Raw genomic sequence first — 57,671 nt, forward strand, 5'->3', positions numbered from 1 at the left:
GGCTGGCGTGGCCAAGATGACGGGTGGCAATACCCAGCGCAATGCCGGCCACGGCAGCCCCGCCGAACAGGGGCCAGACAAACTGTGACAGCGGACTGTGCGGAAAGCGAGACAGCGCCAGCTGGGATAAAAAAGTGGCGGGCAGAATATAGCCAAATCCGGCGAGGCTGTAGCTCCAGACCAACCTCTTTAATGCCCCGCTGATTACCAGCGGTTCTGCTGCCGGGGCGTTACCATGCACCTCCCCTTTTGCCGGCAGGTATCGCATCACCGGCAGCAGCAGAATCAGCGCCAGCACCCCACAGGCAAACCACCCTTCGGCAGCGCTGACACCGTGGCGATGTAACATCCACGCCAGCATGCCACACAGCACAATCCCCGCTCCCGGTCCGGCAAACACCGCCGCACTCAGACCAGGACGGTGACCGAGACGTTCGTTGCTCCAGGCGGCCACCAGCACCAGTCCCCAACCGCTGGCCCAGCCTGCCAGAAAGCGAATCACCCCATGCAGCCAGGCCGCAGAGACGCAGGCTGACAGCAGCGTGAGCAACACGGTGCCGGCGATGCCCGCCAGCAGCCGCTGCTGAATATGGCGGCTGGCCCGCATCGCATCGTATGAGCCACAGAGATAGCCAAGGTAATTGCAGGCCGCCACCAGGGATGCGCTGGTCAGCGACAGCTGATGCTCATTGATCATCAGCGGCACCTGGGGAGTGAAGGCAAAACGTCCAATGCCCATCACCACCACCAGCGAAATAAATGCGCAAAGCGCCACACGTACAGCCATTACCGACTCCTTAATCCCGCACGGCAAAGCGCCCGAATGTCAAAGGTAAATGTTGCCAGTATGCTGCCTGAAGGTTAGACTCACGAAAAGTGAATAATAATAACCAGGTTATTTACAATAAGAGAATAATGGATCTGACCCAGTTAAAAATGTTCTGTACCGTTGCAGAGACCGGCTCGCTGGCGCGGGCGGCAGAGTTGCTGCATCGCGTGCCCTCCAATCTGACCACCCGCCTGCGCCAGCTGGAACAGGAGCTGGGCTCCGATCTGTTTATCCGTGAAAAGCAGCGCCTGCGCCTGTCACCGGTCGGGCACAATTTTCTTTGTTACGCCCAACGCATTCTGGCGCTGAGTGAAGAAGCGCTGAATATGACGCACAACGGCGAGCCTGGCGGTAACTTCGCGCTGGGTTCGATGGAGAGCACCGCCGCCGCCCGCCTGCCCGCGCTGCTGGCGGCCTATCATCAGCGCTACCCTGCCGTCGCGCTCTCGCTGGTCACCGGCACTTCTGGCGAAATCATTGAGCGGGTGCGCGCCGGTACGCTCTCCGCCGCGCTGGCCGATGGCCCGATTCTGGTCAATGAGCTGAACAGCTGCCAGGCCTTTAACGAACGCATGGTGCTGATTTCCAGCCAGGATCATCAGCCCATTGTGAAACCGGAAGATGCGGCCGGCGATACCCTGTTTGCTTTCCGGCCCAGCTGTTCATACCGCCTGCGTTTTGAAAACTGGTTCCGCAGCGCAGGCATTCAGCCTGGCACCTTTATGGAGATCCAGTCGTATCACGCGATGCTGGCCTGCGTAGCCAGTGGCGGTGGGCTGGCACTGTTGCCGGAATCGGTATTGCAGCAACTGCCCGCCGCCGGACAGGTTCGTCGTCACACGATACCGGAGGAGATCGGCCGCACCAGCACGTATCTCGTCTGGCGTCGCGATGCCTTTACACCAAATATTAAGGCACTGAAACACCTGATTATCGACCAGTCCGGGCAGGTCAGCGGAGACGATGAAATCGTCCATACTTATTAGCTTCAGAATCTGATCGGCAAAGCATGACGGTCGCTGTCTGAATTCCACCACGCAGTAAAAAGCTGGGGTTGGTCCATCAGACGCGGAGAGCCAGATAACCCTTAACACATTGATGTATAAGAGAGAGAAACGATGCAAATGATTAAGACGCGCGCTGCGGTGGCCTGGGCTGCCGGTGAACCGCTGAAAATTGAAGAAGTGGATTTGATGCCGCCGCAAAAAGGCGAAGTGCTGGTACGTATTGTCGCCACCGGCGTTTGCCATACCGATGCCTATACCCTGTCTGGCAAAGATCCGGAAGGCGTGTTCCCGGCCATTCTCGGCCATGAAGGCGGCGGTATCGTCGAAGCAGTGGGTGAAGGCGTCACCAGCGTAGCGGTCGGGGATCATGTTATTCCGCTGTACACCCCGGAATGCGGCAAATGTAAATTCTGTCTGTCAGGTAAAACCAATCTCTGTCAGGCGATCCGTGCCACCCAGGGTAAAGGTCTGATGCCGGATGGCACCACCCGTTTTTTCAAAGATGGCAAACCCATTTTCCACTACATGGGCACCTCTACCTTTTCTGAATACACGGTAATCCCGGAAATCTCGCTGGCAAAAATCAGCAAAGAAGCGCCGCTGGAAGAAGTCTGTCTGCTGGGCTGCGGCGTCACCACCGGCATGGGCGCGGTGATGAACACCGCCAAAGTGAAAGAAGGTGATACGGTCGCCATTTTTGGTCTGGGCGGTATCGGACTGTCGGCAATTATCGGCGCAAAAATGGCGAAGGCCGGGCGCATTATTGGTATCGACCTGAATACCAGTAAGTTCGATCTGGCAACGAAACTGGGCGCAACGGATCTGATTAACCCAAAAGATTACGATAAACCGATTCAGGAAGTGATTGTTGAAATGACCGATGGCGGCGTCGACTTCTCTTTTGAATGCATTGGCAATGTCAACGTGATGCGTTCGGCGCTGGAGTGCTGCCATAAAGGCTGGGGTGAGTCGGTGATTATTGGCGTCGCCGGAGCGGGCGAAGAAATTGCCACCCGCCCATTCCAGCTGGTAACCGGTCGGGTATGGCGCGGCTCGGCATTTGGCGGTGTGAAAGGCCGTTCGCAGCTGCCGGGGATCGTCCAGCGTTATCTTGACGGTGAATTCAGGCTGGACGATTTCATTACCCATACCCTGCCGCTGGAAGAGATTAATCAGGCCTTTGATTTAATGCATGAAGGCAAATCGATTCGCACCGTGGTGCATTACAACAAATAATCAGGAGGATTGATGGCAGCCACTCTGGAGCTACTGGAAGAACACCGTCTGTTTGGCGGCTGGCAACAGCGCTATCGCCACGCATCGGCCACGCTGAACTGTGCAATGACCTTCAGCATTTTCCTGCCCGGCCCGAAACGCGAGACGCCGCCGCCGGTCGTCTGGTGCCTTGCCGGGCTGACCTGTAACGATGAGAACTTTTCCGTTAAATCCGGTGCACAGCGGGTGGCGGCCGAGCTGGGACTGGTGCTGGTGATGCCGGATACCAGTCCACGCGGCGAAGGTGTGGCGGACGATCAGGGCTACGATTTGGGCCAGGGGGCGGGATTTTATCTCAACGCGACGCAAATGCCGTGGAAAACCCATTACCGTATGTATGACTACCTGCACGAGGAGTTGCCTGCGTTAATCGCCGGGAATTTCCACGTCAGCGATCGTCAGGCGATCATGGGCCACTCAATGGGCGGCCACGGTGCACTGGTGCTGGCACTGCGTAATCCGCAGCAATTCACCTCGGTGTCCGCCTTCGCTCCCATCGTCAATCCTGCTGAGGTGCCGTGGGGACAGAAAGCGTTTCGGGCCTATCTGGGAGAGGATGCAGAGCAGTGGCGTCAGTACGACAGCTGTTGGCTGATGCAGCAAACCTCAGCCCGACTTCCGATGCTGATTGACCAGGGTGACAGCGATCAGTTCCTCGCCGATCAGTTGCGCCCGGAGCTGCTGGAGACCATTGCCGGAGAGAAGGCGTATCCGCTGACCGTGCGTATCCAACCCGGTTATGGTCACAGCTACTTTTTTATCGCCAGCTTTGTGGAAGATCATTTGCGCTTTCACGCCCGCCATCTGCTGGCATAGCCTTTCGCCGTGCCGGAAGCCTGTCCGGCGCGGCGTAACCTTTTGAGCGCAGATGCCAGCGCCGATTAAAAGCCGGGTTCCGCCACCAGGCCGTCAATCAGTACCTGAGGCAACCCCTGGGAACAGTGCTCAATCCGCCCTCTGACACCATAGACTTTCGCCAGACTTTCCGGGGTGATCACTGCTTCCGGCAGGCCGTCGGCAATCAGCTCGCCGTTTTGCAGCATTAATACGTGCTCACCGTGGCGCAGGGCAATATTAATGTCATGCACCACCACCACGGTAATAATGTTGCGCTTACGGGTTTCGCGCCGCACCAAATCCATCACATGAAACTGATAATTTAAATCCAGCGCGCTGAGCGGTTCATCCAGCAACAACAGCTCCGGACGACGGATCAGCGACTGCGCCAGTCCGACCAGCTGTTTCTGACCGCCGGAGAGCTGGTCGAGAAAACTCATCGCCAGATGGGCAATCCCCAGCCTCTCCAGCAGATCCATCACTTCTGACTCGCTGGCGGCACTGTTGTGACCGCCCATTGCCCGCTGTGCCACAATGATTGACTCCAGCACATGCAGGTGAACCCCGGCAGGCAGTGATTGCGGCAGGTAAACCACTTTCTCCGCGCGACGGGCAAACGGCTGCGCCATCAGTTCACTGCCGTTTAACCACAGCTCGCCCTGCGCCCGGTTCAGCCCTGCCAGCGATCGCAGCAGGGTTGACTTGCCACAGCCATTGGGGCCAAGCAGCACGGTAATTTTGCCACGCGGCAGCAACGGCACATTGAGGTTGCTGATAATCTGGCGTTTCGGGTAACCGGCATTAAAGCCGCTGATTTTCAGTCCATCCATCAGACGTTCCCCCGGTGACGCAGAATAATACTCAGGAAGAACGGCACCCCCACCAGCGAGGTCACAATGCCTACCGGAATGATCACCCCCGGCACCAGGTTTTTAGACACCACCGACGCGAGCGACAGTACCAGCGCGCCGGTCAGCGCACTGGCGGGCAGGTAAAAACGGTGATCTTCACCAAACATCAGACGGGCGATGTGCGGGGCTACCAGGCCGATAAAACCAATTGGCCCGACAAAAGCCACCGCCAGCGCGGAAAGAATACTGATACGCAGCAGCGTTCCCAGCCGCAGACGGCGAACATCTATGCCAAAACTGACCGCACGGTCTTCGCCCAGACGCAGCGCCGTCAGCTTCCAGGCGCTCATCATTGACCACGGCACCAGTAGCGCAAACATCGCCGTCAGCACGCCCAGCTTCTGCCAGGAGGCGCGCGCCAGGCTGCCCATCGTCCAGAACACCAGCCCCTGAAGGGTGTCTTCGCTGGCGATGAACTGGATCATCGATACCAGCGCATTAAAGGTGAACACCAGCGCAATACCGAACAGCACCACGCCGGAGCTGGCAACGCGGGTCCAGCGCGTGACGCCATCCAGCATCAGCGCCGCGAACAGCGCAAAGACAAAAGCATTCGCCGAAATAAACCACTGATCGGGGATACCCGGAATACCGATGCCCAGCACAATAGCCAGGGCCGCACCAAAGGCCGCCGCAGAGGAGACCCCCAGCGTAAACGGGCTGGCCAGTGGGTTATTGAGGATGGTTTGCATCTCCGCACCCGCCAGGCCAAGAGACAGCCCCACCACCACCGCCATCAGCGCGTAAGGCAGACGAATATCCCAGACGATGACCCGACTACCGGCGTCCACACTCTCTGGTGACCACAAGGTCTGCCACAGCGTTGACAGAGATAAACCTGAAGGGCCGAGGGTGAAATCGAGCAGCAACGAAGCGAGAATGGCAATGACCAGCACACTCATCATCAACATGCGCTTGCGCAATACCTGATGATAGCGGCCCATCGCGCTGTCCTGTTCCATTCCGACAGCATTGCGCGTGGAGTCGTGGGTTAAACTCATCTTGATACCTGGCTTAAGAAAAAATCACGGCGGTAACATTAAAGGAAATGATAATAGTTATCAATAATCTTTGCCGGCAACTATTTTACCTGTAACCAATTAAAAGGCGCGGAAACCGCGCCTCTGATGACTCCCCTACTCCCTGAATTTCGGGAAGGTCATCTCACTGTATCTGATGAAGCGGGTTTTTTTGGTCAGTTTGTAACCCAACCAGATCGCCAGGAACAGCGGGATGCCGATATAGGTTGCCGCCACGCCGTACCAGTCAATCCTGTCAGCAAGAAACGCCTGATAATTCTGACCCAGCGTTATCGCCAGGCACAGGACAAAAGCAAAGACCGGCCCCAGCGGGAAGAAACGTGAGCAGTACGGCAAATCGGCAAGGTCCAGCCCCTGCGCCAGATAACCGCGACGGAAACGATAATGGCTGATGGCAATCCCCAGCCAGGCGATAAAACCGGTCATACCGGAGGTGTTAAGCAGCCAGAGGTAGACTGACTGATTGCCAAACAGCGAGGTCAGGAAGCAGAGTGCGGCCACGACGGTGGTGGCATACAGGGCATTGCGCGGCACGCCGCCCGCCGAAAGCCTGCCGAACATCTGTGGCGCTTTGCCTTCCTGCGCCAGGGTATAAAGCATCCGGGTACAGGCATACATGCCGGAGTTACCCGCTGACAGAACCGAGGTCAGGATCACCGCATTCATCACCGCCGCCGCTGAGAGCAGCCCGGCATGTTTAAATACCAGGGTGAACGGGCTGACGCTGATGTCTTTCACATCATTACGCAGCAGATCGGGATCGGTATAAGGGATGATCAGACTGACCACCAGGATCGCCAGCACGTAAAACAGCAGGATACGCCAGAATACCTGGCGCATGGAGCGGGGAATATTTTTCGCCGGATCTTCCGATTCCCCCGCCGCAATGCCTATCAGCTCGGTGCCCTGGAAGGAGAAACCCACTATCATCGCCACGCCAATCATCGCCGAGAATCCGCCAGCGAAGGGCGCATCACCAATCTGCCAGTTAGCCCAGCCCGCTACCGGCTGACTGCCGCGCAGGATGCCAGCGATCATCATCAGGCCGACCACGATAAAGATGATGACGGTGACCACTTTGATCAGCGAGAACCAGTATTCCGCCTCACCAAAACCCTTTACCGACAGATAGTTGAGCAGGAAAATCAGGCTGAGGAACAGGGCACTCCAGATCCAGCCCGACGTATCCGGGAACCACCAGGCCATCACCAGCTGCGAGGCGACCAGGTCCACCGCAATGGTTACCGCCCAGTTGTACCAGTAGTTCCAGCCCAACGCGAAGCCAAACCCCTCTTCAACATAACGTGAACCATAGGTGGAAAATGAACCGGAGACCGGCATAAATGCCGCCAGTTCGCCCAGGCTGGTCATCAGGAACCAGACCATCAGGCCGATAAGGATGTAGGAGAGTAGCGCACCACCAGGCCCTGCCTGCGAAATTGTCGCCCCGGATGCGACAAAAAGGCCGGTGCCTATCGAACCACCAATCGCAATCATCGTCAGATGACGCGCTTTTAACGCCCGGCGTAACCCAGGTTGTTGTGTTGTTATTTTGTCTTTAACCATCTTGAAATGCTGCACTCCGGCTGAAATAAGGCGCGATTGTAGCAAACTCTTTCGCAAACGTGAGTATTAACACTCTTGTTATAAGACAGCTTAATAATCGACACAAAATTATTAGCTTAAGCCTGATTCACCGTAGAAAGTCCGGGGTAATCAGCATATTAGCCCTTCACCTCGTTTCATTGCAGTAACTCAGAAAACGTAACAATGGCCTGGAGAGATGCTTCTGCCGGTGATGGATGCGGTACAGGGTACGGGTCAGTTTTGGCAGCGGCAACGGCACTTCCCGCAGCGTGCCGCTTTGCAACTGCTCCGCAATCACCCGTCGTGACAGACAGCTGATCCCGATGCCATGACGCACAGCATGTTTGATCGCTTCCGAGTTGCCCAGCTCCAGCGCCAGCCGGAAGGAAGAGAGGTGCGACAGTAAAAGATAATCAACGATTTCACGCGTACCTGAACCGCGTTCACGCAGGATCCACGGCTCGACCGCCAGGCTTTCCAGCGTCACCGGTCGTTGCAGAACAGGTGCATCCGGGGCGGCAAACACCACCAGTTCATCCTCCTGCCAGGCTTCGCTAATCACCTCAGTCATGTGACACGGTCCTTCAATCAGACCGATATCCACACGGAAATCCGCCACCGCATGGATAACATCCTGGCTGTTGCCCACGCTCAGTTCCAGAGGGAGATCGGGATAGTCCCGTCGCCATCCGGCTATCATCGCTGGCAGCATATAGTTACCGATGGTGCTGCTGGCATACACCCGCAGCGCCCCTTTATCTTCGCGAAACAGCTGTTCTATTTCTGCCGCCTGCTCCAGCAAACCCACCGCACGGGGGTAAAGCAGACGCCCATGTTCATTAACCACCAGCCGTTTGCCAACCCGGTCGAACAGCTGCACATTCAGCTGGTTTTCCAGATCGGCCAGCGCGGCACTGACCGCCGACTGGGAGAGAGAGAGAAGCAGAGCGGCCTGGGTCGTTGAGCCGCTTTTCAGCACTTCGCTGAACACCTCCAGTTGCCGCAGGGTAATGTGCATGGCGTCGCCTTTTCAGTTGCAGGACATATCAGTTATTCTGGTTGATTATAAATATATAATCAATTTCTCTTTTAAGCCATCACGGCTCATGCTGGCAACTCTTAACAGGAGTAATGCTATGGCCGATCTCACTTTTAGTCCCGACCAGCCTGGTCCGCTACGTTTTACCCCCGGTCTTCTGCTGTCGCTGCTGCTGGCCGGGGCTGCCGTCTGGCTGGGTAATCAGCCAGCCGTTGCCCGCCTGGGGCTGGGGGCACTCACGCTTGCCATTATTACCGGTATGGTGGTGGGTAATACTCTTTATCCGCGCTGGGCCGGGCGTTGTGATCCCGGCGTACAGCTTGCCAGACAGCGTCTGCTCAGGCTGGGCATTGTTCTTTATGGTTTCCGACTGACCATGCAACAGATTGCCAGTGTGGGGCCGAGCGGGGTGATCATTGACATCCTGACGCTCAGCTCCACCTTCCTGCTGGCAGTCTATCTGGGCCGACGCCTTTTCGGTCTCGACCGCGACACCAGCTGGCTGATTGGCGCAGGCAGTAGCATCTGCGGGGCGGCGGCCATCATGGCGACGGAGCCGGTTATCCGTGCGCAAGCCGCAAAAGTTACCGTTGCCATCGCCACCGTGGTGCTGTTTGGCACGCTGGGGATCTTTATCTATCCACTGCTGTGGCACGGGGCGACAGCCTGTTTCCCTGCGCTGACAGCCACTGAATGGGGAGTGTTTACCGGCTCCACCCTGCACGAAGTGGCACAGGTTGTCGCGGCGGGGCACGCGGTCAGCGCTGAAACCGAGAACGCGGCGGTGATTGCCAAAATGCTGCGGGTGATGATGCTGGCACCGTTTTTGTTACTGCTCAGCGTCAGGCTGAGAAACAACACAGGGCGCGCCGATCGCGCAGCGAACAGCATCACTTTTCCGTGGTTTGCGCTGATGTTTATTGCGGTGGCACTGTTCAACTCACTGCATCTGTTACCACAAAGTGTTATCAGCAGTCTGAACCAGCTGGACAACCTGTTGCTGGCAATGGCAATGGCGGCGCTGGGGCTCACCACCCGCTTCAGTTCGCTGAAGCAGGCCGGGCTGAAGCCTCTGCTGCTGGGGCTGGTGCTGTTTATCTGGCTGATGTTGGGCGGCGGGACAATTAACCTTGTGGTGCAACATTTGATGGCATGAGGTTGCGCCGTGCGGTTATCATTACCCGCTTGCGTCGCTGGATGCAGAACTCAACAGGAGAAACGGCATGAAATTTATCGGTGCCCACGTCAGTGCTGCCGGTGGCGTGGACCAGGCGGTGCTACGCGCCCATGAGCTGGAAGCAACAGCCTTTGCGCTTTTTACTAAAAACCAGCGCCAGTGGCGCGCTGCGCCGCTGACAAAAGAGGTGATTGCCGCTTTCCGCGCCGCCTGCGAAAAATATCACTTCAGCGCCGCGCAGATCCTGCCGCACGACTCTTACCTGATTAATCTGGGCCATCCGGTGGAAGAGGCGCTGGAAAAATCACGCGAAGCCTTTATTGATGAGATGAGCCGCTGTCAGCAGCTTGGCCTCTCCCTGCTGAATTTCCATCCCGGCAGTCATCTGCATCAGATTGATGAGGCAGCCTGCCTGCAACGTATTGCGGAGTCGATTAATATCGCGCTGGACCAAACGCAGGGGGTGACCGCGGTGATTGAAAACACCGCCGGTCAGGGCAGTAATCTTGGTTTCCGCTTTGAGCACCTGGCGGCAATCATTGCAGGCGTGGAGGACAAATCCCGCGTCGGCGTCTGTATCGATACCTGTCACGCTTTCGCGGGCGGTTACGACCTGCGCACCGAAGCGCAGTGCGAACAAACCTTTGCCGACTTCGACGAGATTGTCGGCTTTGACTATCTTCGCGGTATGCATCTGAATGATGCCAAAAGCGAGTTTGCCAGTCGCGTCGACCGCCACCACAGTCTGGGCGAAGGGAATATAGGCAAAACGGTGTTCAGCTGGCTGATGAAAGACAGCCGCTTTGATGGCATTCCGCTGATTCTGGAAACGGTTAATCCGGATATCTGGAAAGATGAGATTGCGTGGCTGAAATCCGAACAAGTTTAACCCCTGCTCAACGGCGCGGCGATTTATCCGCCGCCGCGCTGATGCTCATCGTTGCAGAGCGCAACCCGAATGCCCCGTTCACTCCTGCCCTTCTCCGACACGGTTGATGCGCATAAACAGCAGCTTAGTGCAGACACCGGTGCTGGCCGTTTTATCACTGCGCTTACCATTCAACATAACTCCTGCTTTTTATTCACAAAATTAACTTTTCAGCCAGAAAACCGTTGAGTTGCGGTTAATACGTTCCCTTCTACCATCACCCCGATTTGCAAACCCGCACTCCATTCGTTCATAACAGCCAGAGATGCTGAACGTGTTTAAAAAAACAGGCAGGACATTATTATGGCTGGCCGCTGCTTACCCGGTTGCCAGCCAGGCCGGTGAGTTAAACCTTTATTCAGTGAATACAGGTTCATTCGTCTACCACCTGACCGGCAATCATGGGCAGTACAATGAAAATTTTAATAACCGGTTTATTTCCGCAGAACGTAAATTTTCGGCAGACTCAAAATACAGTGCGCTGGTGGGAACGCTGAAAAACAGTTTTGACGATCGCTGTCTGTCGCTGGCGGTGCGCAGAGACTGGCAGGACTGGGATAATGGCTGGGTGTTTAAAGGCGTTTATGGCTATACCGGGGAATTCTTTTTTAAATCATTCAGCCACTGCGGCGATCGCGGTTCCTATCAGGCTTTTAAAAAAGCGACCGGGGTCGGTTTCTCGCCTTACCTTTACAACGGGATGCAATACAATTTTACCCGTCAGGTTGGCGTTGAAGCCGGAATGATATTTCCAACGGTATTTGCCATGAGCGTGCAGTGGAGTTTTCGCTGATCGATATAAAAAAAGCAGGTGCAGGAGGGTGACATTGATAACCGGGTCATCAGTCCCCTCCTGCACCTGCCTGTGGCAGGAAATACAATTTTATGCTTTTGCCAGTTCCGTTTCCGGACGTTTCAGTACCGCATAAGCCAGGCCCGCTACTGCCGTTCCTGCAATAATCGCCATCAGGTAACCGACCACCGGCGTGATAGCGCCTGGGATAAGCAGCACAAACAGACCACCGTGCGGTGCCATCAGTTTAGCGCCAATCGCCATGGAGATTGCACCGGTCAACGCACCGCCGACAATACAGCACGGCAGAACACGCATCGGGTCGCGGGCCGCAAAAGGAATCGCCCCTTCAGAGATAAAGCAGAGTCCCAGTACCAGCGCCGCTTTGCCGCCTTCCTGCTGACCTTTGTTGAATTTTTTACGCGCAACCAGGGTTGCCAGTCCCATCGCCAGCGGTGGCACCATGCCTGCCGCCATAATGGCTGCCATTGGCGCATAGGTTTGCGAACTCAGCAGGCCAACACCAAAAGCGTAAGCGACTTTATTCACCGGACCGCCCATATCGGTACACATCATGCCGCCAAGGATAGCACCCAGCAGAACCGCATTCGCTGTGCCCATATTAGCCAGCCAGTGAGTCAGCCCGGCCATGATTTTTGCCACTGGCGTACCAACAACGTAGATCATCAGCAGTCCGGTTATCAGACTGGCAAGCAGTGGGATAATCAGGATTGGCTTCAGCGCCTCCATACTCTGCGGCAGTTTGACCTTCGAGCTGATCAGTTTTGCAGCGTAACCGGCAATGAAACCGGCAATAATGCCACCGAGGAATCCGGCGTTAATACTGGTGGCGATCATCCCGCCAATCAGGCCAGGCGTCAGACCCGGACGGTCGGCAATTGAGAAGGCAATAAAGCCTGCCAGCACCGGCACCATCAGAGCAAATGCACTGCCACCGCCAATCTGCATCAGCGCCGCCGCCAGCGTTCCCGGCTCTTTAAAAGCCGTGATACCAAAGGCGAAAGAGAGGGCAATGCTCAGACCACCCGCCACCACCATCGGCAGCATGTAGGATACGCCGGTCAGCAGGTGACGATAGGCACCCGCTTTCTCTTTTTTCTCATCGCCCGCAGCGGCAGGCTGGCTACCGCCTTTGGGCTGATAAGGTTTGGCTTCGGCGACGGCTTTATCCAGCTCCTGCGCGGTTTTCTTCAGCGCCAGGCTGGTTGAGGTGCGATACATCGGTTTTCCGGCAAATTTAGCCAGGTCTACTTCAATATCCGCCGCCACGATCACCAGATCGGCCGCAGCCACTTCTTCCGGAGTAATGGCATTCCCTGCGCCCACTGAGCCACGGGTTTCCACTTTAACCCACCAGCCACGTTTTTTTGATTCGGTGTCAATGGCTTCTGCGGCCATAAAGGTGTGCGCGACGCCGGTAGGACAGGCGGTGACCGCCACAACACGCTTCGGCCCGGTGCCAGCGGCAGTTGCCGGGACGGCAGACGCCGAAGCGGAGGCAGCAGGAGCATGCCAGATTTTTGCGCCAGACTGCGCCTGCTCCAGTACGGCTTCCGGCTGACGCAGTAACTGCTCAATATCAGCCAGCCAGACGGCCTTGCCATCCAGCTTACCGTCAGCGGGGATCTGTTTCCCGGCAACGATAATCTGATCGGCTTCGGCCAGATTTTCCGTCAGCGTCAGCCCTTTACTGGCTGCCGTCGCGGTAATGATATTTTTTGCCAGATAGCCTGTTGCCAGCCCCAGCGAAGAATCAATTATCAGCAGCGTTTTCATTATGCTCTCCTGCTGTCAGTTAAAGGGTTGGAGGTCGACGCGCGCCATCATTGCGGCCAACTGGGTACGATCGGTAACACCTACGTTACTCTGGCTGACGGCCATCGCGGCCACAGCCGTTGCAAGACGCAGGGTGTGCTCGCTGGACTCGCGCATCAGCAGGCCATAAATCAACCCGCCAACCATCGAATCCCCGGCACCAACGGTGCTCACCACTTCACAAGCTGGTGGTCTGGCGATCCATTCACCTGAAGCGTTCACCCACAGCGCACCTTCTGCTCCCAGGGAGATCACCACATGAGCAATCCCCTGTTCGCGCAGCAAATGAGCGGCTTCAATCACATCCTGCAAAGTGGGAAGTTTACGACCGGCCCAGATTTCCAGCTCGCGGCGGTTAGGTTTTACCAGCCACGGCGCGGCTTTCAGACCGGCCACCAGCGCCTCACGGCTGCTGTCAAAAATGATGCACGGACAGTGCGTGCGCAGGGCGCTCATCCAGCGGGTGAAATCATCCGGATTTACGCCTTCCGGCAGGCTGCCGCTGACGCATACCATGTCAAACTGGCCCAGCCAGCTCAGCGAATCGGTACTGAAGCGTTCCCAGTCCTGCGCGGTGACGTTAAAACCAGAGAAGTTAAGATCGGTCACTTCACCATCTTTTTCCGTCAGTTTAACGTTGATGCGCGTCCGCCCTTCCACCACCTGAAAGCGGTTAGCAATGCCAAGATCGCTGAACAGATGTTGAAAACCGTCCTGATTCTCTTTGCCGAGAAAGCCACCCACCGTGACGTCAATGCCCAGGTCCTTCAGTACTTTGGCAACGTTGATCCCCTTTCCGGCAGCATGCAGGCCGGTGGTTTTCACCAGGTTAACTTCGCCACGCTCAATTTCCGGGGTATAGCCGACCAGGTCATATGCCGGGTTCAGCGTGATGGTTGCGACGCGTCTGCTCATGCCGCCCCCTCACCCAGGCCTGCGGCAATCGCTTCCCCAATCGCGTCCAGCGCGGCACGGGCATCTTCACCACTGGCAGTGAAACGCAGGCGATGGCCTTTTTTCACCCCCAGGGCCACCACTTTCATCAGGCTGCGGCCATTGGCAGGTTTACCGCTGCCATCGAGGTTAGTGACGGTAATTTCGGCATTAAACTGCTTGATCACGCTGACCAGTGCAGTGCCCGGACGGGCATGCAGACCATGCTCGTTGCGGATGGTGTACTCTTCGCTCAGCACATCGGCCTGTTCGGAGACTTCGCTGGTCAGCAAAGCCAGAATCCCGGCGGCATCGGCGCTGAGCAGACGGTCAGCCTGTTTTTTCAACAGTAAATCACTAAGGTAGTTCAGCACGTTCATTGGCTGATCGTCAGTTACAGCGACGGTGACCAGCAGCGCGGCCTGTTCTCCTTCCACCTCAAAGGGCGTGGCGCTGCGGCTGATGGCCACCGCACTGGCAAGGTTGCCTTCAGTGCTGTCGCTCAGCCAGATGCCCTGCCCAAGGTTCAGCGGGCGATGGCTGACCACACGGCTGACAAAGCTGGCGTCGACTGCGCCGGCCTGCTGCAAACGCCCGGCATTCAGCGCCTGTAACGTGATCAGATCGCTGGCGGCGACCTCTGTGGCAATCAGCGAGGTGTCGAATTTAAATTCACTGCCCTGCTTTTCGCCCATCAGCAAACTGCGCAACGTCTCTGCCGAATCCGTGTTTTTCAACTGCTCAGCCACGCTGTCATCGCTCAGTACGTGGGTCAGCTGACGTAGCAGCGCGAGATGCTCATCCGACTTCGCTGCGATGCCAATCACCACGTAAGCCGTCTGGTCATCACCCCAGTTGATGCCCTGCGGGAACTGAAACACCTGCACACCGGTATTCAACACCAGATCACGGGTGTCGGTGGTGCCGTGTGGGATTGCAATGCCGTTACCGAGATAGGTTGTCGTCTGCTGCTCACGGGCCAGCATTCCGTTCACATACCCTTCACCGACGTTACCCGCCGCAGTCAATGCTGCGGCGACCTGGCGGATGGCCTCTTCTTTATCTCCGGCGCTGGCACCGGGATGGATTGCGGACAGTTCAAGTTGGAACATAGTTCTCCTCGCTGCTGAAATTGAATCGTTTCAGCTAATTTGAGAAAAAAAGCGCGACCTGTATTTCAACGGACTGAACAGATAACGCTGAAACGTTTCAAGGATTCTGGTCTGCTGGCAGGAATGTCGCAAGTTTTAACGTCATCGACGTAGCAGATTTTTGAAGCGACGCACATTTTATCCGCTAATTTCAGAAAATGGCGCTTTACTCAACACGCAGGTTGCTGACGACGTGCTGACAGCAATGGCTTTTTCATCTTACGGGTCAGCAGGCGCTCATCAGCAACCGGGGAATCATCACCTTATGGCATGGTCTCTCTTTCCAGCTCCAGTAGCCAGGTTAAGGCCTCCTGCCGGCTACCCCGACACATCTCCGGCTCTGGCCTGAGGCCCGCACATACCGCAGGTCGCAGAGACGAGCCGAAAATTTTACAACGTTGCTGTTCATCCAGCTGGACACAGCGGGTATTCGCCGCTTTTCCCTCAGGCATACCGGGAAGAGGCGTTGAAATTGAAGGTGCAATGCAGCACGCGCCACAGGCAGAACGACACTCCATTTTTACCTCCCGATTACTTTTGCGCGACAATAGCAGCCAGCAGAATGGAATACCATCACTCTGTCGCGCTCTTTTTTCCTGACCGGAACGATCATTTACGCGGTTCTGAACAGCACAATCCTTGCCTGAAGCCATCAGCCAGAGTAAGTTGGCGCAATAATTTTACTGAGCCCATTGATTGAGACGTCAAAATGCCAAGAGCGAACGAAATAAAAAAAGGAATGGCGGTCAGCCACAACGGTAAGTTACTGTTAGTAAAAGATATTGATGTGCAAAGCCCCAGTGCCCGTGGGGCCTCCACCCTGTATAAAATGCGTTTCACCGATATTCGCACCGGCCTGAAAGTTGAGGAGCGTTTTAAAGGTGACGACATTCTGGACACCATTTCATTGAGCCGTCGTCAGGTGACCTTCTCTTATATTGATGGTGACGAATATGTTTTTATGGACGACGAAGATTACACCCCCTACGTATTCAAAAAAGAGCAGATTGAAGAGGAGCTGCTGTTTATTCCGGAGGGCGGTATTCCCGGCATTCAGGTGCTGACGATGGAAGGCCAGATTCTGGCGCTGGAGCTGCCTCAGACGCTGGATATGGAAATTATTGAAACCACGCCGGGCATCAAAGGGGCTTCCGCCAGCGCACGCACCAAGCCCGCCACCATGAGCACCGGCCTGGTTATTCAGGTGCCGGAATACCTCAGCAATGGTGATAAAATCCGCATCCATATTCCTGAGCGTCGTTATATGGGTCGCGCTGAATAATCTGCATTAAAAAACCGGTCTGTGCTGCTGCACGACCGGTTTTGTTATGTTATAACAATTACGCATCAGTTGTAGCTGACGGTCAGTATCCCCTGGGTGTGCTCGCTGTTCAGCCAACTCATCTCGCTTTGCCCAAAGCTGGCAGGAATGGCCTGTTCACCGGAAATGGCTGAGCGGGTGATCAGATTCTGACCATCACGATAGCAGGATGAACTGAGCTGATTGTGCTCAACCTGCACGTCGCAGGGGGGTTCGACAATAGCGCCTTCAAAGTGAATCACTCCGGAATTGCTTCCGGCTGCCAGTGTGTAGTTCGTCCATGAAGTAAAAAGAAAAGCAATCAACAGTTTTTTGCCATTCATAATGACCTCATCATTTAATTATCGCCTTATTAACGTAGTCGCAACTTTGGCATTTTGCGCTGTGAAGACAGTTTTAACCGGCCAGATTAATGATGATGCCATCAGCCACATCACTGAGGCGTTGAGGAAGAAGAAATGACCAGAGTCAATCTGATTACCGGTTTTCTGGGCAGTGGAAAAACCACCACGCTGCTCCACCTGCTGGCAGGCAAACCCGCAAATGAAAACTGGGCCGTGCTGGTAAACGAATTTGGTGAGGTGGGCATCGATGGTGCACTGCTGGCCGGAAGCGGCGCGGTGTTAAAAGAGATTCCGGGCGGCTGTATGTGCTGCGTTAACGGGCTGCCGATGCAGGTAGGTCTGAACATGCTGTTAAAACAACACAATCCCGACCGGCTGTTGATTGAGCCAACCGGCCTCGGCCATCCGAAACAGATCCTTTCCATGCTGTCGGCTGAGGTATATCGCCCCTGGCTGACGCTTAACGCGTCGCTGTGCCTGCTGGACCCACGGCAACTGAGTGAGCAAAAGGTGGTGGAAAATGAAAATTTCCGCGATCAGCTCGCCGCTGCCGACATTATTGTGGCAAATAAAGAAGATCGATGGGATGAACAAACCCGTCAGGCATTACAGCAATGGCAGGCACAGGATGCGTTTCACCGCCCGGTTGTCACCACCTCTTTTGGCAGAATTGACCCTGTTTTGCTGGACAGGCCGCGTGAAAATCAGCGTCCCCTGCCTGACGGGCATCATCATTCTGCACATCCCCCGTCACAGCTGGCTGCCCTGGCGCTTCAGCAGAACAGCCGCTGGCGTCGGTCGCTCAACCAGGGACAGGGCTATTATGCCTGCGGTTGGATATTCGATGACGAAACCATTTTCGATACCATCGGACTGCTTGAATGGGTGAGACTCACACCCGTGGCACGGATCAAAGGCGTGATGCGCATTACCGAAGGCAGTGTAAGCGTCAATCGCCAGGGCAACGATTTCCGTATTGAAACCAGTCAGAGTGCGCCTCCGGACAGCCGTATCGAAATCATTCACCAGGCAGAAGCAAACTGGAACGAACTCCAGAGATCTTTGTTGAAGCTTCGTTTAACTTCTCAGGTATAATGTGCACTGTTACTTTTCTGCCTTATCATTAGCCTGCAATGAATATAAAAAAATTAACCTGCATTCTGCTGCTTAACCTGCTGGGTCTGGCGCTGTTCTTTTCATGGTATCTGCCTGTCAATCATGGATGGTGGTCCGGCGCAGATAACAGCATTTTCTTCTGGTTTAACGACCGACTGGTCACCAACAAAGCCCTGCTGTGGCTGGTGGCAATCACCAACTTCAGGCTTTTTGATGGCGTATCCCTGTTAGCAATGGGCGCGCTTTATTTTCATTTCTGGCGGCAGGAAACACCGCAGGGCCGTCGACGTATGTTTGCCATTGGCATTGCCATGCTGTTGAGCGCTTTACTGCTCAATCAGTTGGGCCACCTGATTCCGGTATCACACCGCAGTCCTACAAAATTCTTTCCGCACGTAAATCACGTTGCACAACTGACGGGGATTCCAACCAAAGATGCCTCTGCCGACAGTTTTCCCGGCGACCACGGCATGATGCTGATGATTTTTGCCTGTTTTATGCTGCGTTATTTCACCCGAAAGGCATTTTTAATTGCCGTCGTCATTGTGCTGGTATTTGCCACGCCGCGAATTATGATTGGCGCTCACTGGTTTACTGATGTGGCTGTCGGTTCTCTTTCTGTCGTGTTGGTGGGAATGAGCTGGTGGTTAATTACCCCGGCCAGTGATTATTTAGTGAACGCTTTATATCGCCATTTACCTGGGAAATATAAGCCGGCTAAGTAATATCCCGGGCAGTAAATTGCAAAATAACCGGCAAATACCCTGTTCAATGCGGTTTACTGCTATCCTTAGCCTGGTAAGCAAATATTCTATAAAAGATTTTATTATGGTTGGCTGACAGCAAAAACCATTTTCCTGAAACGATATGTCGCTATTTTCATCTATAAAAAATAAAAAAAACCAATTTTCACCCTGTTCTGCCCTTTTCTGGCTAAAGTTTCTGCGCAATATACCGATACCGTTGCCACGCTGTGACCTTGTTGTTTCACATTGTGAAAACCTATAAAAAAGTCGCTAAAACCCCTCGCCATGCGGGCTGTAATCGGGTAACCTCGTTTGCAATCAGGTAAAATCAGCAGACATTTTTCTGAAGATGAAAAATAAATTGTGCTCACAAACACATTTTAACTATTCAGGAATTGTCTTACCCACCTGTGATATTTACTCTCATTTCGTTTCGCAATTTAGCTAGCGACTTTGTCGTTAAGGACTTCAAGGGATCACATTCATAATGGTCAAGTCTCAACCGATTCTGAGATATATTTGGCGGGTGATACCCGCAGTTGCTCTGGCAACGCTGCTTTCAGCTTGTAGCTCGACGAATACCGGCAATAATGCACAAACTGATACTCATGCAGTTAAAGACAAGAATGGTTTTTTACTGCAAGCGTCTCAGGATGAATTCGAACAGTTGGTGCAGAATGTGGATATTAAATCCCGTCTGATGGAACAGTATTCCGACTGGAAAGGCGTTCGTTATCGCCTTGGCGGTACCAGCAAACGCGGCATTGATTGCTCAGCATTTGTGCAGACCACATTTCGTGAGCAGTTTGGTCTGGATCTTCCCCGCTCTACCTATGAACAGGAAGACAGCGGAAAGAGTATTCAGCGAGCCAAACTCCGTCCGGGAGACCTGGTCTTATTGCGGGCAGGTTCAACGGGACGTCATGTTGGGATCTATCTGGGTAATGACAATTTCGTTCATGCCTCCACCAGCAATGGTGTGATGATTTCTAACCTGAATGAAGCCTACTGGAAAAATCGTTATCGCGATGCGCGCCGGGTACTAAGCCGCTCGCAAAGCTGATTGCCCTTCCCTGGGTCTGCGAAACGAAATGAGAGTAAACGCTGCCACGGCAGCGTTTTTTTTGCCTGCCACCTCAAGCTTCGCCATTTGCCATAATCGTTTGTTAATCACCTCATTTCACTGTATCCCCGGTAAACAGCTGATTTAGCGCATTGCCACAGCCATCATCCTGCTGTTACGCTTGTGCCCGCCTCGGGTTTTGTTTCTGGAGTTGAATAACACGATGATCTTGCGCTGGTTTGCTTTGATAGCCTTCAGTCTTACCGCACCAGCCGTGCTGGCTGAAAAAATCAATGAAAGTTACGCCTTTGCCCAACTTGGCGAACCGAAATATGCCACAGACTTCAGCCATTATGATTATGTCAATCCGGCGGCCCCCAAAGGAGGTAGCGTCACCCTGTCGGCCCTCGGCACCTATGACAACTTCAATCGTTTCGCTTCGCGAGGCAATCCGGCCGCTGGTTCTGATACCCTTTACGACACACTTTTCGTCAGCCCTGATGATGAAGCAGGCAGCTATTATCCCCTGATTGCCGAATTTGCGCGTTATCCCGATAATTACCGCTGGGTTGAGGTCACACTGAAACCTCAGGCGCGTTTTCAGGATGGCACGCCGATAACCGCCGATGATGTCGCCTTCACCTTTAATAAGTTTATGACCGAAGGCGTACCGCAGTTCCGGGTGGTATTTAAAGGCATCACCGCCAAAGCCATTTCCCGGCTTACCGTACGTTTTGAACTCCCGGAGAGCGACCGCGATAAGATGCTGTCGCTGCTGAGCCTGCCGGTGTTCCCGGAAAAATTCTGGAAAGACCATAAACTGAGCGAGCCGCTGCCAACGCCTCCACTCTCCAGCGGGCCTTACCGGATCACCAGCTATAAAGTCGGTCAATCCGTCACCTATTCACGCGTGCAGGATTACTGGGCGGCAGACCTGCCGGTGAACCGGGGACTGCATAATTTCGATACGCTGCGCTATGACTACTATCTGGATGACAATGTCGCTTTTGAAGCGTTCAAGGCGGGTGCGTTTGATTTTCGCAATGAAGGCTCGGCTAAAAAATGGGCGACTCAGTATCAGGGAAAGAACTTCAGTCAGCATTTTATCGTGAAAGATGAGCAGCCAAACCGGGTTGCAACTGCGACTAACTGGCTGGCGTTTAACGTGCCAAAGCCTTTGTTCAGTGACAGACGGGTTCGTGAGGCCATTTCACTGGTATTTGATTTTGAGTGGATGAATAAAGCCCTGTTTTATGGCTCTTATCAACGCACCAACAGCTATTTCCAGAATACGGAATATGCTGCCCGTCATTATCCTGATGCCAAAGAGCTTGAAATTCTGGCACCGTTTAAAGGCAAAATTCCGGATGAGGTGTTTTCACAGATTTTTCAGCCCTCCCACACGGACGGCAGTGGCTATAACCGCAGTAACCTTCTGAAAGCACTGGATTTACTGAAGCAGGCGGGCTGGCAGCTGAAAAATCAACGCCTGGTCAATGTCAATACCGGGGCCAGCTTCAGTTTCGAGTTACTGACGCGAAACGACGGTAACGATCAGTGGATATTACCGTTCCAGCACAACCTTGCGAGAATCGGCATCAAACTGAATATTCGTCAGGTTGACAGCTCACAGTATCTGGCGCGCCTGCGTAAGGGCGACTTCGATATGCTGGCATCGCCCTATCCGGCGATGCCGTTCCCGGACAGTGGATTACAGATTTACTGGGCCAGCGCCTATATCAATTCCAGCTATAACCGCCCACATGTTTCTAACCCTGTGGTGGATAACCTGATTAAGCAAATTAATCAGCATCAGGGTGACAAAGCTGCGCTGCTGCCGCTCGGGCGCGCACTGGATCGGGTTCTGCTGTGGAATTATTACATGATCCCAATGTGGTACAACGCCAGCGACCGCTATGCCTGGTGGAACAAATTCTCGATGCCAGAAACACGTCCGACCTGGTCACTGGGTTTCGACAGCTGGTGGTACGATGTCAACAAAGCCGCACAGTTGCCGGCCCAACGTCGATAAGGAGCAGAGTTTGGGCAATTACCTGCTACGCAGACTGTTACTGATTATTCCCACGCTGTGGGCAATTATCACCATCAACTTTTTTATTGTACAAATCGCCCCTGGCGGTCCGGTCGATCAGGCACTGGCGAATATCGAATTCGGCCAGACCACAGGTATGCCGGGTTCAGCGGGCGCGCCAAAGGTTCAGGGACGCAATGCCATGAACCCCGGAGACAGCCAGTATCGTGGCTCACGCGGTCTGGACCCGGAAGTGGTGGCTGAGATCACCAAACGCTATGGCTTTGATAAGCCGCTTTACCAACGCTATTTCACCATGCTGTGGAACTATGTGCGTTTTGATTTTGGAGACAGCCTGTTTCGCAGCAGTTCGGTTATTCAACTCATCAAAAACAGTCTGCCGGTTTCCATTACTCTCGGTCTGTGGAGTACGCTGATTATCTATCTGGTGTCGATTCCACTGGGTATAAAAAAAGCCGTACGTAATGGCAGCGCTTTTGATGTCTGGAGCAGCACCCTTATCATTGTCGGTTACGCCATACCGTCATTTTTGTTTGCCACGCTGTTGATTGTGTTGTTTGCCGGGGGGAGTTACCTCGACTGGTTTCCGCTGCGCGGCCTGGTGTCAGCCCAGTTTGATGCCCTGCCGTGGTACAGCAAAATCACTGACTATTTATGGCATATCACCCTCCCCGTTGCCGCTGCGGTGATCGGAGGTTTTGCCACGCTGACGATGCTGACGAAAAATTCATTCCTCGATGAAATTCGCAAACAGTATGTGGTCACCGCCCGCGCCAAAGGGCTGGATGAAAAAAAAATCCTCTACCGCCATGTGTTCCGCAACGCCATGCTGTTGGTTATTGCCGGTTTCCCGGCCACCTTTATCAGTTTGTTCTTCACCGGTTCTCTGTTGATTGAAGTGATGTTTTCGCTGAACGGACTGGGCCTGCTGGGCTACGATGCAACCATCCAGCGTGATTATCCGGTGATGTTTGGCACTTTATATATTTTCACGCTGATTGGCCTGCTGCTGAACATCCTCAGCGATATCACCTACACGCTGGTCGATCCGCGCATTGATTTTGAGGCACGCTGATGAGTCGATTAAGCCCTGTTAATCAGGCCCGCTGGGCGCGATTCCGCCAGAACCGTCGGGGCTACTGGTCACTGTGGATTTTTGTCGTCATATTTATTCTGTGCCTCGGTTCAGAACTGCTGGCGAATGATAAACCCCTGCTGGTGCGTTATCAGGGACATACTTTTTTGCCGCTACTGGTGAATTACAGCGAGACCGACTTCGGCGGTCCACTGGCCAGCGCGGCCGATTATCAGGACCCGTGGTTAAAATCACGCATCGATCAACAGGGCTGGGCAATTTGGGCACCCATTCGCTTTGGTGATGGCAGCATCAACTTTGCTTCCACCGTACCCTTCCCTGCCCCGCCTTCTGTGCATAACTGGTTGGGAACCGATGCTAACGGCGGGGATGTGCTGGCAAGATTACTGTATGGCACGCGAATTTCGCTACTGTTCGGAATGATGCTGACGCTGATTTCCAGCATCATTGGCGTGGTGGTGGGGGCCTGCCAGGGCTATTACGGTGGCCGTATTGATCTTTGGGGTCAGCGGTTTATCGAAGTCTGGTCCGGGATGCCGACGCTGTTTCTGATTATCCTGCTCTCCAGCGTCATCCAGCCGGGATTCTGGTGGCTGCTGGCTATCACCGTGCTGTTCGGCTGGATGCAACTGGTCGGCGTGGTGAGGGCCGAATTTCTGCGCACCCGCAACTTTGACTATATTCGCGCCGCACAGGCCCTTGGGGTCAGCGACCGCAAGATCATCTCACGGCATATGCTGCCCAATGCGATGGTTGCCACCCTGACCTATCTGCCGTTTATTCTCTGTGGCTCAATCACCACCCTGACCTCGCTCGACTTCCTGGGATTCGGTCTGCCACTCGGCTCGCCGTCATTAGGGGAGTTGTTATTGCAGGGTAAAAATAATCTCCAGGCTCCCTGGCTGGGGATAACAGCATTCCTGACGCTGGCGATCCTGCTGTCGCTGTTAATTTTTATCGGTGAGGCGGTTCGGGACGCCTTCGATCCCAGTAAGGTGCATTGAAATGTCGTTACTGAGTATTAAAGATTTAAGCATCGCCTTCCGTCAGGGAGAGCTCACCCGCACGGTGGTTGATAACCTTTCTCTCTCCGTTGCTGCCGGTGAAACACTGGCGCTGGTCGGCGAATCAGGCTCGGGAAAAAGCGTTACCGCATTGTCGGTGATGCGCCTGCTGCCTTCCCCGCCCGTTATCTATCCACAGGGCGAAATCCTCTTCGCCGGACAGGATGTGCTGAAGGCGGATGAGCAGACGCTGCGGGGACTGCGCGGCAACCGCATGGCGATGATTTTTCAGGAGCCAATGGTTTCGTTAAATCCCCTGCACAGCATTGAAAAACAGTTATATGAAGTGCTGTCCCTGCATCGGGGAATGCGTAAAGAAGCAGCCCGGGCTGAAATGCTCAGCTGTCTTGATCGGGTGGGAATACGTCAGGCCAGTAAACGACTGAATGCCTTTCCTCATCAGCTTTCCGGTGGTGAGCGTCAGCGCGTAATGATTGCCATGGCGCTGCTGACCCAGCCTGAGCTGCTGATTGCAGACGAACCGACGACCGCCCTGGATGTGACGGTACAGGCCCAGATCCTGGTTTTGCTGAAAGAGCTGAAGCAGGAGATGAATATGGGATTGCTGTTTATCACGCACAACCTGAATATTGTGCGTCGACTGGCGGATAACGTCACCGTTATGCGCAATGGTCAGGCAGTGGAAAGCAACAGCCAGCAGCAACTGTTCAGCGCTCCGCAACACGTTTACACCCGTGCACTGTTGGATGCCGAGCCTGAAGGCCGCCCTAAGCCTGCGGATAATCAGGCTCCTCCTTTGCTTCGCGTGGATCAACTTACGGTCTCTTTTCCGATCAGACAGGGTCTGATGCGGCGTACAACCGGCTACCACCACGCGCTGAAATCAATCAGCTTCCAGCTGCGTCCGGGGGAAAGCCTGGGGCTGGTGGGTGAATCAGGATCGGGGAAAAGCACCACCGGGATGGCTTTGTTACGGCTGATTCCTTCACAGGGAGAGATCTGGTTTGCCGGGGAGCCGCTACATCACTGCGATCGCCGCAGGATGTTGCCGTTACGACGTCAGATGCAGGTGGTATTTCAGGATCCCAACTCGTCAATGAATCCCCGACTGACGGTATTGCAGATTATCGCAGAGGGTTTACTGGTCCATCATCCTGAACTGACCGCCGCCCAACGTGAGGCGAAGGTGATCGCCGTAATGCAGGAAGTGGGGTTGGACCCGGAAACCCGCCATCGCTATCCGACAGAGTTTTCAGGTGGTCAGCGCCAGCGTGTGGCTATCGCCAGAGCCGTGATCCTGCAACCCCAGCTGATTATTCTTGATGAGCCCACCTCTTCCCTTGATCGCTCAGTACAAAAACAAATTTTGTCCCTGCTGAAAAAACTTCAGCACGATCACCGGCTGGCCTATATTTTTATCAGTCATGATTTGCAGGTTGTACGTTCGCTTTGCCACCAGGTGGTCGTACTGAGGCAGGGAGAAGTGGTTGAACAGGGCGAATGCGGGCACATTTTCAACTCGCCCGGGCAGGCTTATACACAACAATTGCTGACTCTGGAATAAATAACGCTCTGCCTGTTGAGGGTTCAGGCAGAGGTATGTCTGAAGGGTTCAGCGATGCCAACACCAAAGTTTTTTAAACGGCAGGTGGCAGCGCACTCATGATGCCGGGCAACAAACAGACAGGGTTCACCCTCCCACTCCACCACAGAACAATCAAGCTGGATTTCCAACAGAGCATCCTTGATCATCTGCATCACTTCCCACGCCTGAGCGCCCTGATGGCTGAGCAGAGTCAGGCCAACCAAATCGTCGTCAGTGGCAAGATTGTTATATAACAGCGGCTCTACCCTGCCTCCCACGGCTCCGCCGCCCCAGCGATAGGATTGTGGCAAACGGTGTACCACTGAATGTTGTAATGTATTCATCCACACTCCCCCAGGCCGCGCCGGGATTTCAGTCAGACAGGCTGGCTTCAGATCATATGGTCAGACAGATGCCGCAGCATTCAGCATTCGCTTCAGCACTGATTTTTGAGAGCTGACTCTCGTTTTAACATTATATTTACCGCGTTAGCAACGTGATAACAATCATTTTGTTGCACAAAGGTATATTTCTGCAATGTTACTTTCACATTATAGCAACATTTAAAATAATGACAGATTGAGCAGCGCCACTTTTGTCGCCGCTTAATCAGCAGGTTATCGTGGGGAACCTTGATGTGGCCTGCTGGCATAGATGAATAAGATTACGGAGAACGAGGCACAAACGAAGATAGAGCCGACCATCGGCCATGCGCTGCTGAATGTCAGGGTGGAGAGCAATGCCCCTGTCAGCGCCCCCACCCCAAAGCGCAGGGTTCCCGCCAGCGACGATGCCGTGCCCGCCATATGCGGGAATTCCTCAAGGATCACTGCCATCGCGTTTGAGGAAACCATCGAAACACAGCCAATATACATCGCCACGCCAAAGACCAGTGGCAGAAACCCCAGATTCAGCATACTCACCACGACCAGCCATACCGCCATGGTCAACTGCACCAGCAGACCAAAACGGAACATCGCAACCGGACCAAAACGGCGCACCGATCGGCTGTTGATCAGGGTCATCAGGAACAGAAACACCACGTTGAGCGCAAAATAATAACCAAAGTTCTGTGGTGAGATGTGGTTCAGCTCAATGTAGACAAAAGGCCCGGCATTAAGAAAAGAGAACATACCGGCAAAAGAGAAGCCGCTGGCCAGCATATAACTGAACACGCGCTTGTGGCGAACCAACGAAAGGAAATTGATGAGAGTGACGCGCAGTTGAAATTTCTGGCGTCTGTCCACCGGTAATGTCTCTTTGATCTGTGTTACCACCATCACCGTGGTCACCAGCGCGGCGACAGAGATGCTCCAGAAAATAGCATGCCAGCTCGACAGCAACAGCAGCCAGCCACCAACAATCGGTGCCAGCAGCGGCGCGATAGTCGTTACCAGCATCACAAAAGACATCATGCGCGAAAACTCTTCCTTCGAGTAACAATCGCGCATCAGCGCACTGATCACCACGCTACCGGCTGCGGCTGACAAGCCATGTAACAGGCGCATAAAAATCAACTGATCGATGGTCTGCGCCATTGCACAAGCCGCTGCCGCCACGGCAAAAACTAATGTACCGGCGGTGATCACCGGCTTACGTCCAAAGCTGTCATCCAGCGGGCCATAGACCAGCTGACCAAGCGCAAAACCCAGGATATAGATGTTAAGCGTCATCTGTACGCTACCCGCCGGTACGCCAAACTCCCTGGCAATCTGCGGCAATGCAGGCAGATACATATCAATCGACAACGGCATTAACATCGCCAGCAAACCAAGAATAACCACCAGGCCCAGCGATGAGTTCGTTTCCTTACGCACTTTTTCACCCTTCATTTGTTTTTCGCTTTACCCGTCACGACACCGACGCTGGCGATCTCTTCCTCACTCAGCGCACGATACTCACCAGGTTGCAGTTCCGGGTCCAGCTCAATCGCCCCGATGCGCTCCCGGTGCAAAGCCACGACATGATTACCAACGGCAGCAAACATCCGTTTGACCTGATGATAACGGCCTTCGCTGATGGTCAGGCGCACCTGAAGGTCGCTGACCCTCTCCAGCATGGCCGGTCTGGTCAGTTCTTTCTCATTATGGAGTTGCACGCCGGCAGCAAATTTTTCTGCCGTATCATCGGCAACCGGTGATTCCAGGGTAACCAGATAGGTCTTTTCACAATGATGACGTGGGGAGGTGATACGGTGCGACCACTGACCATCATCGGTCATCAGTACCAGTCCGGTGGTATCAATATCCAGCCTGCCTGCCGCATGAAGTTTGTATGCGGCGGCTTCTGCAAGAAAATAGAGCACGGTCGGATGGTCGGGATCATCAGTTGAACAGACATAGCCCTGTGGCTTATTCAACATAAAGTAGCGCGGTCCCAGTTGCAGTTGTAACAAGGTGCCGTCATATTCCACCTGGTTTTCCGGGCTTAGCCTGAAGGCGCTGTCCCGGACGACTTCGCCATCTACGGTGATTTTCCGGGCGCGTATTTCACGCCCTGCAATCGCCCGACTGATTTCCAGTTGCTGAGATAAAAATTTATCAAGTCGCATTAAATCTGTACTGCCTGTTTGAATAAAAACGAAACTGGCGTCCCTTGTCAGGGTACGGATGAAGAAAGGGCGGGTTGGTGATGATATAAAACCTGCAATTTCGGCCGCCAGTATATCGGGAGTTCGCTTCGAGGCCCAGAGTTGGGCACGCATCATCGTTGCTTTCGTGACATAATGCGGCTTTGTTCGCGGAACTTCTGAAAATTAATGTCGTTTACACTGCGCCCCTATCAGCAGGAAGCGGTTGATGCCACTCTCAGCCATTTCCGCCGCTCCAGCCATCCGGCGGTGATTGTTCTGCCCACCGGGGCCGGGAAAAGTCTGGTGATTGCAGAGCTGGCAAGACTTGCGCGTGGGCGCGTGTTAGTGCTGGCCCATGTCAAAGAGCTGGTCGCACAGAATCACAGCAAGTATGAGTCTTATGGCCTGAAAGCCGATATTTTTGCCGCCGGATTACAGCGCCGCGACAGTCACAGCAAAGTGGTGTTTGGCAGCGTCCAGTCCGTGGCACGCAACCTGTCACTGTTTGACAGCGAGTTTACGTTACTGATTGTCGATGAATGCCACCGCATCAGCGATGCTGATGACAGTCAGTATCAGCAAATTATCAGCCATCTTCGCCTGCGTAATCCGAAATTGCGCCTGCTCGGTCTGACCGCCACCCCCTTTCGTCTTGGCAAGGGCTGGATTTATCAGTTTCACTATCACGGTATGGTCCGGGGCGATGAGCGCGCCCTCTTTCGCGACTGTATATATGAACTGCCGCTGCGTTACATGATTAAACATGGATTTCTGGTGCCACCAGAGAGACTTGATATGCCGGTAGTGCAGTACGATTTCAGTCGTCTGACTGCGAAAGAAAATGGTCTGTTCAGCGAGGCGGATCTTAACCGTGAACTGCACCAGCAACAGCGTATCACGCCGCATATTATCCGACAGATTGTTGAGTTTGCTCAGGACCGCCAGGGGGTGATGATTTTTGCCGCCACTGTTGAACACGCAGCAGAAGTGGCGCGTCTGCTGCCCGATGATAATGCGTTAATTACCGCAGCTACCCCGGCCAGTGAGCGCGATGCACTGATTACCGCGTTTAAAGCCCGTCAGCTACGCTATCTGGTCAACGTGGCCGTGCTGACCACCGGTTTTGATGCGCCGCATGTTGATCTGATTGCCATTCTGCGCCCCACCGAGTCGGTGAGCCTTTATCAGCAAATCGTCGGTCGCGGATTGCGGCTTTGTCCTGGTAAGCACGACTGCCTGATTCTGGATTACGCCGGCAACCCGCATGATATCTTTACCCCGGAAGTCGGCACGCCCAAAGGTACAAGTGATAATCAGCCGGTGCAGGTATTTTGTCCGGCCTGCGGCTTTGCCAACACGTTCTGGGGCAAAACCACCAAAGACGGCACGATAATTGAACACTTTGGCCGTCGCTGTCAGGGGATACTGGAAGATGATGAAGGTGAACGCCAGCAATGCGATTTCCGCTTCCGCTTTAAAAGCTGTCCACACTGTCACGCTGAAAACGATATTGCCGCCCGCCGTTGCCACCAGTGCGAGGTGGTACTGGTTGACCCGGACGACATGCTGAAAGCCGCGCTGAAACTAAAGGATGCGCTGGTTTTACGCTGTGCAGCAATGGTTCTTGAATGCGGCGTTGATGAGAAAGGCGAGTGGCTGAAGGCACGTTACTATGACGAGGATGCAACAGAAGTCAGTGAGCGATTTCGCCTGAATACCCCCGCTCAGCGCAAAGCCTTTGAGCATATTTTCCTGCGTCCACATCAGCGTGCGCCGGGCCTGGCGATGAGCTGGAAAAATGCGGCGGACCTTGTTGCCCTTCAGCCCCTGTTGCGCCATCCCGACTTTATCGTCGCCCGGAAACAGCGTCACTACTGGCAGATCCGTGAAAAAGTCTTCGACTATCAGGGACGCTATCGCCGTGCCAACGAACTTTTCTGACATCGGCTGGCAGACAGAAACACCGACATAGCCGTTGCCCGTTTCCCGGAGTAAGGCTATAATGCGCCCCGCTTTTGCAACCGCAGAAGCTGAACCATTAACCTGTTGCTGGGTCGCCTGTGACAGGATACTTACTTAAAGAGACTGAACAATGTTCACTATCAATGCAGAAGAACGTAAAGAGCAGGGTAAGGGTGCGAGCCGCCGCCTGCGTACAGCTAATAAATTCCCGGCCATCATTTATGGCGGTAAAGATGCAGCTGTTGCCATCGAACTGGACCACGACTCGGTGATGAACATGCAGGCCAAGCCTGAGTTCTACAGCGAAGTTCTGACTCTGGTTGTCAATGGTAAAGAGACTAAAGTAAAAGTGCAGGCTGTACAGCGTCATCCGTTCAAGCCAAAACTGCACCATATCGACTTCGTTCGCGCTTAACAGCCCGTCCGGAACATAAAAAACGCCGCGTTATGCGGCGTTTTTTTTGCGCTCAACCACCACTGCTGCGACGCTGTAGCTGATCCCGCAGGTTAGGGGGTGTGCCTTTAATTGTCAGCGTATCGGTTGCCGCATCCCAGAAAATGCGCTCACCCAGCAGCATGGCATCAAAATTGAGGGTCAGACCGCCGCCGCTGCCGGCAAATTTAGTCAGCTGGCGTAATGTGCCCCGGTCAGCCGGGAAACGCTCTTCCAGTTCGTAGCCCTGCTCCTGTGTGAAAGTCTGGAAGGTTTTCTCTCCCAGTGGGGCCAGCTCCCCCGACAGCTCTTGCAGTTCGATCTCTTCACCTGCCTGTAATTGTTCATTACAGTAGCTGTAAACCTGTTGTCGATAGTTCTGACGTTCGTTCTTATCCAGACTGGCCTGATCGCAGTAATCATCGACAGCCTGTAATAATCCACGGTTTTGCGCTTTGGTATCCAGCCCGACGCTGGCCCCGAGAAAGTCCATGAAAAAATCAGCCACTTTTCGGCCTACCCGTCCACGTAAAAAGGTCAGATAGCGGGTGGATTCCGGATTCGTTTCCCACTCGGTCAGATCGATACGGGCAACGATATCGGCATGATGGAGGTCGAGATAATGGGTGCTGCTGATATCAAGCTCTTCGTTAACGCGCATGCTGCTCTGGCTGTTGAGCACCGCAACCAGCAGGTATTCCACCGCCAGATAACGATAATGACCGAACAGCACAATACCGCCATCAGCGAACGGATATTTGGCAAGTTCATCACGTAGCCGTCCGGTAGCCGCCCGACTGAACGCCAGAAAATCATCCTGACCTTTCCGGCAATTGCGCAATGCTTCAGCCAGCTCGCTGTCTTCATTGAACAGGCCATATGCCTTACTTTTGGCACTGTAGACGCGGTGCAGCTCTTCCATCATTGCCGTTACCGGGCCGTTCGCAGGTAACAATGACTCGCGCAGCACCAGCTCCAGCGTCTGTTCATCGCGCTTGATCATCTGATGCAGGGCAATCTGGTCGATATCCAGACTCATGGTAAACTCTCCTTAATGTGACTCAGGCGCGTATTCAATCATTCGCCGTCACAGCAATCAACCAACAACAACATTAACCAATGTCTTGCGATAAAAGTGCAGAAAAAATTGCACATCTACGGTAGGATAACGCCCTTTAATACTCAGCAAATTCGACTGCTATGCCACAACAATCCCGATACAGCGATCAGCGCGTGGAAAAACTTCTCGCGGACATGGTCAATATTCTTGAAAAAGATAAAGCGCCAACCGATCTTTCCCTGATGGTTCTTGGAAATATGGTTACCAATTTAATTAACACCAGCGTATCCCCCGCTCAGAGGCGTACGCTGGCACGTTCATTTGCTGATGCCCTGCAAGCTTCAGTAAGTGAAGATGAAGCCCATTAACGTAATAATTTTGAATCGGTTATGGTAACAAATCAGCAGCGCTACCGTGAAAAAGTATCTCAGATGATTGGCTGGGGGCATTGGTTCGCCCTCTTTAACATTCTTTTTGCCTTCATTTTGGGTAGCCGCTATCTGTTTGTTTCCGACTGGCCCGCCTCGCTGGCGGGGCGAATCTATGCTTTCACCAGTTGGATTGGGCATTTCAGTTTTATTGTTTTCGCGGCCTATTTACTGATTATTTTTCCGCTCACCTTTGTCGTCATGTCCCAGCGATTGCTGCGTTTTTTGTCAGCGATAGTTGCTACCGCCGGCCTGACGCTGCTTCTTGTTGACAGTGCCGTTTTTAACCGTTTCCATCTGCATCTTAACCCGGTGGTGTGGGAACTGGTTATCAACCCCGATCAGAGTGAGCTGGCCCGCGACTGGCAACTGATGTTCATCAGCGTTCCGGCCATTTTTCTGGTAGAAATGTTGTTTGCTACCTGGAGCTGGCAAAAGTTACGAAGTCTGAACCGTCGCCGCTTCGGTAAACCGTTGGCCGTGCTGTTTATTGTGGCGTTTTGTACCAGCCATGTGATGTATATCTGGGCCGATGCAAACTTTTACCGCCCAATTACCATGCAACGCTCTAATCTGCCGCTCTCCTACCCGATGACAGCACGCCGCTTCCTTGAAAAACATGGTTTGCTGGATGAGCAGGAGTATCAACGCAGGCTGGTTGAACAGGGTGATCCTGAAGCGCTATCTGTCGCTTATCCGCTTAATAACATTACCTTTCGCGATGGTGGAACCCGCAGTAATTTGCTGGTAGTAACGGTGGAAGGCCTCAACGCAGCAACGCTGCCGAAATACCTGCCGGGGCTGGCGCAATTTGCCAGTCAGAATGTCAGTTTTATGCAGCATTACAGCGCAGGCAGTACGCCTGACAGCGGTTTGTTCGGCCTGTTTTATGGTATCTCCCCCGCTTATATGGATGGTGTGCTGTCGGCCAGGATGCCTTCTGCATTAATGGATGCGTTAAGCAGGCAGGGATATCAGTTCGGGCTTTTCGCTTCTGATGGGTTTGCGTCGCCACTTTACCGCCAGGCGCTTCTTGCTGACTACTCATTGCCGCCATCCAGAAGTCAGTCTGATGAGCAAACTGTCGCCCAGTGGCAAAGCTGGCTTGAAGGACAAAAAAACAGTAAATCGCCGTGGTTCTCCTATCTTTCCCTCTCAGGGAAAAATGAATCTGACAACACGCCAGAAAAGTATCTCCGACATTATCAGCGGAATATGGTTGATGTGGATAAGCAGATTCAGAGCGTGCTTGCCAGCCTGCAAAACAAGGGATTACTGGATAACACGGTAGTGGTTATTACCGCACAACACGGTACGGCACTGGACGGCAACACCAGCATGGGAAATCGTGCGAATCTCCGCGTGCCGCTGGTGGTCCACTGGCCTGGAACCCCTGCACAGCAGATTAATAAGCTGAGCGACCACCAGGACGTTATGGCTACCCTGATGCAACGCCTGCTCCATGTAAGCAATCCGGGCTATGACTATTCACAGGGAGAGGATTTGTTTGCCGCTCGTCGTCGCAATGACTGGGTTGCCAGTAGCAACAATCGTCAGCTGGTTATCACCACTCCTGAGGTCACGCTGGTACTGGACAATAATGGTAATTACACCGCCTGGGACAGCGAAGGCCATCGTCTGAAAGATCACAAGCCACAGTTAGCGCTGCTGTTACAGGTGCTGACGGAAGAAAAGCGTTTTATCGCGAACTGAGATAAAACATAGCGAAATTGCTTAATTTCATAGCAGTCAACATGTTAGGTGCTTGCAATCATCGCGGATTTCAGTAGTATTAGCAGCCTGTGTCGGCACGTAGCGCAGCCTGGTAGCGCACTGTCATGGGGTGTCAGGGGTCGGAGGTTCAAATCCTCTCGTGCCGACCATCAATATCCCCAACGTTTTGTCCGGCAAAGTCCAGACAAGACTATAAATTTAGAAAGTACAGTGGGTTAACATGATCCGCTGTACTTTTTATTGTCTAGTGACGTCCATAGTCTTACATTGAAATCCACGATTGATAGGCCTATCTCTAGGCTTAGTCATACATTGGCTTGAAAAGCGATATGCCTATCACTGCTAAGGACTGAAATGGAGAGCTTTTGTGGCAAGGCAGACTAAACCTCTTACAAATACTGAAATCAAAAACGCTAAGTGTTCGGAACGTGCCATCGTCCTCTATGACGGAGACGGACTAGAAATTCAGATCAATCCAGCCGGTTCAAAACTCTGGCGCTTCCGTTACTACAGACCTTTTACAAGCAAACGCACTATCCTCAGCTTCGGTTCCTACCCAGAAATCTCTCTCTTAGAAGCTCGCCAGTTCCGTACAGACTTCCGAAAACTTCTGCAGCAGGACATTGATCCGCAAGAGCACAGGAAGGCGCAAAGACTTCAACAAAGAGAAGCAACAGAAAACACATTCGAAAAGGTTGCTGCATTATGGTTCAAGACTAAAGAAGCTGCCGGACTAACCCAGCACACGCTAAACGACATCTGGCGCTCTCTAAGTAAGTATGTGTTTCCACACATTGGCTCATTGCCTATCGCAAAAATCACCGCTCAGCAATTCATTGGGGCGCTTGAACCAACTCACTCAGCCGGAAGGCTGGAAACAGTTAAACGTCTTACGCAGCGTATCAATGAAGTCATGGACTACGCCCTCAATTCAGGATTAGTGACTTTCAATCCTGCTGCGAGAATCAGTAGAACCTTCCATAAGCCGACAGTAAAGCACCGCCCTGCCCTTGCACCCGAACAACTCCCCCTACTTATGAAGGCTCTCGCATTTGCGAGTATTGGCAGACAGACGCGTTGCCTGATTGAATGGCAGCTTCTTACTATGACGCGGCCAGCCGAAGCAGCAATGACCCGGTGGGACGAGATCAATTTTGAGACAAAGGAATGGCGCATTCCTGCCGGGCGCATGAAAATGAAACGTATGCATATTGTTCCGTTGTCTGACCAGGCACTTGCCGTATTAGAAATCATGAAGGCTATCAGTAAACATAGACCACACGTTTTTCCGGGCTACCGTAATCCACTGGAACCAATGAACAGTCAGACGGCAAACATGGCGCTGAAACGTATGGGCTTCAAAGATATCCTTGTTGCGCATGGTATGAGATCCATAGCCTCAACTGTTCTCAATGAGAAAGGGTTTCAGCCTGACGTGATTGAAGCAGCACTGGCACACATTGATACTAATGAGGTCAGAAGAGCTTACAACCGTTCTCAATACCTGGAGCAACGAAGAGATATGATGGCGTGGTGGGGAAGGCATGTTGAACTTTCAGCAAGTGGCAACTACAGCTTTTCATCAGGATTGGAAAATGATTCATTAAATCATTACCATGATTTAAAAGTATGATAATTATTTGCATTTAACATTGTACTCTACTACAAGAATAGCAACTCAACTTTATGATCCAAAGATCATGACTAAGCCTAATAATTATATAAGGAAATAGCCTAATGATTTATCAGTGTTACTCATGCAGCAAGACATCTTTCGAAATTATTTGTCCCTGGTGTTCTGGCGGAGTACCAACTGCAACGAATTCATGGGGCACAAAAACGCCCACCCCTATTACCTCAGAACAAATGATCCCTCTTAATCCCTCTTTTTATCCAGAATTTCAGTATCAGTCAAAAGGAATTATCAAAGACTTGTTCGGGAAAAAGAAAGAGCAGTCCCAACTCAATAGTCTCTTGCAAAATGTTTTAGATAAATATGCAACGTTTAAGGATCCTTATTTCACTAATTTCATTTACACAACAAAGTTTTCACATGATAAGCGATCAGAAAGTGATTTATCGGAAGACAAAAGCACTTATTCTGATTTTGTATTATTTCGTGAAGTACTTGTTCGAAAGGGGTTTAATGAATTGGAAGAGCTGCCAATGCTTTTGGACAAGCTTTTACTTACTACATCATTTAACGCTGTATATAACGGGTTTGCGAAAGAGATCAAAAGACATATCAAACCTACATTAACAGAATCTTTAAAATCATGGATTGAAGAAGCAGGAACGACATTTAGATCTGATCTATCATTGTTTCTATACTTTGTCTGGAGCAATAACATAGCCTTCTCTGCATTAGAATTCAATGAGAACGCACAAAACACTCCGGGCAAACCATTGATCTCAATTGATAATGTTAGAAAGTATATATCAATCTGTGAAACTATATATTTTGACATACTGGTAGAAAGATTGGCTATACGCCTTGAACATTTCAATCCCGATAAATATGTTAATATGTACTCAGTTGATTCAATGAATGGTTTTGAATTTGAAGACTTCTTAGTCAAGATATTCCAGACTCTTGGATACGATGTTAAAGAAACTAAGAGAACTCAAGATCAAGGTGCAGATCTATTTGTCACTCGTTTCGATAAAAATATTGTTATTCAGGCAAAAAATTATTCTGGCTCAGTTGGTAATTCAGCAGTACAACAAGCTATCTCCGCTAAGGCATTTTACTCATGTGACGAAGCAATGGTTATAACAAATTCATATTTCACCAATTCGGCCAAAGAACTTGCTGAATCAGCAAAAGTACGTTTGATTGACAGAAATGAATTACAGAAATACCTAGAAGATTACAACCAAAAAATAATAGAAGACTTCAAATAATCGAATAACTATAGTTTTCACGAAACTAATAGAGTTGATGTTAAACAAGACATTTAAAGAATTAGCACAACTTTTACTGCCTAAGTGCAAAATTGGAAAAGTAATTAAGGGTGGTTATCTAGTAATCTTGGACATACAATCCTGATACTACGCCACCCTGACCTTTAGAAAATAACAAATAAAGACCCGCACAGAGTATCTACAATAATTTAATTATCCGAATCTGGCTGTAAATCTTTTATTACTGACTCTCCGGCTCATTTTATTGTTGCAATTAGGACATAAATGTTGTTTACGACCTTCAATTGTCCAAGTGTAGTAGTTTCTTTTAAACAATATTCCACATATATCACATCTTCGTGGTTTCAGAATCGCGCCTATAATTGCCAATAAAATGACCCCACCAAAGATCCATTCCATAAATCCTCTCATAAAAAAAGCAGTCAATTATTAATAATAATTCTTTTATTATAGAAAAAATAATTCCTTCATTAGACTTGATAACACCTGCAAGTAAGTATATATCTATTCTTGAGAGATTTCCCTCTCGAACATATAGGATACCAATCATGTCACTTAAACCAGGACCAAAACGCATTGCTGAATCAACTGGCAAACCTGATCAGCGCCAGCGTGATAACAAAAACACGCCTGGAAATAATCCAGATCTGAAGCCTAGTAAATCTTCAAAAAAATGATTATTGTAAACTTAAACGCATAAAAGCCCTCCGGGGCTTTTTTTAATAGCGCACGCTCAGCCAGCAGTAAATTATCAAGTGTATTTTCACATTTTTCTCTATTACAATCTACTCTCAGCAACATATTTCGCAAGAATAAAAAAAATAAATATAAAAACGACAAAATAGTGCAATTGGACAAAAGAGCATTATAGCTGACTATCAGTTAAGATTTAAACAAAAAAATTTTAGCTTTCGATAAAAAGCAGAGTAAATTGCAATTTCTACTTAACTCAAATTATGGAAGCTTAATCGCTCCAGCTATCAATTTTTTAATTTATTAACTCAAACTGAGTTAACAGCACTTTTAAACATGGTAATGTCAATCTGCGTTAGAAAAAATCGTGTTAACGATTAAAAAAAAACCTCTGGAGATTGATATATGTCAAAAGTACCACTCGGAACCACTGGCACTACTGGCGGAACATGTCCTGAAAGTGGAGTATGGACTGTTGTTGGAACTCCTTCAACGACTGCGCCGATTGCAAAAAATAATCGATTCCCACCCTATAATGGTAAGTCGGTTACTTGGAAGCTAACCCAGTATGCTTAATAATTAGTGACCGCATTGCGGTCACTTTCAGCAATTTCAAGAGGACAAGAAATGAAATACACCGTGGCAGGAAAGAGCTTTCTTACAAAGGAATTAATTAAGAAAGAGGCTCAGCGCATCCTCAATAAAGGCACAATCGGAAATGCTGTAAAAGGAGAAGATTATGATTTTTTATTAAGTTTATTTAAAAACCATAGAGTGGGAAGAAAAGAGTCGAGGTGGATTTGAGGAAATTTTCACAGGAAAAGATTCACATGGCACAACATGCTTTTATTTAAAAAAGGAAAGCGACTTAGAAGATATCTCATTCATACATGCTATTAAATGCATGAAGCCTAATAAATGAGATACTCAATACTAACCCCTCACATTAAAAATACAGGGGCTAATAATTTGTATAGAAACTCTTCACACCCAGCCGTATTTTAGTTTATCATACAAACAAGCCAATTTTTTAAAGTAAGTTGCATAACTTGAATTATCAGGGTTAATTTTATCAATATTTGCAATAAGAAAATCTCGAGTAACATCAAGATCAATTTTATCCCAAAGGAATGGAATATAGATCGCAGCTGACTCAGGAGTACAGTGTTCAATTATATATTCAGTATCCTTACCTTTAAATTTTCTTACGTAAGACCGTAAATAAGTAGAACACTGGTAACTTTTATCTTGGCGGAGAACCCACTTATCTAGATTAAGAGAAGACCTTTTGTAGTCGTCGAAACTTTCAATATCTACTTCCTTTAAGTATTTGAAAACAGGTATGTTAGGCGAATGCTTTCCAGCATTAGGAATTACACTATCTAAAATACTATTGGCATGATATTTTTTATTACCTTTTAGCAAGTCTTCAAATAAGTCCAAATTTCGTATTTGTGTGTACCCGATCATGCCTACTTCGTCTTCTTTTTTCTTTGCGGCTGCTACTCCCACACCAACAACAAATTCAACATCTTCATGTTTTTCGACCTCATCAATATCTACTACATAGATCTTTTTCTCAGGCTCGTTAGATTGAACTAAATTATAAAGCTCTTCCTTACAGTACCTTAGTATTCTTGCTGGTATTTTTCTTTTATTTTCGTCTATGGCCTCATAAATTGGTAAAAAATCATCAGTTCGGATTAACGTAATAGGAATCTGTACGCCATCAATCGCAGTATAAGTTTCAGAGACTGTTGGTTCTTCGATACCTTCTTCTCGCTGAACAAATATCAAATTATTTCGAAGTTGATGTAGATTGTCGCTACCAATACATACAGAAATCGCACTAAGTAAATCACTAATATTTTTATCAGAAAGTGAGTAACCTAGAAAAACAACAGGATGCTCAACAAAAATTGTTATTAGCTTCGCTGCAAGATAAGGATTTTTTAAATTAAAATCCACATAATCATAGTCAGTTAAGACCAGAGACTTAGGTTTATGAGCGCTTCCGTGAATTTTATATATTTCGGCAATTGATTGTGGGTTTGAGAAAAGTAATTCGTTCTGCCCAGTATAAACCTTATAGTCTGGGAATAGCTGCTCAAGAAAACAGTCCCAATTTGTAGTAATAAGACCATCAACATTAAGATTCGACAGCAGATTTATTTCCTGAACATAGGGGCTATCGTTTAATGGTTTTTGAACAGCTTTAGTCAAAATATCACATATCTCAAAACGCATTGCAGAGGTTTTATCAGTAACTCTCTTACTGAATCTCTCACGACTCGCTGAATACAAATCGTCTGACCACCATTTATTATTAAAATCCTCAGCTATGAGTCTTGCTGCTGTAGGGTAAGTGCCATCACCGCTTGAAAGGTAATACTCAAATGGCTTTTTTACAGTGCAAAAAATTGATAGCAATGTAGCCCAATCAGGCAGCCCTATGTATCTTCTTGAAAATCCAGAACCTACGAATAGGAATGGCCCAGCACTGCGATTATTAAAGATTTCAATCAAAGCGGTTTTAAGCTGAAAGTTATTCATATTTTCATTCCTATCCCTTAACTTTCCATAACTATGACACAAAAAAAACCACAAGAAAATTAATTTAATAACATGATTTAGTTGATAAAATACATGTTGACATTTATGATTACTTGACAAGACTATCTATTAAACATTAAAAAAACTGTACTCCGCCCTGGAAAAATCTTACAACTCCTGAAAAAAGTCTAGTAATTACAGTGTGATAGCTAGTTCACCTTATGCATTTACAATATTTGATATCAATTGTTTATGGAGGAAATATGAAAGAAAATGAACAGACAGGAAATGGTCACGTTTCAAATGCAGCACCTAACGATATAGATAAGGTATGCGCAGGAATAGTTACTGCAGAAGGGATTATTGACGGACTAAGTATTAAGTGTGATGTTCATTTGAAATATGAATGTAATAACACAAAGCAACCACCTGAAGATATAAAATTAAAATCACTTAATCCCTCTAAGTTGAATTTTTATTTTGCAAGCCTTTTGAGCGCTATGTTTTTGGCAATGGTTGTAGATTTTGTTTTCGATAAAAACAACCATCTAACCTTGTTCTTCTTACCAATTGTTGTAGGGTTAATTTTATTTATATTTATTGACCAAAGTCCTACTGCAGATATTAAATATATCAAAAAACTAGTAGATACTGTAACTTTATTATCATCCACAATAACCGCATGTATTTTAATTTTTAAAACAGTAGATGTATCTAACCCATATTTGGATCTTATCTATAACTTACAAAACTTAGGTATATTCGGCTTTTTCATGAAAGCTCTATTGTTTATTTTTCTTTACCTCATAGTTTCTGCTTTTGCAATATCAGCAACAATTAAATGTTGTTTATCTTATAAGGATTACATTGAACATAAAGTTTGAAATTTAGATTCAAAATGACTGTGGCAACGGTAATATTAGTTGCCGCCATTTTATTTGAAGTATGGCATAATAAAAACCTTATGCACAATCACACTTACTATTGTCACTCCAAAAAGCACTCCAAGTATAATTGCCGAATAATTATAATAATCATGGTCTACATTATATTTAAAAGCGAAAAACACTAGTAATAGCAGTGCTATAAAATCTAACACAAGCATCTGATTTATAAAAGCTCTCATTTCTTTGATAATATTGGCACCCATAATAAACCTTATTAGTTAATAGTTATATTCTTTAGTTACCACAAGAAATATCAAACATCAAATTTATTCAATGAACTTTCATGGTTATTTATATCTGCAACTCAAGCAAGGGCTAACTCAGCGAAGCTGAGTAGCCTTGCTTTTTATGCCTTACAGTTTAAAAAGGGTAGACCTAAAAGCTTCAGGCTTAAATGAGCGAAATTAATTAACAATGTGTATTAGGCATTGAATTTTTTATAATTATACCGATGCAGAACAATTCAAGAAAGGTCGAGAGGCCACCTTGCGGCAGCCTCTCCAGTTCCCCATATATGGGGCAAATTAATAGTTAACTATATAAATTCAAAAATATCATTACGTCGATATCGTTGAAATTACAATTATGTTTTACATCATAATAAAAAATTGTCAATACTAAAAAACCAATTTCTTAAGTACCAGCATAAAATAAATTTAACTTTAGCATATATATAAATTACCACGCACCACATTGACACAAATTCTATATCATATATAAGTAATTTAAGCATAAGGAAAATGCTTATCTATATAATTAGAAAAGGAGCTTCTATGGATACCACCTATCAACCTCCCCTTGCAGAGAATCTACGTATTCATTGCGTCAGTGTCAGACTGAATAACTCAGAGCTAAATACTTTGGATCATGAGCGTAAACAATACGCCAAAGGCGAATGGCTTCGTATGTGCTTCATGAAAAATCAACCTGTTGTCGTTCCTGAGATCAACAGAACAGCATGGAAAACGTTTGGCGAAATAAACCACAGGCTAAACGAGATTGTTAATCACCTCAACGCGAAGCAATCATGCAGCCCTCTGACAAAGACAGAACTCTTTGCTGTGAAGCGTCAAATCACTGATCTTCGCTCTCGCCTCATTACAACCGATCTTTGGAGTATCCCCTCTCATGAAGGGCATGCAGAAGATCAAACGCGGTAAGAGCTTCGCCGGAGTTGTTTTGTACGCGTTAAAGCCTGGAACTCACCATAAAACTGACCCGGTGGTCGTAGGGGGGAACATGCTGGGTGCTTCAGCACCTGAACTGATTAATGAGTTCAGCGCTTCTGCTTCACTTCGGACAGACGTTGCAAAAGCAGTGTGGCACAACTCGCTCCGCCTGCCACAGGGTGAATCCCTCACAGCGAAGCAGTGGGTTTCATTTGCTGACGACTATATGAATCGAATGGGGTTCAGTGAGACGCACCTGCGCTGCTATGTCATACATGACGACGAGGCCGGCCAGCATATTCATATTATTGCCACCAGAGTCGACCTGGTAGGAGGGAAGCTCTACCTGGGCAGAAATGAAAATCTGATTAGTACACGGGTAATTCATGAACTCGAGTCAGCACATGACCTGACCAGAACCAAAGGTCCTTCCCCTTCACATAGCCCTTCCCCTGTCAGGAAGCGTAAGAAGCTATCACGAGGTGAGCAACAGAAAGAGAAGCGCGAAGGTGAGCCAAGCCCCAAGACGTTCCTGCAAAACACTATCGACGAGCTATTAGCAACTGCCAGTGACATTCCACGCTTTGTTGAAGCACTCCATAAGAACGGTATAACGCCCGTTCCCAATATTGCCAGTTCTGGCCGCATGAATGGTTTTTCGTTCGAATACTCCGGTATAGCTTTCAAAGCCTCTCAGTTAGGTAAAGCTTACTCATGGGCGACTCTACAAGAGAAGCTCCGCTACGCACCTGAGCATGACAATCCCCTGCTCTTAGCTTTGAAAGCTTCGGCTAAAGGAAGTACTGAGGCGAGTGAGTCAGTCACAGAGGCTACGAAAGAGGATACTACGCCGTCATTGACTGCTGCCATGACAGAAGAAGTTACTACGCGTCCTCCACAGCGCGAACATAGAATTGAGACAGCGGAAACCTGCGAAGCACAGACGCCTGCCAGCACTGTGCTTACAGCACCGGGACAAGCCAACAACAATGGCTACCTCATGACAGCAGTCATAAAGTGGCTACTGAGCATTCCTTACCTTCAAGCCTTTGCAAAATTGCTTAAAGAGACAGGTAAAACATTTCTCCACAGAAAATCCTCATTTTCCGTTATCAATTCGTTGAGGACAGCTGAACCTGACGTCAAAACTTCAAACGAAACACCTGAAGACTTTTCAAAAAGCTTATACACGCCTCACTAATCAAGCCTCTGAAGAACATCATCTTTCCCGTCTAAGCGCTTCAAAACACAAAACAATCGATCGTTTTTACAGATCAATCAACAGCCATATGATAGTCCATACCTATCAAATAAGATCTATCGATCGGTACAAGTGATTTGCTTAAGTTTTGAGCTTGCTCAAAAATGCCCAGTAAAAGCAGTGACCAATCAGCTAGTTACAGACATGACTACCTTCAACTATTGGTTTTAAAAGGAATTCAACATGAGCAGCATGAGTATGAGAAAACCCTCTTACTTCCGTTCAATCAGAGTGTGGTTCACAATCGGCGTGGCCGTTTTAATCGTCCTCAAAGCAAAATCCACTGACGCTATGGGTATGCTTATCCTTTGGTGCATTCCTGCATTTTTCCTTCTGGTAACTGCAGGGATTAGCTACAAACACAAGAAAGACAATGCTTCTACATTCGATTGCTTCAACGAAGGCAATGACGGCTTCTGGAGCCATGAATTCAACGACTCAAAGCTACTGCTAAGTGAGAAGCAGCAAACTATTACGCTCAAGAATGGTAAGAACGAAAAAACGTATCCGTTTAGCTCTGTAATCGGTTGGCGATACAATTTGGAATCTGGTGGCTATGACGGGGGATTTGGAACCGGCGCTATCAGACAGCAAAATCTCAACAACTCAGGTCTTTTCATTGAAGTTAAGGACGTCATGTTTCCCGAATGGCAGATCAGGTTCTATCCGCAAAAAGGGAAGTTTCACCAGGACACGGGTTATAAAGATATGGAAATGCAAATTAAACGCTGGTTGAGAGTTCTTTCTCAGGTTATTAACAAGGAATAAATAATGAAAGCTAAGGTTGCAAGAGCTTTATTAACTATTATCGTTTTATCCGGTTGTGCGTCAACAGCAGGGAATCAATCAATTAAAAATGAGACGCAGCAAAGTATTGCGTCAAAGATTATGAAAGGTCGAACTACTAAGCAGGACATTTTGCAGCAATTCGGTGAGCCAACGCGTAAAACCACCGTTGATACTAATGAAGACATGTGGTTTTACTCAATCATGAACTCCAATATGTCAGCAACGTCGTATATCCCAATTGTAGGACTATTCTCGAACGGAACTGATATGAAAAGTAAAAATCTGACTATCACATTTGCAGGTGACAAAGTCGAGAACTGGTCTTTCAGTGAGAGCAACGATTCAGTTCATAACGGACTTTAAAGAACTCTTAATGGCTAAGACCTCGGGTTTAAACCTGGGGTCTTTTAGTTTGTGTTAAGCACAGCTTATCGGTTACAATCCTGAAATGTTCTTATGTTTCACGGATAATGGATATGAATAAACTACAAATCGAACAACTTTTACGACAGGAAGGGTTCACACCTAAAGAAATTTCCGTGATTCGTCAACATGCTGAGAAAGACGCCTACCCCTATCCTTGGTTGTTATCTCAACTGTCAAAGAGATTTATTGTTTCCATTATCCTGCTGATCATACTTTTCGCAGGCTTTATCTTCACATTAAGCCATGGTACTCATGAGAGCCTTGTCTCTTACTCGATTACGTTTTTAATAGGTTTCGGAATCATGTATGTTTTTGTTCCATTGAAACCTGCATTTAAAGCGTTCAGATTCATGAGAAAGCATGGTCATTCATTATAATTATCACTGATTGATTTGATTGCCATGCCGTCGTTATAAACTTCAATAAACAACTCTTTTCTACTCATTTCCTTGATACCGCGAACGTAGTCAGTGTTGAGGAAGTAGAAAAGTCTCCAAGCCTCCGGTTTCTGAACCAGACGAACAATGCCATACACCGATAGCGCGAGATCCATTGAGCTATAGGCTATCTGTCCGACCTTTTGATCAAAGCCCAAAAATTCCGCAGTAGCTACATAGCCCTGCTTCAGCAGCCCTTCGCTATCGCTTTTGCCATAAATCAGATTCTCAACTGATTCCTGAACACCGTTTAACCCATGGAGAACTAACATTCCGCCAAAAGCCGTTCCAATGATTGTTCCGGTAGCAAGGGAAGCGCCAACGACCGATACTCCGGCTATGACCTGCAGACCACTTAGAACTACACCTACTCCATTTATCACATAGCCCCAGATATCTCCCTTCTTGACGAGCTCAACTGACGCATGTACAGCAGCTGTACCAGCACGAAGCATTCTGTCCTGAATCGTTAGATATTCATTTTCCTTTTTCAGATTCTGTATGCAGTTCTGGCACTGCTCATCTGAAGATCCTGACCGGATTATGTTAAGTTGAGCATTCACAAAAGCTTTGACATCGTCCTGAAACTGCAAGCGATTAAGCCCGTCTTTAAGATAGATAAGAGACAGGTGATTAGCATGAGCAAGAAGCTGATTTGCCTCGGCATTAGCCATCGTCAGGAAGTAATCTGCGAATCTGTTCGGTTTCCAGTAGTCCATGACTGACCCTTTATGTCATTATGTTTATCTATAAGTTTATTTAATCAGATAAGTTTGCTGAGTTAAAGAAAAAGGACCAATCATGAGTACTGATCTCTTCTTAAAAATCGACGGCATTACAGGTGAATCTCAGGACAGCAACCACAAAGGCTCGATCAACGTAGACTCTTTCACATGGGGTGCAACGCAACCTGGTAATATGTCAGTTGGCGGCGGCGGCGGCGCTGGTAAGGTTCAGTTTCGCGATCTAACAGTACAGACCCAAATCGACAAAGCAACACCCGCTATCATGCGATACGTCTCAAACGGCAAGCATATCGGCAAAATAGAGCTATCAGTCTGTAAAGCAGGTGGCAGCCAGATAGAGTATTGCCGTATAACTCTGGAAGACGTATTAATCACAAACGTAACATTCCATGGTACGACAAATCGTGACCTTATCGGATTGTCCTACCAGTTTCAGGCTTCAAAAGTCAAAACCCAGTATTGGGAGCAATCCTCTACTGGCGGCAAAGGCGCAGAAAGTCAGTCGGGTTGGAATATTAAAACCAGCCAAGAAATTTAGCGCTTATCTTTAATCTTTTAAAGTATAGAATTTTTTACGCCCAACGTAACGAGAAGTTAATATCGCATATGAAATATATAATTTTGATTGTTCTTTTTATATCCACTTTCTGGTGTTGGCATGCATTCCCAGATTACAGTCCACTAAAAATGCTAACCTCTCCTACCACAAATATCAATGAAATATTCGCTGATTCATTTAATCTTACAGTAGGCATGTTTAAATATAATTTAATTTCTGCCAGCTGGATTACTTTTATCATTTATAGTTTTGATTTTGTTACGTCCACTCTGAACTATAATACGCCATACATGCGTAAATTATATAAGAGTTGCAGGCTTGAAGTTGCAACTCTTTTCATAATATCACTAATTACTTTTTTTATATTCTGGGATTCGAAGAATACTTTCACTAATTCAAGTGTAGACATTGCTATGGCTGGCTTAAGCTTTATGATAGGCGCTCATTACAACTTTCTAAAATTATTTAAATTTAAAATTGGTAGAGTTAAATATCCAATTAAAATTGCAGCTTTGATCAATATTTTCATGGGTGCATTTTCATTTTACATCATTGTGATTACAAATGACATTGCAATGGGTAGGTTCAATATGGAACAATCTATTTGGTTACAAATCACAGTAATAACTTATTCTTTATCACTTTATTTTTCCTCAAAGTATATTTCTTATGTAATTAAGACTAAAACATTAGGCGTGTCTCCTATCATTCTTGAAATTCTTAAATCTCTAAAACCCAATAATAATATGTATGAAGACCTTGCTAAGGGAGTAGATATTTGGAACAAAAAAAGCAGAGAGGAAAAAGCAATAGCCAGCTCCAAGCTTAGAAAAAGAAACTCCAAAAAAAGAAAGAGAAAATAACGCCTAATTGTATTCTTAATTGATTGCTGCAATCCTATAATTAATCAAATATGGAAAGTCAAAGCCTCTTGCCTTTCCGTTTTTTCTTGTTAGGTGATACTTGACTCAATAGGACCGATTTCTCGTACTTAACCCTTTCTGCCTGATAGATCCCCTCTGCCTCCTGTTCATTATCAATCGCATAGTGAATGAGATATCTAAAGAAGTATGTTAGCTCATGCTCAAACCCTAAGGTATCAATGATACGCTTTGAGCTACATTTAAGTGCATTTGAAAGCATAGATATTATAGTAAAGCGGTCAATTGTGCTGTTCATCTGATCAGGTAGATAGTATTTGATATAATAGCCTACACAGAAGAGCCACATGTAACGCACAATTCTACTGTGATCAAAGCCAGACTGTTTTAATTTTTCAACATATAGTTGTAAAAGAAGAAGCAATTTCTCTTCTTTTGAAAGAGTATTATATTTTTTCATAGTTGCATCCTTGCGATAATCGTCATCCTGACGATTAAAAATTAACATAAAACCTTAACTAGTCAATATGTGAAATCTATCAATTTTAGTTTACTATCAGCTTCTTTGTGTTACATCGCACTCACGTATATTATGTCTGCTACAAAATAAAAGGAGCTTATTTATATATTCTCTTTGAGCATCGATAATTTTGGCGCTATCTTCAATTTTCTTTTCAAGCCGTTCAATCCGCTCAGCAGCAACCTGAAGATTTCCTGGACGCACTTGGCATTTTAACTTTGATTTGATAATACCTTTCTTGACTTCAAATGCACTTACGATGTCTTTGTGCATGTATAGTGCTTGTCGAGTTGGACGTCTGCCAATTTTCTTAGTGACACTATCGCACAATCTTTCCCAGGTTATCTTATCTTGTAAAGACCAAGAATTTATAGATTCAATTATCCTTCTCTTGTCATTGTTTGTAATTCTTCTTGCCATGTAAGCCACCTATATTTTACAAGTTTTGAATATTAATTCCTCATTCGCCCACTTATCCGCACCGTAAACACCAGAACCACTATCTTTATCCGATGTTTTTATTAAATATTCAAATTTTTCTTTCAAAACTTTATTATTTTTATCAAATCCCGGATACTTTCCACATGGAGCCATTGCATAATCATGCTCACAATAACCATTGTCCATAATCATAAACGCCCCGTGACACTGATAAAAATCTAGTTCCGGTTCTTTCACACGCTCCTCTTTATTATTTTTTAAGTCCAATAGAGTGTTATTCTCAGAAAGCCCCTCTGGTATATTCTCCATGAAATCCATAGCGTGTTCTTGTGAAACATGGTTATAACTATTATTTTGAGAAACATTTTTCCTTCCAGACCAGCGAGCTATCTCGAAATCTGTCATTCCACCTAAATATGCAATAGTGTTTAATAAATGACGAGCTTGGTGAGAATTAACAAATAAACTTTTATTTTCTGAATCAGAGTATTTGTGCCTAGCAAATATGTTATTTTTGTTATAACGTGAAATATCATTATTAAACTCAACTGCATTAGCAACTCTAAGAGAAAAATAGTCTGTTTTCCTCTTAGAACTAAAACAATACTTGTGCTGTAAGCATAACGCATTAAATTGCACCGGTGTAAATCCTTTCGCTAGTCCATATTTAATGGCAGAGCTTTTATTTTCGAAGTTATTACATTCTAACTCTTTTGCCAGCTTACGTGCATTCTCAGATAGTTTTTTTAAACGCGATATAGCTTTCTTAGCTATAGGAACCATAATGGTCGGGATCCATTTTATATTTGCTCCATATCCTTTTAGTGAGAATAACCGAAGCCCATATCTCATTACCCCATTGTGATCCTCTGAACAGAGTTCACAATCAAAAGGCAATGACAGTATCTCTGTTATACGTGAAGGTGCACACATGAGTAAAGCAAACACTGAACTTGTAAATAAATCTTGCTCACTTAAAAGGCAATCGTCTTTTGCAAAGATTGCAGCTAAAGCCTCTATTGATTTCAAACCAGACAATTTCCCTTCGGGACTTATCAGACACTCAAAACTTTCATACAGTTCAGGTGAAGGTTGCCTGGTTTTATTCTTCCAGCAAAAGTAGTGTTTATTTAGAAATCCCTTTTGAAAGATAATTTCAGAAATCTTTTCCAGATTAACTGATATCTGAAATGCAGTATTCCTTTTATATAACTTCTTTGCTCTTTGATAAGCATAATCGAACACATTCTCGTTAATCAAGCAAACGTCTGCACAATTGCATTTCTTATTTAGGGAGAATTCTAAAAGCCGTAGAGCAGCTATCAAAGCTGTATAGCTCTTTGAGGGATTTAAAATGTGCTTGTGAATGATAATTGCTTTACTAAAGTCACAAAATTTTTCATTCATATATTTCAATTTATTGGGTTTTGAATCTTCATCTTTTAACGATTTAAAAGTACAGAATCCATTCCATTTGTTTTCTTCCCAATGGAATGGGAATTTGAAACGCTCAAATATATTCTTGGCGTCAGTAATGTAATTATCCAACCTTTCTAATGGATTGCGATTTTTATCAACGACATAAAAATTATTTTTCATTCTACCCTCCATGGATTAAACCTTTTACAGCCATGGCAAGGGTTAGAAGCCTTCTCACTTTTGATACTTTTAAGAGAATCAGGCTTTAGAGCATTCATTAAAACGTCGCCACTAAAAGGCCTAATCCCCATAAAGACTTCCGCTATATCTTTAAGATAAGGAGTAACTGCTTTATCAATCACTTCAGCATTCCCTGGCTCATTTTTAATATATATTGCTGCACATGCTGTTGAGGTGTGGTCTAAAGCAACTGCTATTTCTTGAACACTAGCCCTATTCCTGGCCATTTTAGTACCCAATGTATATCTAAATCTGTGAGGGTTCAATTTAATAATTTTATTTGTTCTTTCTGAAATTACATTATGAACACTTGCAAATTTATTTAATTTATAAATCAAGTTTGACCGCCCAATCGTCAACTGACTGATCGAGCCTTTTAAAGAACTATTCATTAGTAACTTTTTATTTAAAAACAACGGGGCCTTTCTAAGTTCACTTAAAGGAATATCCTTGAATCCATGCTTCTTTAAGAAGTCAAGATTATCTTTTACATGCCTGTTAAGTTGATTACAAAGTTTTTTTGATACTTTGACTGTACTGTACAACTCTCTTGGACCTGGCCTCTGTTTCGCCCTCTGTATACTTAGAATTCTCACTCCACCTTCTTTAAATATATCTTTCATTCTGAGGTTAAGTATTTGTGATATTCTTCTGCCAGTAGTTAATAGCAACTGAATTATTAAATAACATTCGTTATCTAGACTTTTTTCCTTCCGTGCTTTTCTGGAAATGAGAGATATTTTCCTTATCTCCTTATCTGTAAATGGCCCTCTTTCAGGATCCATAGATCCAACTACTTGACCTGGTGGTTTCCCTTTTGATTTCATTTCCTTGAAGAAGGTATATGCTTCATCATTTACACCAGCTAATCCAAGATCGAACCATTTGATCATGAAAATTTTCGTATTTACTGTATACCTATAGTTTTTAATATTAAGATTTGCTTTTAAATCCCATGCAAATTCTTTGTTAATTTCTTTTGGAGAAAAAAACTTAAAAACATAGAGTAAGCTTTGAAAAATACTTTTTAGGTATACCAACGAATAATTTTCCGCATAAAAAATCAAAGTTTCAATCATTCCTGCCTGCAAATCAAAATGCACTTTTTCAAGCAAGCTTGTCACGTCCCTCTTAAGATAATTGCTCAAATAACTGATTTGTTCTGTAATCGCTTCGTTATTTTTATTATCTTCTTTGGACAGTTCCATTTTTTCTTTTAACTTATTCATTTACAAGCTCCTTTAATTCATTTTGAATTCTATCTTGAACTAACGCTAAAATTCTGTTGGCTTGTTCTCGAACGTATGTAGCATTATAAACATTCGACATTTGTGAATAAGGGGTCCAGCCCATTGCATAAGATCTAATTAACTCTGTACTGAGACCATTTAACGAGAAGTTTAAGTTTTCGATTTTCACTGAAAATTCATAGTTCCAGGTGTGTCTAAGCGAATGACCTGAAAATTCTTTCAAGATAGGGTCATGCTCTCTGATTTTTTGAATAGTTTTTTCATACGAACTAACGGACATAGGCAATCCCGCTTGTTTTCCACCCTTGTGACTTATAATTAAAAAATCATGCGGTTTCTTGCCAATATAATTTCTTCTCTCTGTTTGTATGTACTCAATAACTTTTCCAATGACCCATTCACTCACCTTCATTTTTCTACTCAATGTTTTAACTACGGGCTGATTAACCCTAGTATCAAATATATCCCCATGTCTTCTCATAATTGAAATGGTGCTTTTATCAAAATTAATATCGCTGATTCTTAAATTTAGCAACTCACCTTTTCTCATACCGAGTGAATAAAGCAAAATGATAATAAGCTCATTTCTTTTCCTGACGTTTTCACTATAAATATTGCTTGAAGAGTTAGCGCCAACATATCTGAATAAAACTTTTTTCTGAGTGCTGTCAATTGCTTTTCCATCGTCCATATAATAGGTATCTGCGATCTTCTTTCTGGGTGTATATCCATTCAACATTTTTAGAAATAGTCTTGCCTGACTGTCATTGTGAGCTTCGCTTCCTATTAAATACTCACATAACCATTTGATATATTTAAATGCTATTTTTACTCTATAACATTTAGTCCCTGAACCTACCTCTCTGTGATTAAACTCGTATATATTACCCTTAGCTTTTCTTTTAGACATATAAGTAATAATGTCTTTTATGTCTTCTCTTGCCAGAAAACACTTGTCGTTGATTACCTTTTCAAGATCGATATTCTTTTTTTCAAAATAATCTAATAGCATTATTATGACTTTTGCTACTGCTAGTCTTGTAGAAGCGGTGTATTTGTCATTTACTATTTGACTTACCAGATACAAATTAGGATAAACTACAGGCTTTAAACTACTGTGTATTATTTGGCATGATCTCGTACCGTCATTCATTATAAAATTTTTAACTACATACTTATTCATTTCTACCTCCCGGTTTTTACTTTTTAATTAACTCCGGGAATCTATATTTTATTATTTTTAACTTTGCAAATTTTTTTCTTATTAAATTATCTCGAATTGCATTCTTATTGCTTTTTTTAAGTCTAATTTTACGTTTTATTATTCACTCAGATAAATAGACTTTCTCCTGAGTAATTACCATAAATATCTTTAAACCCCTTGAGAATAAAGGATTCTTTTCTTGCATTTTGAAAATATGTAAATTTCAATATACTTAAAATGCTATTATTTACGTTTTATTTTTCAACCGAAAAAAAATTTTTACATCGACCATCCGATTTTTATCATAGCTAAATTTAAGTCAAATTTCTTTGTGTGCTTTTTGTACTAAACTTATAGTTGCTTTGTCCCTCAAACTTTTCATTAAACTTTTATAAGTAGGGAAGCCTATGAACATCTTCATTAGTTCACTGATATCTGGGTTTGAAGAAAATCGAATTGCAGTTAAACGAGCCATTTCGATTCTTGGTCATAAGCCTATCATGGCCGAGGATTTCGGTGCGCGTTCTGACTCTCCCCAAGTCACTTGCCTCAGAGGAGTCAGAGAAGCAGACGCTGTAATCTTGATACTCGGCTCTCGCTATGGAACACCACAGCAAAAAGGTTTGTCTGCTACTCATGAAGAAGTACTAGAAGCTCGTACCACTAAGCCACTGATTATATTTCTTGAAGCAAATATTCATCCTGAACCCGAACAAGAAAATTTGCTAAATGAAGTGAGTACCTGGGAAAAAGGACTATTCCGAGAGGAATTCAGTTCCGCTGAGGACCTGTTCGAGAAATGCCTTAAGGCCATTAGTCAGTTACAGCTTGCTCATGCACAATCACCAGTTGACCCAGAAGGGTTGAAAAAGCGAGCCATAACGAATTTACCTAAGGAAAATCAGAACTATTTCCTTAGCTCAGTCAGACTCCAAATCTCCATAGCAGCAGGCCCTGACACGACAATTATCCGTCCAGCTCAAATGGGTTCTAAAGCACTGATAGACATCATGTCGCAGGAAGCTCTTTTTGGAAACAATTCGGGAATCGGACCAATTTTCGACAGGCAGTCTGGAGTTAACGATAGTTTAGATAGCGACTCGTTATGTATCAGCCAGAGTCAAAATCGCGACGTGCATAACTTGGTCAAGCTTTCCCCCTCAGGGGACATACTTCTGATCCTTTGCATGCCAATGCAATCAGGTGGTTTGCCGGTAATACTCGAGGAAACCGAACACGAAATCTTGTTAAAGGGCTTTGACTACGCCTCATGGCTTCTGGCAGAGATAGATAAAACGCAACGGCTGACTCATGTTGTTCCCGCCGTGAGCATAGCAGGAGCTTCCTCCGCTGGCTGGCGCACCATTGCTGAACACCAGGCTAGTCCAAACTCAATGCAGTCTTTCGGTATGGGTCAAAGCAAGGAACCTGTGCTTTTAAGTCCTGCACACATTGTCAGACAGTCATTTGCTTTGTCGTCAGATCGGAATACTTACGTTGAAGACTTCGTAGCCCTTCTGAGACGTATGTGGAAAGAACAAAGGTATTAAGATTGCAGCCGACCCTATGTCTGAGGCGAGGAAAAATGCATGTCCGAGCTTAAGGCCAAGTAATGGGCCTAGAGTCAGAAAATCAAAATCTGCATTTCCTGATATAAATCATTGATTTATTGAAACTAGCTCCAGTGATCTCGTGCCGACCAAATACATATTCTGTTAGTACCGCTTACTGACGGAAACCCCCACTTAGAACCGCATTCTCATTGAGTTTGCGGTTTTTTGTTGCCTGACGTTATCGGGATTGACCGTTCACAGAAGGAAATTTTAGCCAGATGCTGAGTTGTATCCTCTCCAACAATAGAATAATCAGATGGAGAAGCTACTGCTGGCAATAGGTTATGATGTTTACTGGTAAGGCTCGCAACAACAAAATACGAGCTTCTGCTATTAAAACTCTCACGATGCCATTATGCCGGAGTGAGAATTCATCACAATCGGTAGCTTTGAGGGTATGAAGATATCACTTTAAGATATCGCTATTTTTGAGCCTGTTTTGTTTCTTCCCAGATACCTTCAAGATTCCACAGGCACGCAGCTCCTGTAGGTTCATCCAGTAGCGCAAGCCTGGTATTGGCATAATACATATCAGCGCTCTTACCTGGTTTAACAACCTTCAATACACAAACAATATCAGTGCCGCGCATTTCAGGGTATTTTCCAGAGTCCAGCACACGCAACGTTGATAATACGCCTTTAGTATTAATTGGGAGCGCCGTGGACAGAGCATCTTCCAGTTGAGCAGCTTGTTGACGATTAGCCTTTGATGCAAGTAAGGGTACGACAGTTAGCCAGTCTTTTTCACCTGCTGCTACTTTGCGGGCGATATATTGCCAGTCAACAACCGATAGATTGTCTTTGGTTGCTGATTCCGGTGTTGGTGCTGCGAATACAATAACAGGCAACATCAGAAGGGTTATAAGCAGGCATCTCATCGGATAACTTCCAGCAGTGCACCATGATCATTGCTGACTAACAAGCGCGTCCTGGGTCCCATGATGATGCAACCTGCGGACGCAAAGCCCGGGGTGCCGTGACGTTTTTCACCATGCATACGAAAAGTACTCATATCACGGGCGTATGAATTACCACGGATGTGGATCAGCGTGATGGTCAGCGGCCCGTTACCCGTGCCTGTACTGCCAATTTTCCATGTTCCTCGTGGTATTGGTCCCATTCCGCGTACCTGTTCACGGTCTGGATTGTTCTTATTGGTTAATACGCCGGAATAGCCTCTTTCAATGAATTTATTGTCTCTAAATAGTTCGCCTGTACTTTGTCTGTAAGTCCAGTGTGCCATATTGATTTCCTTATGCAGTTTTTCGTTCTTTCCAGCTATCAGCGTGCTGAATGTTTCCATCAACATAGTTCCAGGTGATTTTTTCGTAGCGCAGACCGACATGTTCAATATGCCCCTGTTTTTCGAAGTCTGGATCTTTGGTGTCGTACATGACAGGAATAACATGGCAAACTTTCACATTTTCGAGCTGCACGTTGAAATATTCTTCTTCCTGCCCGTTATTGTTGATGCGGTAGTATTTGAACACGGCACTTTTAAGGGTACGGCCTGTGGTCAGTGCGCGATACAAAAGCGGGGAGGATGGATCTATTTCTTTTTCGAAGGTGTAGGCTTCATGCTGACGTGTTCCAGTGGCGGCTCCCGTCATATCGTCAGTGGGGATAAATACATCGTGCTGCATACCGATCAGCTCAATGCTTCCTTCACGCCCGTTAACATCTACGCCACCTTTCAGTAACTTTGCACCTTCCTCGTAAAGCCATAAGTAGACTGGTATAGCCATGTTGAAACTCCATTTCAATCAATAAATGTGTTGAATCTACACCTGAAAAAATCCGGTGATTTGATTAATGTCAATTTAATCCTGTCTTTGAGAAGGATTGAAATTACAGTACGGGACAGTACTGAGTTTGTAAGTTAACTACTTGATGATTGTAAATTTATTGCTGAGGCTCTCTACACGCTAAGGGACTATATGGATACCGTAGAGCAACTCAATGAAACCTACCTCTACGCCCTCAGGACTAATCTCACTGCTTCTGAACTTCTGTTTATAATTTTTGTGAGAAAACTATTGAACACTTTGGTCTGGGGTGGCTGATTTTGGCGCTGTCGCAGCCATCGTTTCAGGAAGAAACACACTTCCACAAGAGGAAAATTTGCAGATGCAACCAAAGGGACATCTCATGCTTCCCGAGCCGCGAGAGCCGTATTCAAAAAAGCTAAATTTCCATTTGGAATACCACTACCTACATGGCCTGGGAGACACACACCATGGACAGCAAGAAAGGTAATGGTTCGCAATATAGCTCCATTCGTTGGAAGGTCTGTTCCCCTGCTGGGTATAATAATTCTTACTGCTGATGTTTCAGAAATTATTTAGCGGACAATTCGTGACTACAATAGGATAGCGCGAGCTAAGGACAGATTATGCCAGATGACATGGCTTTACTGATACCAAAAATTTTTTACGCTGATGTATATCAACAGAGATAAATATACGCCTGTAATAACATCAGCGCTTTCTGGTGCGGAATGCCATTCTTTTATCAGGCAACTCCCTGACATCCGGCTCATGGATTTCAGATATCAGTTTTTATCAAAAAAATTTAACTTCTTAACACGCATTAATTACGATGTTATTAAGACTGAAAAAATCGTGAAAAATGAAGCGTTTCTTTCGCCTCCTGACAGCAATAATGACTATTTTCTGAAAATAAAAATATATTTATAGCGTTTAACGGCGATTTATTAAAAACCATTATAATGAATTTATCCTTTATCTGACCCGACAGCCTGATCCTCTCTACGAATCAACAGCGACATGCAGTGATTAGCATTTATTCCTGCTGAAAAGAAGTGATAAGATTGATCGTCTTGCCAGACAGTGCAGGATCACTGTCGGTATCGGGTAAGCCCGGCAATCGTGAACCGGATTTCACGCTCTTTCGAAAGGAATCGTCAGCTATGCAAACATTTGTGATCAATTTAAAACGGCATGAACAAAGAAAGGTCAGCATCAGTTCACAGTGTGAAAAATACGGGCTGAATTATAAAATAATTAATGCCATAGATGGAAATGACCTTCCCGAAGAGATCTTAAACTCAGTCACCTGGGAATATTACAAATGCCATCTGTCGAAAGGCGAAATAGGTTGTGCACTCAGTCACCTGCACATCTATTCATCTATCCTGGCCAGCAACCTTGATTATGCTCTGATTCTTGAAGATGACGCAGTGCTGAACGAAGAGTTAATTCCCAACCTGACAACAATCAGTACCATAATCAGCAATAAAAAGGCGGAAATTTTCCTTTTATCACAGGCCGACGCGGTTAACAGATATATCAGAAAAAAAACCAGCCCAGGCAAATTTTATTATCGTCTTTCTTATGGTAGCGGCGGACACGCCTATATTATTAACAATATTGCTGCAAGAAAAATCATAGAATGTAATTTACCTGTCAAGTTTGAAGCAGACCGCTGGACTGATTTCCGTGAATCTATTGGCCTTAAAGTATGGTGCTGTGAAAAAAGCATCATTAATACGTCGGCATCATTACATGAAAAATCAAGCCTTGAAGCAGAAAGGAACAGCAACAGAGATAAAAGAAGTGCCTATCGTCACAGGATCAAAAAAATGCAAAAATTTTATCAATTGAAACGTTTTCGCAATGTCATTATAAACAGAATAGGAAAAATTAATTCTGTTAACAGGATAATTCAACAACAATAAAAACAACTCTGTTGCAGACA

At 47.3% G+C, this 57,671-nt stretch carries 56 protein-coding genes, 1 tRNA gene and 1 pseudogene; 34 read left to right on the forward strand and 24 right to left on the reverse strand.

Annotated features, from left to right (window positions below; translation table 11 throughout):
• The coding region (locus BG55_RS11870) for a YbfB/YjiJ family MFS transporter (protein WP_034937928.1) at positions 1-787 on the reverse strand (787 nt) is incomplete at its 3' end.
• Positions 788-915: 128 nt separating this feature from the next.
• Between BG55_RS11870 and ptrR the strand changes: the two genes are divergently transcribed.
• From ptrR to fghA, 3 genes are all read left to right on the forward strand, one after another.
• The gene (gene ptrR / locus BG55_RS11875; protein ID WP_034937931.1) at positions 916-1,815 is read left to right on the forward strand and encodes a putrescine utilization regulator PtrR; all 900 of its coding nucleotides are present in this window, start codon (positions 916-918) and stop codon (positions 1,813-1,815) included.
• 132 nt (positions 1,816-1,947) lie between these two features.
• Entirely contained in the window at positions 1,948-3,072 is a 1,125-nt protein-coding gene (locus tag BG55_RS11880) for an S-(hydroxymethyl)glutathione dehydrogenase/class III alcohol dehydrogenase (RefSeq protein WP_034937933.1), read from the forward strand.
• 12 nt (positions 3,073-3,084) lie between these two features.
• Positions 3,085-3,927 (forward strand): S-formylglutathione hydrolase, encoded by an 843-nt coding sequence (fghA, locus tag BG55_RS11885; protein WP_034937935.1) that lies wholly within the window; start codon positions 3,085-3,087, stop codon positions 3,925-3,927.
• 65 nt (positions 3,928-3,992) lie between these two features.
• Here fghA and BG55_RS11890 read toward each other — a convergent pair whose 3' ends face one another.
• The 4 genes from BG55_RS11890 to yieE all read right to left on the reverse strand — a co-directional run bounded on the left by BG55_RS11890 (position 3,993) and on the right by yieE (position 8,504).
• Positions 3,993-4,778, reverse strand: a complete 786-nt coding sequence (locus BG55_RS11890; protein ID WP_034937936.1) for an ABC transporter ATP-binding protein — start codon at positions 4,776-4,778, stop codon at positions 3,993-3,995.
• Positions 4,778-5,860, reverse strand: a complete 1,083-nt coding sequence (locus tag BG55_RS11895) for a FecCD family ABC transporter permease (protein ID WP_034937938.1) — start codon at positions 5,858-5,860, stop codon at positions 4,778-4,780. The genes BG55_RS11890 and BG55_RS11895 overlap by 1 nt, the downstream gene beginning before the upstream one ends.
• A 135-nt stretch (positions 5,861-5,995) precedes the next feature.
• Positions 5,996-7,465 carry an amino acid permease gene (locus BG55_RS11900; protein ID WP_034937939.1) on the reverse strand — a complete coding sequence of 490 codons (1,470 nt, stop codon included), beginning with the start codon at positions 7,463-7,465 and terminating at the stop codon, positions 5,996-5,998.
• A gap of 166 nt (positions 7,466-7,631) precedes the next feature.
• Positions 7,632-8,504, reverse strand: a complete 873-nt coding sequence (gene yieE / locus BG55_RS11905; RefSeq protein WP_034937941.1) for a DNA-binding transcriptional regulator YeiE — start codon at positions 8,502-8,504, stop codon at positions 7,632-7,634.
• A gap of 118 nt (positions 8,505-8,622) precedes the next feature.
• Here yieE and BG55_RS11910 point away from each other — a divergent pair, with 118 nt between their 5' ends.
• The 3 genes from BG55_RS11910 (at position 8,623) to BG55_RS11920 (ending at position 11,423) form a co-directional block, all read left to right on the forward strand.
• Complete coding sequence (locus BG55_RS11910; RefSeq protein WP_034938048.1) at positions 8,623-9,681, forward strand: YeiH family putative sulfate export transporter; 1,059 nt, start codon at positions 8,623-8,625, stop codon at positions 9,679-9,681.
• Between the two features lie 67 nt (positions 9,682-9,748).
• Positions 9,749-10,591 carry a deoxyribonuclease IV gene (gene nfo / locus BG55_RS11915; protein ID WP_034937942.1) on the forward strand — a complete coding sequence of 281 codons (843 nt, stop codon included), beginning with the start codon at positions 9,749-9,751 and terminating at the stop codon, positions 10,589-10,591.
• 313 nt (positions 10,592-10,904) lie between these two features.
• The gene (locus BG55_RS11920; protein ID WP_152542761.1) at positions 10,905-11,423 is read left to right on the forward strand and encodes a hypothetical protein; all 519 of its coding nucleotides are present in this window, start codon (positions 10,905-10,907) and stop codon (positions 11,421-11,423) included.
• A 90-nt stretch (positions 11,424-11,513) separates the two neighbouring features.
• Here BG55_RS11920 and fruA read toward each other — a convergent pair whose 3' ends face one another.
• From fruA to BG55_RS21895, 4 genes are all read right to left on the reverse strand, one after another.
• Positions 11,514-13,220 (reverse strand): PTS fructose transporter subunit IIBC, encoded by a 1,707-nt coding sequence (fruA, locus tag BG55_RS11925; RefSeq protein WP_034937944.1) that lies wholly within the window; start codon positions 13,218-13,220, stop codon positions 11,514-11,516.
• Positions 13,221-13,235: 15 nt separating this feature from the next.
• Complete coding sequence (fruK, locus tag BG55_RS11930; protein WP_034937946.1) at positions 13,236-14,174, reverse strand: 1-phosphofructokinase; 939 nt, start codon at positions 14,172-14,174, stop codon at positions 13,236-13,238.
• A complete protein-coding gene (gene fruB, locus BG55_RS11935; RefSeq protein WP_034937948.1) occupies positions 14,171-15,304 on the reverse strand; it encodes a fused PTS fructose transporter subunit IIA/HPr protein in 1,134 nt (377 codons plus the stop codon). Before fruB ends, fruK begins: the two co-directional genes overlap by 4 nt.
• Positions 15,305-15,606: 302 nt before the next feature.
• The gene (locus BG55_RS21895) at positions 15,607-15,861 is read right to left on the reverse strand and encodes a YkgJ family cysteine cluster protein (RefSeq protein WP_071995014.1); all 255 of its coding nucleotides are present in this window, start codon (positions 15,859-15,861) and stop codon (positions 15,607-15,609) included.
• A gap of 191 nt (positions 15,862-16,052) precedes the next feature.
• Here BG55_RS21895 and yeiP point away from each other — a divergent pair, with 191 nt between their 5' ends.
• Entirely contained in the window at positions 16,053-16,625 is a 573-nt protein-coding gene (gene yeiP / locus BG55_RS11940; RefSeq protein ID WP_034937950.1) for an elongation factor P-like protein YeiP, read from the forward strand.
• A gap of 65 nt (positions 16,626-16,690) precedes the next feature.
• Here yeiP and BG55_RS11945 read toward each other — a convergent pair whose 3' ends face one another.
• Positions 16,691-16,987 carry a YmdA family protein gene (locus tag BG55_RS11945; RefSeq protein ID WP_052018810.1) on the reverse strand — a complete coding sequence of 99 codons (297 nt, stop codon included), beginning with the start codon at positions 16,985-16,987 and terminating at the stop codon, positions 16,691-16,693.
• A gap of 135 nt (positions 16,988-17,122) precedes the next feature.
• On the opposite strand from BG55_RS11945, the gene BG55_RS11950 reads away from it, so the two are divergent.
• The 7 genes from BG55_RS11950 (at position 17,123) to yejF (ending at position 25,671) form a co-directional block, all read left to right on the forward strand.
• Entirely contained in the window at positions 17,123-18,103 is a 981-nt protein-coding gene (locus BG55_RS11950) for a CobW family GTP-binding protein (protein ID WP_034937952.1), read from the forward strand.
• A 38-nt stretch (positions 18,104-18,141) separates the two neighbouring features.
• Entirely contained in the window at positions 18,142-18,849 is a 708-nt protein-coding gene (locus tag BG55_RS11955) for a phosphatase PAP2 family protein (protein ID WP_034937954.1), read from the forward strand.
• A 508-nt stretch (positions 18,850-19,357) separates the two neighbouring features.
• A complete protein-coding gene (mepS, locus tag BG55_RS11960) occupies positions 19,358-19,933 on the forward strand; it encodes a bifunctional murein DD-endopeptidase/murein LD-carboxypeptidase (protein ID WP_034937955.1) in 576 nt (191 codons plus the stop codon).
• 223 nt (positions 19,934-20,156) lie between these two features.
• Positions 20,157-21,965 (forward strand): extracellular solute-binding protein, encoded by a 1,809-nt coding sequence (locus BG55_RS11965; RefSeq protein ID WP_034937957.1) that lies wholly within the window; start codon positions 20,157-20,159, stop codon positions 21,963-21,965.
• 10 nt (positions 21,966-21,975) lie between these two features.
• A complete protein-coding gene (locus BG55_RS11970) occupies positions 21,976-23,061 on the forward strand; it encodes a microcin C ABC transporter permease YejB (protein ID WP_034937959.1) in 1,086 nt (361 codons plus the stop codon).
• Positions 23,061-24,086 (forward strand): microcin C ABC transporter permease, encoded by a 1,026-nt coding sequence (locus BG55_RS11975; RefSeq protein WP_034937961.1) that lies wholly within the window; start codon positions 23,061-23,063, stop codon positions 24,084-24,086. The genes BG55_RS11970 and BG55_RS11975 overlap by 1 nt, the downstream gene beginning before the upstream one ends.
• Position 24,087: 1 nt before the next feature.
• On the forward strand, positions 24,088-25,671 hold the full coding sequence (gene yejF / locus BG55_RS11980; protein WP_034937963.1) for a microcin C ABC transporter ATP-binding protein YejF: 1,584 nt from the start codon (positions 24,088-24,090) through the stop codon (positions 25,669-25,671).
• A gap of 23 nt (positions 25,672-25,694) precedes the next feature.
• Here the strand turns inward: yejF and BG55_RS11985 are convergent, their stop codons facing one another.
• The 3 genes from BG55_RS11985 to rsuA all read right to left on the reverse strand — a co-directional run bounded on the left by BG55_RS11985 (position 25,695) and on the right by rsuA (position 28,243).
• The gene (locus tag BG55_RS11985; protein WP_034937966.1) at positions 25,695-26,036 is read right to left on the reverse strand and encodes a YejG family protein; all 342 of its coding nucleotides are present in this window, start codon (positions 26,034-26,036) and stop codon (positions 25,695-25,697) included.
• A gap of 273 nt (positions 26,037-26,309) precedes the next feature.
• Complete coding sequence (locus tag BG55_RS11990; protein ID WP_268745058.1) at positions 26,310-27,509, reverse strand: Bcr/CflA family multidrug efflux MFS transporter; 1,200 nt, start codon at positions 27,507-27,509, stop codon at positions 26,310-26,312.
• Between the two features lie 11 nt (positions 27,510-27,520).
• Positions 27,521-28,243 (reverse strand): 16S rRNA pseudouridine(516) synthase RsuA, encoded by a 723-nt coding sequence (gene rsuA / locus BG55_RS11995; RefSeq protein ID WP_034938054.1) that lies wholly within the window; start codon positions 28,241-28,243, stop codon positions 27,521-27,523.
• Positions 28,244-28,450: 207 nt separating this feature from the next.
• Between rsuA and radD the strand changes: the two genes are divergently transcribed.
• Together radD and rplY are read left to right on the forward strand one after the other, a co-directional pair.
• Positions 28,451-30,205 (forward strand): DNA repair helicase RadD, encoded by a 1,755-nt coding sequence (radD, locus tag BG55_RS12000; RefSeq protein WP_034937969.1) that lies wholly within the window; start codon positions 28,451-28,453, stop codon positions 30,203-30,205.
• Between the two features lie 151 nt (positions 30,206-30,356).
• On the forward strand, positions 30,357-30,641 hold the full coding sequence (rplY, locus tag BG55_RS12005) for a 50S ribosomal protein L25 (RefSeq protein WP_034937970.1): 285 nt from the start codon (positions 30,357-30,359) through the stop codon (positions 30,639-30,641).
• A 52-nt stretch (positions 30,642-30,693) separates the two neighbouring features.
• Here rplY and yejK read toward each other — a convergent pair whose 3' ends face one another.
• Entirely contained in the window at positions 30,694-31,698 is a 1,005-nt protein-coding gene (yejK, locus tag BG55_RS12010; RefSeq protein ID WP_034937972.1) for a nucleoid-associated protein YejK, read from the reverse strand.
• A 161-nt stretch (positions 31,699-31,859) separates the two neighbouring features.
• Between yejK and BG55_RS12015 the strand changes: the two genes are divergently transcribed.
• The 7 genes from BG55_RS12015 (at position 31,860) to BG55_RS22840 (ending at position 38,303) form a co-directional block, all read left to right on the forward strand.
• Positions 31,860-32,087, forward strand: coding sequence for a YejL family protein (locus BG55_RS12015; protein WP_034937973.1), 228 nt, complete (start codon positions 31,860-31,862; stop codon positions 32,085-32,087).
• A 21-nt stretch (positions 32,088-32,108) separates the two neighbouring features.
• Positions 32,109-33,860 (forward strand): LPS biosynthesis-modulating metalloenzyme YejM, encoded by a 1,752-nt coding sequence (yejM, locus tag BG55_RS12020; RefSeq protein WP_034937975.1) that lies wholly within the window; start codon positions 32,109-32,111, stop codon positions 33,858-33,860.
• A gap of 93 nt (positions 33,861-33,953) precedes the next feature.
• Positions 33,954-34,030: transfer RNA gene (locus tag BG55_RS12025), tRNA-Pro, on the forward strand.
• Positions 34,031-34,248: 218 nt separating this feature from the next.
• Positions 34,249-35,514 (forward strand): integrase domain-containing protein, encoded by a 1,266-nt coding sequence (locus BG55_RS12030; protein ID WP_052018814.1) that lies wholly within the window; start codon positions 34,249-34,251, stop codon positions 35,512-35,514.
• Positions 35,515-35,618: 104 nt separating this feature from the next.
• Positions 35,619-36,785, forward strand: a complete 1,167-nt coding sequence (locus BG55_RS12035; RefSeq protein WP_034937977.1) for a restriction endonuclease — start codon at positions 35,619-35,621, stop codon at positions 36,783-36,785.
• 569 nt (positions 36,786-37,354) lie between these two features.
• On the forward strand, positions 37,355-37,483 hold the full coding sequence (locus tag BG55_RS23410; protein ID WP_268745059.1) for a hypothetical protein: 129 nt from the start codon (positions 37,355-37,357) through the stop codon (positions 37,481-37,483).
• A gap of 643 nt (positions 37,484-38,126) precedes the next feature.
• Positions 38,127-38,303 (forward strand): hypothetical protein, encoded by a 177-nt coding sequence (locus tag BG55_RS22840; protein WP_160170852.1) that lies wholly within the window; start codon positions 38,127-38,129, stop codon positions 38,301-38,303.
• 180 nt (positions 38,304-38,483) lie between these two features.
• Here the strand turns inward: BG55_RS22840 and BG55_RS12045 are convergent, their stop codons facing one another.
• Positions 38,484-40,052, reverse strand: a complete 1,569-nt coding sequence (locus tag BG55_RS12045) for an SIR2 family protein (RefSeq protein ID WP_034937983.1) — start codon at positions 40,050-40,052, stop codon at positions 38,484-38,486.
• 263 nt (positions 40,053-40,315) lie between these two features.
• On the opposite strand from BG55_RS12045, the gene BG55_RS12050 reads away from it, so the two are divergent.
• The 6 genes from BG55_RS12050 (at position 40,316) to BG55_RS12080 (ending at position 45,021) form a co-directional block, all read left to right on the forward strand.
• Complete coding sequence (locus tag BG55_RS12050; protein ID WP_034937984.1) at positions 40,316-40,936, forward strand: hypothetical protein; 621 nt, start codon at positions 40,316-40,318, stop codon at positions 40,934-40,936.
• A gap of 836 nt (positions 40,937-41,772) precedes the next feature.
• Positions 41,773-42,159 carry a hypothetical protein gene (locus BG55_RS12060; RefSeq protein WP_034937988.1) on the forward strand — a complete coding sequence of 129 codons (387 nt, stop codon included), beginning with the start codon at positions 41,773-41,775 and terminating at the stop codon, positions 42,157-42,159.
• On the forward strand, positions 42,137-43,369 hold the full coding sequence (locus BG55_RS12065) for a relaxase/mobilization nuclease domain-containing protein (protein WP_084276292.1): 1,233 nt from the start codon (positions 42,137-42,139) through the stop codon (positions 43,367-43,369). The genes BG55_RS12060 and BG55_RS12065 overlap by 23 nt, the downstream gene beginning before the upstream one ends.
• Positions 43,370-43,612: 243 nt before the next feature.
• Positions 43,613-44,197, forward strand: coding sequence for a DUF4755 domain-containing protein (locus BG55_RS22985; RefSeq protein ID WP_034937990.1), 585 nt, complete (start codon positions 43,613-43,615; stop codon positions 44,195-44,197).
• 3 nt (positions 44,198-44,200) lie between these two features.
• Positions 44,201-44,581 carry an SEN1984 family lipoprotein gene (locus BG55_RS12075; protein ID WP_034937992.1) on the forward strand — a complete coding sequence of 127 codons (381 nt, stop codon included), beginning with the start codon at positions 44,201-44,203 and terminating at the stop codon, positions 44,579-44,581.
• A gap of 113 nt (positions 44,582-44,694) precedes the next feature.
• Entirely contained in the window at positions 44,695-45,021 is a 327-nt protein-coding gene (locus BG55_RS12080) for a hypothetical protein (RefSeq protein ID WP_034937995.1), read from the forward strand.
• Here the strand turns inward: BG55_RS12080 and BG55_RS12085 are convergent.
• Positions 45,009-45,800 (reverse strand): DUF4225 domain-containing protein, encoded by a 792-nt coding sequence (locus BG55_RS12085; protein WP_034937997.1) that lies wholly within the window; start codon positions 45,798-45,800, stop codon positions 45,009-45,011. The genes BG55_RS12080 and BG55_RS12085 overlap by 13 nt on opposite strands.
• A gap of 82 nt (positions 45,801-45,882) precedes the next feature.
• Between BG55_RS12085 and BG55_RS12090 the strand changes: the two genes are divergently transcribed.
• Entirely contained in the window at positions 45,883-46,365 is a 483-nt protein-coding gene (locus tag BG55_RS12090) for an Hcp family type VI secretion system effector (protein ID WP_034937999.1), read from the forward strand.
• 68 nt (positions 46,366-46,433) lie between these two features.
• Positions 46,434-47,249: a hypothetical protein gene (locus tag BG55_RS12095; RefSeq protein ID WP_034938001.1), complete on the forward strand. Its 816-nt coding sequence runs from the start codon at positions 46,434-46,436 to the stop codon at positions 47,247-47,249.
• Between the two features lie 58 nt (positions 47,250-47,307).
• Here the strand turns inward: BG55_RS12095 and BG55_RS12100 are convergent, their stop codons facing one another.
• The 5 genes from BG55_RS12100 to BG55_RS12120 all read right to left on the reverse strand — a co-directional run bounded on the left by BG55_RS12100 (position 47,308) and on the right by BG55_RS12120 (position 52,320).
• On the reverse strand, positions 47,308-47,727 hold the full coding sequence (locus BG55_RS12100; protein WP_034938004.1) for a hypothetical protein: 420 nt from the start codon (positions 47,725-47,727) through the stop codon (positions 47,308-47,310).
• Between the two features lie 96 nt (positions 47,728-47,823).
• On the reverse strand, positions 47,824-48,207 hold the full coding sequence (locus BG55_RS12105) for a hypothetical protein (protein ID WP_152542763.1): 384 nt from the start codon (positions 48,205-48,207) through the stop codon (positions 47,824-47,826).
• A 9-nt stretch (positions 48,208-48,216) separates the two neighbouring features.
• The gene (locus BG55_RS12110) at positions 48,217-49,827 is read right to left on the reverse strand and encodes a hypothetical protein (RefSeq protein WP_034938006.1); all 1,611 of its coding nucleotides are present in this window, start codon (positions 49,825-49,827) and stop codon (positions 48,217-48,219) included.
• On the reverse strand, positions 49,824-51,116 hold the full coding sequence (locus tag BG55_RS12115; RefSeq protein WP_034938008.1) for a site-specific integrase: 1,293 nt from the start codon (positions 51,114-51,116) through the stop codon (positions 49,824-49,826). The genes BG55_RS12110 and BG55_RS12115 overlap by 4 nt, the downstream gene beginning before the upstream one ends.
• Positions 51,109-52,320: a tyrosine-type recombinase/integrase gene (locus BG55_RS12120; RefSeq protein WP_034938011.1), complete on the reverse strand. Its 1,212-nt coding sequence runs from the start codon at positions 52,318-52,320 to the stop codon at positions 51,109-51,111. The genes BG55_RS12115 and BG55_RS12120 overlap by 8 nt, the downstream gene beginning before the upstream one ends.
• A 428-nt stretch (positions 52,321-52,748) precedes the next feature.
• Between BG55_RS12120 and BG55_RS12125 the strand changes: the two genes are divergently transcribed.
• Complete coding sequence (locus BG55_RS12125; RefSeq protein ID WP_034938013.1) at positions 52,749-53,891, forward strand: DUF4062 domain-containing protein; 1,143 nt, start codon at positions 52,749-52,751, stop codon at positions 53,889-53,891.
• Positions 53,892-54,376: 485 nt separating this feature from the next.
• Here the strand turns inward: BG55_RS12125 and BG55_RS12130 are convergent, their stop codons facing one another.
• From BG55_RS12130 to tssD, 3 genes are read right to left on the reverse strand one after another with little or no spacing between them, the layout of a single operon-like run.
• Positions 54,377-54,832, reverse strand: a complete 456-nt coding sequence (locus tag BG55_RS12130) for a hypothetical protein (protein ID WP_034938015.1) — start codon at positions 54,830-54,832, stop codon at positions 54,377-54,379.
• On the reverse strand, positions 54,829-55,257 hold the full coding sequence (locus BG55_RS12135) for a DUF2778 domain-containing protein (protein ID WP_338070025.1): 429 nt from the start codon (positions 55,255-55,257) through the stop codon (positions 54,829-54,831). Before BG55_RS12135 ends, BG55_RS12130 begins: the two co-directional genes overlap by 4 nt.
• Positions 55,208-55,699, reverse strand: a complete 492-nt coding sequence (gene tssD, locus BG55_RS12140; RefSeq protein WP_034938020.1) for a type VI secretion system tube protein TssD — start codon at positions 55,697-55,699, stop codon at positions 55,208-55,210. The genes BG55_RS12135 and tssD overlap by 50 nt, the downstream gene beginning before the upstream one ends.
• A 192-nt stretch (positions 55,700-55,891) precedes the next feature.
• On the opposite strand from tssD, the pseudogene BG55_RS23245 reads away from it, so the two are divergent.
• A pseudogene (locus BG55_RS23245) lies at positions 55,892-56,281 on the forward strand (STM2901 family protein); the annotation flags it as partial.
• Positions 56,282-56,883: 602 nt separating this feature from the next.
• Positions 56,884-57,651 (forward strand): glycosyltransferase family 25 protein, encoded by a 768-nt coding sequence (locus BG55_RS12150; protein ID WP_034938023.1) that lies wholly within the window; start codon positions 56,884-56,886, stop codon positions 57,649-57,651.
• Positions 57,652-57,671: the final 20 nt, after the last annotated feature.

The sequence above is a fragment of the Erwinia mallotivora genome (assembly GCF_000590885.1).
Classification (GTDB): Bacteria; Pseudomonadota; Gammaproteobacteria; order Enterobacterales; family Enterobacteriaceae; genus Erwinia; species Erwinia mallotivora.

Bases quoted from the DNA above. Each gene is read 5' to 3' on its own strand.
- ptrR (WP_034937931.1), top strand. From the start codon at position 916: ATGGATCTGACCCAGTTAAAAATGTTCTGTACCGTTGCAGAGACCGGC.
- BG55_RS11880 (WP_034937933.1), top strand. From the start codon at position 1,948: ATGCAAATGATTAAGACGCGCGCTGCGGTGGCCTGGGCTGCCGGTGAA.
- fghA (WP_034937935.1), top strand. From the start codon at position 3,085: ATGGCAGCCACTCTGGAGCTACTGGAAGAACACCGTCTGTTTGGCGGC.
- BG55_RS11890 (WP_034937936.1), bottom strand. From the start codon at position 4,778: ATGGATGGACTGAAAATCAGCGGCTTTAATGCCGGTTACCCGAAACGC.
- BG55_RS11895 (WP_034937938.1), bottom strand. From the start codon at position 5,860: ATGAGTTTAACCCACGACTCCACGCGCAATGCTGTCGGAATGGAACAG.
- BG55_RS11900 (WP_034937939.1), bottom strand. From the start codon at position 7,465: ATGGTTAAAGACAAAATAACAACACAACAACCTGGGTTACGCCGGGCG.
- yieE (WP_034937941.1), bottom strand. From the start codon at position 8,504: ATGCACATTACCCTGCGGCAACTGGAGGTGTTCAGCGAAGTGCTGAAA.
- BG55_RS11910 (WP_034938048.1), top strand. From the start codon at position 8,623: ATGGCCGATCTCACTTTTAGTCCCGACCAGCCTGGTCCGCTACGTTTT.
- nfo (WP_034937942.1), top strand. From the start codon at position 9,749: ATGAAATTTATCGGTGCCCACGTCAGTGCTGCCGGTGGCGTGGACCAG.
- fruA (WP_034937944.1), bottom strand. From the start codon at position 13,220: ATGAAAACGCTGCTGATAATTGATTCTTCGCTGGGGCTGGCAACAGGC.
- fruK (WP_034937946.1), bottom strand. From the start codon at position 14,174: ATGAGCAGACGCGTCGCAACCATCACGCTGAACCCGGCATATGACCTG.
- fruB (WP_034937948.1), bottom strand. From the start codon at position 15,304: ATGTTCCAACTTGAACTGTCCGCAATCCATCCCGGTGCCAGCGCCGGA.
- BG55_RS21895 (WP_071995014.1), bottom strand. From the start codon at position 15,861: ATGGAGTGTCGTTCTGCCTGTGGCGCGTGCTGCATTGCACCTTCAATT.
- yeiP (WP_034937950.1), top strand. From the start codon at position 16,053: ATGCCAAGAGCGAACGAAATAAAAAAAGGAATGGCGGTCAGCCACAAC.
- BG55_RS11945 (WP_052018810.1), bottom strand. From the start codon at position 16,987: ATGAATGGCAAAAAACTGTTGATTGCTTTTCTTTTTACTTCATGGACG.
- BG55_RS11950 (WP_034937952.1), top strand. From the start codon at position 17,123: ATGACCAGAGTCAATCTGATTACCGGTTTTCTGGGCAGTGGAAAAACC.
- BG55_RS11955 (WP_034937954.1), top strand. From the start codon at position 18,142: ATGAATATAAAAAAATTAACCTGCATTCTGCTGCTTAACCTGCTGGGT.
- mepS (WP_034937955.1), top strand. From the start codon at position 19,358: ATGGTCAAGTCTCAACCGATTCTGAGATATATTTGGCGGGTGATACCC.
- BG55_RS11965 (WP_034937957.1), top strand. From the start codon at position 20,157: ATGATCTTGCGCTGGTTTGCTTTGATAGCCTTCAGTCTTACCGCACCA.
- BG55_RS11975 (WP_034937961.1), top strand. From the start codon at position 23,061: ATGAGTCGATTAAGCCCTGTTAATCAGGCCCGCTGGGCGCGATTCCGC.
- yejF (WP_034937963.1), top strand. From the start codon at position 24,088: ATGTCGTTACTGAGTATTAAAGATTTAAGCATCGCCTTCCGTCAGGGA.
- BG55_RS11985 (WP_034937966.1), bottom strand. From the start codon at position 26,036: ATGAATACATTACAACATTCAGTGGTACACCGTTTGCCACAATCCTAT.
- rsuA (WP_034938054.1), bottom strand. From the start codon at position 28,243: ATGCGACTTGATAAATTTTTATCTCAGCAACTGGAAATCAGTCGGGCG.
- radD (WP_034937969.1), top strand. From the start codon at position 28,451: ATGTCGTTTACACTGCGCCCCTATCAGCAGGAAGCGGTTGATGCCACT.
- rplY (WP_034937970.1), top strand. From the start codon at position 30,357: ATGTTCACTATCAATGCAGAAGAACGTAAAGAGCAGGGTAAGGGTGCG.
- yejK (WP_034937972.1), bottom strand. From the start codon at position 31,698: ATGAGTCTGGATATCGACCAGATTGCCCTGCATCAGATGATCAAGCGC.
- BG55_RS12015 (WP_034937973.1), top strand. From the start codon at position 31,860: ATGCCACAACAATCCCGATACAGCGATCAGCGCGTGGAAAAACTTCTC.
- yejM (WP_034937975.1), top strand. From the start codon at position 32,109: ATGGTAACAAATCAGCAGCGCTACCGTGAAAAAGTATCTCAGATGATT.
- BG55_RS12035 (WP_034937977.1), top strand. From the start codon at position 35,619: ATGATTTATCAGTGTTACTCATGCAGCAAGACATCTTTCGAAATTATT.
- BG55_RS23410 (WP_268745059.1), top strand. From the start codon at position 37,355: ATGTCACTTAAACCAGGACCAAAACGCATTGCTGAATCAACTGGCAAA.
- BG55_RS22840 (WP_160170852.1), top strand. From the start codon at position 38,127: ATGAAATACACCGTGGCAGGAAAGAGCTTTCTTACAAAGGAATTAATT.
- BG55_RS12045 (WP_034937983.1), bottom strand. From the start codon at position 40,052: ATGAATAACTTTCAGCTTAAAACCGCTTTGATTGAAATCTTTAATAAT.
- BG55_RS12050 (WP_034937984.1), top strand. From the start codon at position 40,316: ATGAAAGAAAATGAACAGACAGGAAATGGTCACGTTTCAAATGCAGCA.
- BG55_RS12060 (WP_034937988.1), top strand. From the start codon at position 41,773: ATGGATACCACCTATCAACCTCCCCTTGCAGAGAATCTACGTATTCAT.
- BG55_RS12065 (WP_084276292.1), top strand. From the start codon at position 42,137: ATGCAGAAGATCAAACGCGGTAAGAGCTTCGCCGGAGTTGTTTTGTAC.
- BG55_RS22985 (WP_034937990.1), top strand. From the start codon at position 43,613: ATGAGCAGCATGAGTATGAGAAAACCCTCTTACTTCCGTTCAATCAGA.
- BG55_RS12075 (WP_034937992.1), top strand. From the start codon at position 44,201: ATGAAAGCTAAGGTTGCAAGAGCTTTATTAACTATTATCGTTTTATCC.
- BG55_RS12080 (WP_034937995.1), top strand. From the start codon at position 44,695: ATGAATAAACTACAAATCGAACAACTTTTACGACAGGAAGGGTTCACA.
- BG55_RS12085 (WP_034937997.1), bottom strand. From the start codon at position 45,800: ATGGACTACTGGAAACCGAACAGATTCGCAGATTACTTCCTGACGATG.
- BG55_RS12090 (WP_034937999.1), top strand. From the start codon at position 45,883: ATGAGTACTGATCTCTTCTTAAAAATCGACGGCATTACAGGTGAATCT.
- BG55_RS12095 (WP_034938001.1), top strand. From the start codon at position 46,434: ATGAAATATATAATTTTGATTGTTCTTTTTATATCCACTTTCTGGTGT.
- BG55_RS12100 (WP_034938004.1), bottom strand. From the start codon at position 47,727: ATGAAAAAATATAATACTCTTTCAAAAGAAGAGAAATTGCTTCTTCTT.
- BG55_RS12105 (WP_152542763.1), bottom strand. From the start codon at position 48,207: ATGGCAAGAAGAATTACAAACAATGACAAGAGAAGGATAATTGAATCT.
- BG55_RS12110 (WP_034938006.1), bottom strand. From the start codon at position 49,827: ATGAAAAATAATTTTTATGTCGTTGATAAAAATCGCAATCCATTAGAA.
- BG55_RS12115 (WP_034938008.1), bottom strand. From the start codon at position 51,116: ATGAATAAGTTAAAAGAAAAAATGGAACTGTCCAAAGAAGATAATAAA.
- BG55_RS12120 (WP_034938011.1), bottom strand. From the start codon at position 52,320: ATGAATAAGTATGTAGTTAAAAATTTTATAATGAATGACGGTACGAGA.
- BG55_RS12125 (WP_034938013.1), top strand. From the start codon at position 52,749: ATGAACATCTTCATTAGTTCACTGATATCTGGGTTTGAAGAAAATCGA.
- BG55_RS12130 (WP_034938015.1), bottom strand. From the start codon at position 54,832: ATGAGATGCCTGCTTATAACCCTTCTGATGTTGCCTGTTATTGTATTC.
- BG55_RS12135 (WP_338070025.1), bottom strand. From the start codon at position 55,257: ATGGAAACATTCAGCACGCTGATAGCTGGAAAGAACGAAAAACTGCAT.
- tssD (WP_034938020.1), bottom strand. From the start codon at position 55,699: ATGGCTATACCAGTCTACTTATGGCTTTACGAGGAAGGTGCAAAGTTA.
- BG55_RS12150 (WP_034938023.1), top strand. From the start codon at position 56,884: ATGCAAACATTTGTGATCAATTTAAAACGGCATGAACAAAGAAAGGTC.